This window comes from Collinsella sp. MSK.8.10 (assembly GCF_019041915.1).
Lineage (GTDB): Bacteria > Actinomycetota > Coriobacteriia > Coriobacteriales > Coriobacteriaceae > Collinsella.
On the sequence record NZ_JAHPYF010000005.1, the window covers coordinates 55,441 to 113,111 of the forward strand.

General features: G+C 60.4%; 53 protein-coding genes (2 of these 53 only partly in view). 3 read left to right on the top strand and 50 right to left on the bottom strand.

All coding sequences use genetic code 11. The annotated features are described in order from the left end of the window. The 38 genes from KTF55_RS06585 to pyrR all read right to left on the bottom strand — a co-directional run. Positions 1 to 346 carry the 5' portion of an ATP-binding protein gene (locus KTF55_RS06585; protein WP_217108123.1) on the bottom strand. It extends 740 nt beyond the left edge of the window, so only the first 346 of its 1,086 coding nucleotides appear in the window; the start codon lies at positions 344 to 346; its stop codon lies off the left edge, out of view. 1 nt (position 347) lies between these two features. Then, positions 348 to 1,898: a ribonuclease Y gene (rny, locus tag KTF55_RS06590; RefSeq protein WP_115596193.1), complete on the bottom strand. Its 1,551-nt coding sequence runs from the start codon at positions 1,896 to 1,898 to the stop codon at positions 348 to 350. Between the two features lie 257 nt (positions 1,899 to 2,155). Continuing rightward, complete coding sequence (locus KTF55_RS06595; RefSeq protein WP_217108124.1) at positions 2,156 to 2,848, bottom strand: regulatory protein RecX; 693 nt, start codon at positions 2,846 to 2,848, stop codon at positions 2,156 to 2,158. Positions 2,849 to 2,859: 11 nt separating this feature from the next. Then, complete coding sequence (gene recA, locus KTF55_RS06600; RefSeq protein WP_022094695.1) at positions 2,860 to 4,008, bottom strand: recombinase RecA; 1,149 nt, start codon at positions 4,006 to 4,008, stop codon at positions 2,860 to 2,862. A gap of 257 nt (positions 4,009 to 4,265) precedes the next feature. Continuing rightward, entirely contained in the window at positions 4,266 to 4,796 is a 531-nt protein-coding gene (locus KTF55_RS06605) for a CinA family protein (protein WP_217108125.1), read from the bottom strand. A gap of 12 nt (positions 4,797 to 4,808) precedes the next feature. Beyond that, positions 4,809 to 5,357, bottom strand: a complete 549-nt coding sequence (gene pgsA / locus KTF55_RS06610; protein ID WP_006235973.1) for a CDP-diacylglycerol--glycerol-3-phosphate 3-phosphatidyltransferase — start codon at positions 5,355 to 5,357, stop codon at positions 4,809 to 4,811. 99 nt (positions 5,358 to 5,456) lie between these two features. Then, positions 5,457 to 6,806, bottom strand: coding sequence for a 30S ribosomal protein S12 methylthiotransferase RimO (rimO, locus tag KTF55_RS06615; RefSeq protein ID WP_217108126.1), 1,350 nt, complete (start codon positions 6,804 to 6,806; stop codon positions 5,457 to 5,459). 27 nt (positions 6,807 to 6,833) lie between these two features. Continuing rightward, positions 6,834 to 7,331, bottom strand: a complete 498-nt coding sequence (locus tag KTF55_RS06620; RefSeq protein WP_217108127.1) for a YajQ family cyclic di-GMP-binding protein — start codon at positions 7,329 to 7,331, stop codon at positions 6,834 to 6,836. Positions 7,332 to 7,357: 26 nt separating this feature from the next. Beyond that, a complete protein-coding gene (locus KTF55_RS06625; protein ID WP_217108128.1) occupies positions 7,358 to 8,869 on the bottom strand; it encodes a helix-turn-helix transcriptional regulator in 1,512 nt (503 codons plus the stop codon). After that, entirely contained in the window at positions 8,869 to 11,643 is a 2,775-nt protein-coding gene (locus tag KTF55_RS06630; protein WP_226790615.1) for a DNA translocase FtsK, read from the bottom strand. The genes KTF55_RS06625 and KTF55_RS06630 overlap by 1 nt, the downstream gene beginning before the upstream one ends. 1 nt (position 11,644) lies before the next feature. Further along, positions 11,645 to 13,315, bottom strand: coding sequence for a ribonuclease J (locus tag KTF55_RS06635; RefSeq protein WP_217108129.1), 1,671 nt, complete (start codon positions 13,313 to 13,315; stop codon positions 11,645 to 11,647). A gap of 651 nt (positions 13,316 to 13,966) precedes the next feature. Further along, entirely contained in the window at positions 13,967 to 16,213 is a 2,247-nt protein-coding gene (locus KTF55_RS06640; protein WP_117639884.1) for a polyribonucleotide nucleotidyltransferase, read from the bottom strand. Between the two features lie 150 nt (positions 16,214 to 16,363). Further along, positions 16,364 to 16,642 carry a 30S ribosomal protein S15 gene (gene rpsO / locus KTF55_RS06645; RefSeq protein ID WP_217108130.1) on the bottom strand — a complete coding sequence of 93 codons (279 nt, stop codon included), beginning with the start codon at positions 16,640 to 16,642 and terminating at the stop codon, positions 16,364 to 16,366. A 138-nt stretch (positions 16,643 to 16,780) separates the two neighbouring features. After that, positions 16,781 to 17,530, bottom strand: coding sequence for a DNA repair protein RecO (gene recO / locus KTF55_RS06650; protein ID WP_217108131.1), 750 nt, complete (start codon positions 17,528 to 17,530; stop codon positions 16,781 to 16,783). A 14-nt stretch (positions 17,531 to 17,544) separates the two neighbouring features. Further along, positions 17,545 to 18,615 (bottom strand): GTPase Era, encoded by a 1,071-nt coding sequence (gene era, locus KTF55_RS06655; protein WP_217108132.1) that lies wholly within the window; start codon positions 18,613 to 18,615, stop codon positions 17,545 to 17,547. Positions 18,616 to 18,627: 12 nt separating this feature from the next. Next, complete coding sequence (locus KTF55_RS06660) at positions 18,628 to 19,005, bottom strand: diacylglycerol kinase family protein (protein WP_118289032.1); 378 nt, start codon at positions 19,003 to 19,005, stop codon at positions 18,628 to 18,630. A 9-nt stretch (positions 19,006 to 19,014) separates the two neighbouring features. Continuing rightward, a complete protein-coding gene (gene ybeY / locus KTF55_RS06665) occupies positions 19,015 to 19,524 on the bottom strand; it encodes an rRNA maturation RNase YbeY (RefSeq protein ID WP_217108133.1) in 510 nt (169 codons plus the stop codon). After that, on the bottom strand, positions 19,521 to 20,507 hold the full coding sequence (locus KTF55_RS06670) for a PhoH family protein (RefSeq protein ID WP_217108134.1): 987 nt from the start codon (positions 20,505 to 20,507) through the stop codon (positions 19,521 to 19,523). Before KTF55_RS06670 ends, ybeY begins: the two co-directional genes overlap by 4 nt. Next, positions 20,488 to 21,780 (bottom strand): MiaB/RimO family radical SAM methylthiotransferase, encoded by a 1,293-nt coding sequence (locus tag KTF55_RS06675; protein ID WP_217108135.1) that lies wholly within the window; start codon positions 21,778 to 21,780, stop codon positions 20,488 to 20,490. The genes KTF55_RS06670 and KTF55_RS06675 overlap by 20 nt, the downstream gene beginning before the upstream one ends. A gap of 9 nt (positions 21,781 to 21,789) precedes the next feature. Continuing rightward, positions 21,790 to 22,938, bottom strand: a complete 1,149-nt coding sequence (gene dnaJ / locus KTF55_RS06680; protein ID WP_217108136.1) for a molecular chaperone DnaJ — start codon at positions 22,936 to 22,938, stop codon at positions 21,790 to 21,792. Positions 22,939 to 23,019: 81 nt separating this feature from the next. Further along, positions 23,020 to 24,123: a DnaJ domain-containing protein gene (locus KTF55_RS06685; protein WP_217108137.1), complete on the bottom strand. Its 1,104-nt coding sequence runs from the start codon at positions 24,121 to 24,123 to the stop codon at positions 23,020 to 23,022. A gap of 58 nt (positions 24,124 to 24,181) precedes the next feature. Beyond that, on the bottom strand, positions 24,182 to 25,414 hold the full coding sequence (hemW, locus tag KTF55_RS06690) for a radical SAM family heme chaperone HemW (protein WP_217108138.1): 1,233 nt from the start codon (positions 25,412 to 25,414) through the stop codon (positions 24,182 to 24,184). Between the two features lie 2 nt (positions 25,415 to 25,416). Further along, positions 25,417 to 26,460 (bottom strand): tRNA dihydrouridine synthase DusB, encoded by a 1,044-nt coding sequence (gene dusB, locus KTF55_RS06695; protein ID WP_195544419.1) that lies wholly within the window; start codon positions 26,458 to 26,460, stop codon positions 25,417 to 25,419. Positions 26,461 to 26,464: 4 nt separating this feature from the next. Next, positions 26,465 to 28,276, bottom strand: coding sequence for a translation elongation factor 4 (gene lepA, locus KTF55_RS06700; protein WP_217108139.1), 1,812 nt, complete (start codon positions 28,274 to 28,276; stop codon positions 26,465 to 26,467). A 96-nt stretch (positions 28,277 to 28,372) separates the two neighbouring features. Continuing rightward, complete coding sequence (gene rpsT, locus KTF55_RS06705; protein ID WP_022094714.1) at positions 28,373 to 28,639, bottom strand: 30S ribosomal protein S20; 267 nt, start codon at positions 28,637 to 28,639, stop codon at positions 28,373 to 28,375. Positions 28,640 to 28,772: 133 nt separating this feature from the next. Next, the gene (gene holA / locus KTF55_RS06710; protein ID WP_217108140.1) at positions 28,773 to 29,735 is read right to left on the bottom strand and encodes a DNA polymerase III subunit delta; all 963 of its coding nucleotides are present in this window, start codon (positions 29,733 to 29,735) and stop codon (positions 28,773 to 28,775) included. A gap of 78 nt (positions 29,736 to 29,813) precedes the next feature. Then, the gene (locus KTF55_RS06715) at positions 29,814 to 32,117 is read right to left on the bottom strand and encodes a DNA internalization-related competence protein ComEC/Rec2 (protein WP_217108141.1); all 2,304 of its coding nucleotides are present in this window, start codon (positions 32,115 to 32,117) and stop codon (positions 29,814 to 29,816) included. After that, positions 32,114 to 32,791, bottom strand: coding sequence for a helix-hairpin-helix domain-containing protein (locus KTF55_RS06720; RefSeq protein WP_217108545.1), 678 nt, complete (start codon positions 32,789 to 32,791; stop codon positions 32,114 to 32,116). The genes KTF55_RS06715 and KTF55_RS06720 overlap by 4 nt, the downstream gene beginning before the upstream one ends. A gap of 249 nt (positions 32,792 to 33,040) precedes the next feature. Continuing rightward, entirely contained in the window at positions 33,041 to 34,285 is a 1,245-nt protein-coding gene (thiI, locus tag KTF55_RS06725; RefSeq protein WP_217108143.1) for a tRNA uracil 4-sulfurtransferase ThiI, read from the bottom strand. Beyond that, positions 34,286 to 34,567, bottom strand: a complete 282-nt coding sequence (locus tag KTF55_RS06730; protein WP_035138532.1) for a DNA-directed RNA polymerase subunit omega — start codon at positions 34,565 to 34,567, stop codon at positions 34,286 to 34,288. It abuts the gene before it with no gap. A gap of 5 nt (positions 34,568 to 34,572) precedes the next feature. After that, complete coding sequence (gene gmk / locus KTF55_RS06735) at positions 34,573 to 35,142, bottom strand: guanylate kinase (protein WP_006236131.1); 570 nt, start codon at positions 35,140 to 35,142, stop codon at positions 34,573 to 34,575. After that, positions 35,143 to 35,451, bottom strand: a complete 309-nt coding sequence (gene mihF / locus KTF55_RS06740; RefSeq protein WP_006236130.1) for an integration host factor, actinobacterial type — start codon at positions 35,449 to 35,451, stop codon at positions 35,143 to 35,145. It abuts the gene before it with no gap. Positions 35,452 to 35,690: 239 nt separating this feature from the next. Further along, complete coding sequence (gene pyrF / locus KTF55_RS06745; RefSeq protein ID WP_035138533.1) at positions 35,691 to 36,407, bottom strand: orotidine-5'-phosphate decarboxylase; 717 nt, start codon at positions 36,405 to 36,407, stop codon at positions 35,691 to 35,693. After that, a complete protein-coding gene (locus KTF55_RS06750) occupies positions 36,401 to 37,309 on the bottom strand; it encodes a dihydroorotate dehydrogenase (protein ID WP_006236128.1) in 909 nt (302 codons plus the stop codon). Before KTF55_RS06750 ends, pyrF begins: the two co-directional genes overlap by 7 nt. A 14-nt stretch (positions 37,310 to 37,323) precedes the next feature. Next, complete coding sequence (locus KTF55_RS06755; protein ID WP_035138534.1) at positions 37,324 to 38,091, bottom strand: dihydroorotate dehydrogenase electron transfer subunit; 768 nt, start codon at positions 38,089 to 38,091, stop codon at positions 37,324 to 37,326. Positions 38,092 to 38,207: 116 nt separating this feature from the next. Beyond that, positions 38,208 to 39,497, bottom strand: a complete 1,290-nt coding sequence (locus KTF55_RS06760) for a dihydroorotase (protein ID WP_217108144.1) — start codon at positions 39,495 to 39,497, stop codon at positions 38,208 to 38,210. Further along, entirely contained in the window at positions 39,481 to 40,425 is a 945-nt protein-coding gene (locus KTF55_RS06765) for an aspartate carbamoyltransferase catalytic subunit (protein ID WP_055285144.1), read from the bottom strand. The genes KTF55_RS06760 and KTF55_RS06765 overlap by 17 nt, the downstream gene beginning before the upstream one ends. Before the next feature lie 4 nt (positions 40,426 to 40,429). Beyond that, on the bottom strand, positions 40,430 to 41,014 hold the full coding sequence (pyrR, locus tag KTF55_RS06770; protein WP_006236123.1) for a bifunctional pyr operon transcriptional regulator/uracil phosphoribosyltransferase PyrR: 585 nt from the start codon (positions 41,012 to 41,014) through the stop codon (positions 40,430 to 40,432). Between the two features lie 451 nt (positions 41,015 to 41,465). On the opposite strand from pyrR, the gene rpmB reads away from it, so the two are divergent. After that, positions 41,466 to 41,654 carry a 50S ribosomal protein L28 gene (gene rpmB, locus KTF55_RS06775; RefSeq protein ID WP_022094725.1) on the top strand — a complete coding sequence of 63 codons (189 nt, stop codon included), beginning with the start codon at positions 41,466 to 41,468 and terminating at the stop codon, positions 41,652 to 41,654. Between the two features lie 231 nt (positions 41,655 to 41,885). Here the strand turns inward: rpmB and KTF55_RS06780 are convergent, their stop codons facing one another. Further along, positions 41,886 to 42,647: a transposase gene (locus tag KTF55_RS06780; RefSeq protein WP_217108145.1), complete on the bottom strand. Its 762-nt coding sequence runs from the start codon at positions 42,645 to 42,647 to the stop codon at positions 41,886 to 41,888. Between the two features lie 334 nt (positions 42,648 to 42,981). On the opposite strand from KTF55_RS06780, the gene adhE reads away from it, so the two are divergent. Then, entirely contained in the window at positions 42,982 to 45,630 is a 2,649-nt protein-coding gene (gene adhE / locus KTF55_RS06785) for a bifunctional acetaldehyde-CoA/alcohol dehydrogenase (protein WP_217108146.1), read from the top strand. Positions 45,631 to 45,718: 88 nt separating this feature from the next. Then, a complete protein-coding gene (locus KTF55_RS06790) occupies positions 45,719 to 46,483 on the top strand; it encodes an aminoglycoside phosphotransferase family protein (RefSeq protein ID WP_035138543.1) in 765 nt (254 codons plus the stop codon). 178 nt (positions 46,484 to 46,661) lie between these two features. On the opposite strand, the gene KTF55_RS06795 is transcribed toward KTF55_RS06790, so the two are convergent. The 11 genes from KTF55_RS06795 to KTF55_RS06845 form a co-directional block, all read right to left on the bottom strand. Then, positions 46,662 to 48,383 carry a proline--tRNA ligase gene (locus KTF55_RS06795; protein ID WP_226790617.1) on the bottom strand — a complete coding sequence of 574 codons (1,722 nt, stop codon included), beginning with the start codon at positions 48,381 to 48,383 and terminating at the stop codon, positions 46,662 to 46,664. Beyond that, a complete protein-coding gene (ispG, locus tag KTF55_RS06800; RefSeq protein ID WP_217108147.1) occupies positions 48,384 to 49,466 on the bottom strand; it encodes a flavodoxin-dependent (E)-4-hydroxy-3-methylbut-2-enyl-diphosphate synthase in 1,083 nt (360 codons plus the stop codon). 13 nt (positions 49,467 to 49,479) lie between these two features. Next, a complete protein-coding gene (locus tag KTF55_RS06805; protein WP_217108148.1) occupies positions 49,480 to 50,841 on the bottom strand; it encodes an RIP metalloprotease in 1,362 nt (453 codons plus the stop codon). A gap of 25 nt (positions 50,842 to 50,866) precedes the next feature. Continuing rightward, positions 50,867 to 52,054 (bottom strand): 1-deoxy-D-xylulose-5-phosphate reductoisomerase, encoded by a 1,188-nt coding sequence (gene dxr / locus KTF55_RS06810; protein WP_217108149.1) that lies wholly within the window; start codon positions 52,052 to 52,054, stop codon positions 50,867 to 50,869. Continuing rightward, on the bottom strand, positions 52,054 to 52,953 hold the full coding sequence (locus KTF55_RS06815; RefSeq protein ID WP_226790619.1) for a phosphatidate cytidylyltransferase: 900 nt from the start codon (positions 52,951 to 52,953) through the stop codon (positions 52,054 to 52,056). The genes dxr and KTF55_RS06815 overlap by 1 nt, the downstream gene beginning before the upstream one ends. Before the next feature lie 2 nt (positions 52,954 to 52,955). Then, on the bottom strand, positions 52,956 to 53,750 hold the full coding sequence (locus KTF55_RS06820) for an isoprenyl transferase (protein ID WP_055285137.1): 795 nt from the start codon (positions 53,748 to 53,750) through the stop codon (positions 52,956 to 52,958). Position 53,751: 1 nt separating this feature from the next. Beyond that, positions 53,752 to 54,288 (bottom strand): ribosome recycling factor, encoded by a 537-nt coding sequence (frr, locus tag KTF55_RS06825; protein WP_006236112.1) that lies wholly within the window; start codon positions 54,286 to 54,288, stop codon positions 53,752 to 53,754. Between the two features lie 2 nt (positions 54,289 to 54,290). Further along, a complete protein-coding gene (gene pyrH, locus KTF55_RS06830) occupies positions 54,291 to 55,013 on the bottom strand; it encodes a UMP kinase (protein ID WP_035138557.1) in 723 nt (240 codons plus the stop codon). A 118-nt stretch (positions 55,014 to 55,131) separates the two neighbouring features. After that, complete coding sequence (tsf, locus tag KTF55_RS06835) at positions 55,132 to 56,001, bottom strand: translation elongation factor Ts (protein ID WP_022094736.1); 870 nt, start codon at positions 55,999 to 56,001, stop codon at positions 55,132 to 55,134. A 45-nt stretch (positions 56,002 to 56,046) separates the two neighbouring features. Continuing rightward, a complete protein-coding gene (gene rpsB / locus KTF55_RS06840; protein WP_006236109.1) occupies positions 56,047 to 56,775 on the bottom strand; it encodes a 30S ribosomal protein S2 in 729 nt (242 codons plus the stop codon). A gap of 219 nt (positions 56,776 to 56,994) precedes the next feature. Then, positions 56,995 to 57,671: the 3' portion of a tyrosine recombinase XerC gene (locus KTF55_RS06845; protein WP_217108181.1), read on the bottom strand. It continues 244 nt past the right edge of the window; only the last 677 of its 921 coding nucleotides appear in the window; its start codon lies off the right edge, out of view — the gene reads right to left on this strand; the stop codon is at positions 56,995 to 56,997.

The window sequence follows — 57,671 nt, forward strand, 5'->3', positions numbered from 1 at the left end:
AACGGTCCATCTTCATGCTCTCGAGCTTGGAGGTAACGCGAGCATCGAAGATTCGCTCTTGCATATCCTGCGGAACACCCGAGCCGTTATCCAGAAAGACAAGCGTGCGGACGCCATCTTCCTTGGTCGTAGCGAGAAAGACCTTGTCGGCGCCGGCATCGCGAGCATTACGGAGCATTTCGATGACGATATCCTCGACATGCTGAATGTCGTGCTTTGCCTGGCGCCGCTCGGCCTCCGAAACGCGGAGGCGGACATACCCCTCGCCAAGGTTCTCCTCGACGCGAAGGTTGCCCTCCCCCGACATCGACGCGATAAATGAGATGAGCTCGTTCGCGTCGCTCATGTTATTTAGCGATATCGACAGCGCGGCTCTCGCGAATCACGACGACGCGCACCTGACCGGGATACTCCATCTCTTCCTCGATCTGATGGGCGATATCGTGAGCCAGAACCGTGGACTGGGCATCGGAAATCTTGTCCGGCTGAACCATGACGTGGACCTCGCGACCAGCCTGCATGGCATAGGTACGCTCGACGCCGTCATGGGAGTTGGCGATCTCCTCGAGCTTCTCAAGACGCTTGATGTAGTTCTCGGCAGACTCGCGACGGGCACCGGGGCGAGAGGCAGAGACAGCATCGGCGGCCTGTACCAGGACATCGAGCACCGTGTTGGGGTCGACGTCGGCATGGTGAGCCTCGATAGCGTGGACGATAACGGGCTTCTCGCCATAACGGCGGGCAAGCTCGGCGCCGATGACGGCATGCGGGCCCTCGACGTCATGGTCGATTGCCTTGCCCAGGTCGTGCAGCAGGCCGGCGCGCTTGGCGGTAACAACGTCCAGGCCAAGCTCGGAAGCCATTACGCCGCACAGGTCAGAGACCTCGAGGGAGTGCTGAAGCACGTTCTGACCAAACGAGGTACGGTAGCGCAGGGCACCAAGGGTCTTGACGATCTCGGGGTGCAGGTCGTGAATGCCGGTATCGAATGCAGCTTGCTCGCCAGCCTCGCGCACGCGCTGCTGAACCAGGTCGGCAGCCTTGTGATACATCTCCTCGATGCGGGCGGGGTGAATGCGGCCGTCGGCGATGAGGTTCTCCAGAGCAACACGGGCGGTCTCACGACGGACCGGATCGAAGCTCGAAAGAACGACGGTCTCGGGCGTGTCGTCGATCACGAGGTTGACGCCGGAAACCTGCTCGAAGGTCCGGATGTTGCGACCCTCGCGACCGATGATACGGCCCTTGAGGTCATCAGAGGGAATGTGCACGGAGGTAACGGTGACCTCGGCAGTGTGGTCGGCAGCGCAGCGCTGAATCGCCAGGGACAGAATCTCCTGGGCGGTCTTGTGGCACTCGGCGCGAACCTGCTGCTCGGACTCGCGAATAATCGTGGCGGCCTCGTGGGTGACCTCGCCGCGAACCTTATCGAGGAGCTCCTTGTGGGCATCCTCGCGGGTAAGGTCGGCGATACGCTCGAGCTCGGAGGTCTGCTTTGCGCAGAGCTCCTCGAGCTCACGGGAGCGCTTCTCGACCTGACCGGCCTGACTGGACAGCTGATGCTCGCGCTTGTCGAGAGCGTCGTTGCGGCGATCGAGGGATTCCTCGCGCTGCATCACGCGGTTCTCGAGCGTACGAATCTCGCTCTTGCGCTGCTTGTCCTCGGCCTCGGCGGCCTGCTTGTTCTTGATGATCTCCTCTTTAGCCTCGAGCAGAGCCTCTTTTTTGAGGGTCTCGGCCTGACGCTTTGCATCACCGATCAGGGACTCAGCCTGTGCGTGTGCCGACTGGATCTTTTCGTCGGCCTCGTGAAGACTACCCTGCTTGGCGGTGCGCATGTAGGCAATGGCGGCGATGGCACCCAAAACGATGCCAACGAGCGCTGCAATGATAGGCATGCTCACTCCTTTTTATGGATTCGTTACACAACAAAGCGAACCGTCCTTATGAACGGCTCGCGACATTTGAGTAATATGGGCGCAGCTTATGCGGGTCGGATACAGATAAACATATAAACAAACTCATCACAGATGAGCACATATCACAAAGCAAATGACAGTGTTTATCGTACGTTGAACCACAACAACTGTCAAATAAATGGCCCCAGTACGGCGGCTAAAACGCGGTGAGCGGCGGGGCCACAAAACGCATACGCCTAAAGCGCACATTCCTCGCATTCGGCATCGAGACGTGCCTTAACGGCATCGGCGGCGATGTGATACGAGAAGCCCTTGCCCATCAAAAACCGAACCAGTTTTTCGAATCCGCGCGTCTCTGGAACACACCGCTTGGCAAGCAGGGCTGACGCACGCGCCAAATCGTCTTCGACGGCAAAATAATCCTCGGGATAACCGGGAATGTCATCGAGCACAACATGACGTCGCTTGAGCTCGGTCTCGATTTTGCGCTGTCCCCAACCGCGCCGCTTGCGTTCCTCGATAAAGTACGAGCAAAAGCGATTCTCGTCTAAAAAGCGATACTCGGTGGCGCGCTCGACGGCGAAATCGATCGCGGGCTGATGAAAGCCGTAGCGAGCCAGCTTGTCACGGACCTCACCCGTCGCATGGTCGCGGCGCGATAACATCTCAGTCACCATGGTAAGTGCACATTTACGCTCGATGAGCTGCACCGCCTCACGAAAGTTATCCCAATCACAGGGAAGATCGGGGCGGTTTTTGACATACAGGCGCGCGACCCGCACGGGAATCCAAATGGACCGCTCAAAACCGCCCTCAAGCTCACAATCGATATGTGCGCAAGGCTTTTTGGACGCATACCCGCTCGAGAACGAGGAGGCCGCCTTCTTATCGGGAAAGACGACCGTGGCCTCGGTCACCGTATACGACATGAGCGTAACCGCTACTCGTCGTCATCATCGAGCATGGCGGAACCATCGATGGCGTAAAGCTCGTCAAACTCCTCAGGCGCAGGCTGATCGGTCAGCTCTACCTCGGACGGAGCATCGTCATCAAACTCAAGCCCGCAGGCAAGACGGACCTTATGCTCAATCTCGTCGGCGCAATCGGGGTGTTCGCGCAGGAACGCCTTGGCGGCCTCGCGACCGTTGCCGAGCTTGTCCTCGCCATAGGCAAACCAGGAGCCCATCTTCTTGCAGATGCCGCACTCGACAGCCATGTCCAGAATCGAGCCCTCCTTAGAGATGCCCGTACCGTACATAATGTCGAACTCAGCAGAACGGAACGGAGCTGCCACCTTGTTCTTAACGACCTTAGCGCGCACGCGGTTACCGATAACCTCGTCCTTAAGCTTAATGCTATCGATACGGCGAATGTCGATACGCACCGAAGAGAAGAATTTAAGGGCGCGGCCGCCCGTCGTGGTCTCGGGGTTGCCGAACATGACGCCGATCTTCTCACGCAGCTGGTTAATGAAGATGCACGTCGTGTTGGACTTAGACAGCGAGCCGGCGAGCTTGCGGAGCGCTTGGCTCATCAGGCGAGCCTGAAGACCGACCGTAGTGTCGCCGATTTCTCCCTCGATCTCGGCACGCGGGGTCAGCGCGGCGACGGAGTCAACAACGATGGCATCGATGGCGCCGGAACGCACGAGCATGTCAACGATCTCGAGCGCCTGCTCGCCCGTATCGGGCTGGGAAATGAGCACCTCGTCGATATCCACGCCGATACGCGCGGCATAAGTGGGATCGAGCGCATGCTCGGCATCGATAAATGCCACAACGCCACCCATTGCCTGGGCCTCGGCCAGGATCTCGAGCGAAAGCGTCGTCTTACCGGAGGACTCAGGACCGTAAATCTCGACGATACGGCCACGCGGCACGCCGCCGATACCCAGCGCGGCATCGAGTGCCAGAGCGCCCGTAGGGATGGCCTCGACCTCGAGCTCAGGGCCACCGTCGCCGTACCTCATGATGGAACCCTGGCCGAATTTCTTCTCGATCTCAGCCTTGGTGGTGGCGATCATCTCATCGCGCTCTTTACCCGTCGTGCGAGCATGAACGGTACGTACGGGACCTGAATTCTTGGCCATGAATAGCCCTCCTCTTAACAACCTGCATCGATAATAAACGAACGGCTGTTCGTGGTCAACCGTTCAGATAAATCATATGCAGCCGACCTTTCCAAAACCCAACCAAAAGCCGACCAAACACTGACCAAATGCTTGACCATAAAGGGCCAAATAAGAACAAGGCAGGCAAAAATACACCTATGAACAGCACAAACGCTAAATTCTTCTGAGGTCCCCATCTCCACAATTAAGGGGCCCGGAGGCCCCTTAAAACACGTCTATTCCATAGAATCGAGCACGCAGACAATGCGACCCAATGCCTCCGTGACCGCATGGGCACGAACACACGAACGGTCGCCCTCATAGTGGCAGCGCACAGAGTCCACGACCGGCACTCCCCCATCGGCGGAACGATGTGCCCAGCCAATATAGAAAGTGCCAGCAGGATCGTCCTCAGTACCACCGCCGGGGCCGGCATAACCCGTTGCGCTCACTGCAATATCGCTCTGGTACAGCTCCAGCGAACCCGACGCCATCTCGCGCGCGGTCTGATGCGACACCGCGGTGTAGCGGTCGAGCGTCTCCTGCTCAACACCCAGCACGCGATGCTTAATCTCATCGCAGTAGGTCACCGCACCGCCACGCAGCACCGCCGAGGCGCCCGGGATATCCGCAATCGTCGAGGCGATCATACCCGCCGTCAGCGACTCAGCCGTCGAAACCGTCACACCCCGAGCGCTCGCGCGCTCGACGATATCGCGCGCCAGCTCCTCGTTATGTGCGGAAATCTGCTCAAAAGAGTCCGTCATACCCACCAGGACCTAGACCGAAAAGACGATCTTGCGGCAGTTCCAGAAGTACTGGGCGCCCGAGATAACGGTCAAGACAACGGCAACGGCATACAGGAAGCGCGACACCGAGTAGATGCCGAGCGTCAGCGCCACCGGGCCAAGGTGCAAGCCGGCCATAGCAAAAACGCACAGGTAACCGCAGATGGAGACCATCGTGGTCGCCGTCTTGTACTTGCCGAGCTTATCGGCCGCAACGACCACACCGGCCGCACTCGCGACCATGCGAAGGGCGCTCACCAGAAGCTCACGGAACAGGATAATGAACACGGACCACACGGTCACCGCGCCAAAATCCAAGAACAGCAGCAGGGCCGAAAACACGAGCAGCTTATCGGCGATGGGGTCCAAGAATTTACCGAAGTCGGTGATCTCGTTGCGCGAACGCGCCAGATAACCGTCGACCTTATCGGTGCACGACAGGATCACATACAGAATGAAGGCAGCGGCGGCGAGCGGGCCGTCGAAGGTGCTCCAATCCGTACCGGCAACACTCGTGTGAGAAAGCGCCGACACGATCATGAACACCGGGATAAAAACGATGCGAACGCACGTCACGATGTTGGCGGGCGTCCAAACACTCGTCAGTTCCTTATTGCTCTCGTTTGCCACGATGCTCTCCTACTCCACAACATGGCCGATAAGCTCATAGCAGAAGCTATCGGTAAACTCGACAGTCAGAATATCGCCCACAGATGCCTCGCTGGCATCCAAGTGCACCGCGCCATCGGAATCGGGCGCCTGGAACCAGGCATGGCCGATCAGCTCGGCGCCGTCCTCGGTTTCTTCGATACCGTCGACGATCACCTGGGCGCGCTCGCCCACATGCGCGGCAGTTGCAGCAAAACCGAGCGATTCGGCCAGGTCCATGGCCTCCTGGGCGCGCTCGAGCTTAACCTCCTCATCGACCTGACCCTCCATCTTGGCGGCCAGGCTGCCCTCCTCACGCGAGTAGGCAAAGACACTCGTGTAGTCGAAGCCGACGGTGTCCATAAAGTCGATGAGGTCGCGGAACTCGTCGTCGGTCTCGGTCGGGAAGCCGACCATGGCCGTGGAACGGATCACGATGCCGGGGATACGCTCACGCAGATCGCGGAACAGATCCTCGAGCTCCTGGCGCGAACCGGAGCGACGCATGGCCTTGAGGATGCGCGCGTCGCAGTGCTGCACGGGAATATCGATATAGGGCAGCACCTCGGGCGTATCGCGAATCGTCTCGATGAGCTCATCGGTCATGCCCTCGGGCTGCAGGTAGAGCACGCGGACCCAGACGTTGTGCGGGCGCACGGCCTCGGCGACGGCACGCAGCAGCTGCGCCAGATTGCGCGGCGAGCCCTCGGAGACATCCTCGTCAGCAAAGTCGGTACCCCAGATGCCCGTGTCCTGGCCGATCAGCACGATCTCGCGCACACCGCCGGCAACCAGGTCGCGCACCTCGGAGATAATGCTCTCGGCATTACGCGAGTGATAGCGGCCGCGGATGTAGGGAATCATGCAGAAGCTGCAGAAGCGGTTGCAGCCATCGGAAATCTTGACGTAAGCAACGGCGCCCTCGACAGTGCGCTTGACTTGCGGAATATAGGCAGCGATTTCACGCTCGACACCCAGCACGCCATCGATGACCGCCACGATGCCGTCCTCCTCGTCGGCCTTCACAAAGGCAGCGACCTCGGGCAGCTCATCAGGCAGGTCGTCGCCATAGCGCGACGGCACACAGCCGCACATGACGATGGGGCAAGAACGAACGCCGTCCTGAACCTCGTTGGCGAGCTCGAGCGTGGTCTCGATGCTCTCGGACGTTGCGGAGGCGAGGAACGAGCATGTATTGACGATGGCAATATCGGCATCCTGCGGGTCGAATGCCTCCTCGTAGCCTGCGGCGGTCAAAAGAGAACGCATGCGGTCGGTGTCAACCTCGTTCTTAGCGCACCCGAGGGTGATGTAGAGCACAGAGCCCAACGGTGTATCCATGTTGGAGAGCGGTCCTTTCGAATGATATTAGCGGTAGTTGGTGAACTGTAGCGGCTGGCCGTAGTCCTGGTCGCGCAGGAACTGGATCACGGTCTGCAACGCGTCCTTCGAAGCAGAGGAAACACGCAGCTTATCGGCCTCGATGGTCACCTTGACCTTGAGCTTTTGATCCTTGATGTCCTTATTGATATTCTTGGCGGTCGCCTGGTCGATACCCTCGACGATATGGCCGAGCACGCGCACGGTGCCGCCCGATGCCGCCTGCGGAGCATCCCAGGACACGGCCTTGAGGTCGATGCCGCGCTTGATGAGCTTGGAGCTCAGCACGTCGATAATCTGCTTGGAGACAAAGTCGGCCGGGGCGTTGATCGTAAAGAGCTTGTCGCCCTTCGAAAGCTCGATCGTGGCGCCGGAATCCTTAAGGTCATAGCGCTGGGAAATCTCGCGCGTGGTCTGCTGAAAGGCGTTGTCGACCTCTTGCATGTTGACCTCGGACACGACGTCGAAGCTGGAATCTTTAGCCATGATGTTTCCTTTCGCGTACGAGCGGCTTAGTAGCTATCGTACGAATAGTCGGTAGAATCGGTGGGCGTCTGACCGTCAGTTGCGGTATCGGCGCCATCCGCGGACTGGGCATCGGTAACGTCGGTGGTATCGGCACCATCGGTGGTGTCGGTACCATCAGAACTTTCACCATTCTCGGAATCAGTCGTCTCCTTCTTGGGAACGGTGATCGTCACACGCGCCACGCCCGAGGTCTTGGTGTCGTAACGGACCTTTTCACCGTTCTTGGTAACGGTGACATCGGAAGGCTTGGACGTGGTGATCTCGATCGAGGACTCGGGCGTGTACTCCTGCTCAAAGGGGCCAGTCGCTTGGGCGCCATAGACCGACTTGCCGTCGACCTTGACCTCAATCCACGCGGTCTTTCCCTTGGCAACGGAGACTTTGACCTTCGTGACCTCGTTCTCTTCCTTCTTGGCCGTCGTCTTGGTAGCGTCCGAGTCAGTCGACTCATCCGTCGCCTCATCGGTGTCTTCGTCCTCGTCGACCGTTTCGGTCTTCTTAGAAGACTTCTTGGTCGTCGTCTTGGTAGCAGTGGGCGTCTCGGGCGTGGTCTCGGGCGCCGAAGATGCGCAGCCGCGCAGAAGCACCACGATGAGCACAATCAACAGCAGCGCAACGGCACCGATGCCGGCGTAGACGATACGCGGATCGAGCCCGTTGTTTTGAGGAGTACGTGATCCGCCGCGTCCACGACTGGAACTGCTGCGGCCGCCTCCCTGAGGCATACGACCACGATTGCTATCGGAACGGCCACGATAGCCACCCTGGCCCTGAAGGCTGCGCTGACCCGAGCGGGGCGCAAGTTCACCGCGGCCTTGATAGCCACGCTGTCCCGCACGCGGAGCCGAAGAGCGCTGGCCATACGGCTGCGATTGAGAGCGAAGACGCGGCGTCACCTGTGTGGTATCGGCATCCGCATAGCCACCGCGAGAGCGTCCGGTGGAGACACCACGGTAACCGCGATCGGAATAGCCGCCGTCGCCGTAGCCGGCACGAGGGTCACGCGCCACGCCGCGAGCAGCGGGGAGTGCGCGGTCCTCGGGCATCGGCGTACTGCGGAACCGGTCACGCTGCGAGCGAATCTCCTCGCCCGAACCCGTCTCGGTAATATAACCGGCCTGCTGAGGACGCTGTCCATAGCGGGTCGAACGACCGCCCTGAACCATCAGGAAGCGCCCGTTATCGACCGAGGAACGCGAATTAACGTAGCCGGCGGCGTCCTGAAAACGACCGCCCTGCTGCGACGTCTCGCGTTCGTATGCCATCAGATCGTCAAAGTAGGCATTGACGACCTCGCGCGGATTGAGGCCCAAAAAGCGAGCATAACTCGAAATCATGCCCTGCGCATAGCCGCGCGGCGGCATCGAAGCAAAGTTACCGGTCTCGAAAAACTCGATGATCTGCGGCCTGATTTTGATGGTGTTGGCGACTTGCTGAATGGAAAGGCCCATTCGGCGACGCTGCTCAAGCAGCATGTCACCAAAGCGTGCAGCCATCAGAATCCTCCAAACTCACGATCTTCACGTGCCATCTCGGCATCGACAGACTCCAGCGCGGCAAGCCCCTCCTCGTCCAACAGGACCTCGCGCGGCTTAGAACCGTCGGGCGGGCCGACGACACCCTTTTCTTCCAGCATATCCATAATACGCCCGGCACGCGCATAGCCAACCTTCAGACGACGCTGCAGGCCAGATGTGGAGCCAAGCTGCGATTCCACCACAATATGGGCGGCTTCCCAAATGAGCGGATCATCGTCTTGCGGCTCGGCGACTCCGGTACGGACAATGCCGCCGCCACCCGCCATGGACATGGAAGCGGGCGCCACGGCAGACAGGATCTCCTCGTGGTAGTCGGGCTCGCTCTGCGACTTGACGAACTCGACGATCTCGTTGATTTCATCATCCGAGACAAAGCAGCCCTGGATACGGCGGGGCTTGCCCCAGTCGACCTTAGAGAACAGCATGTCGCCCAAACCGGTGAGCTTTTCGGCACCCATCTGGTCGATGATGACGCGCGAGTCGATGCCCGTGGCGACGTTAAAGGCGATGCGGTTGGTGATGTTGGCCTTGATGAGGCCCGTCACAACGTTGGAGCTCGGACGCTGCGTAGCCACGATGAGGTGAATACCGGCAGCACGGCCCAGCTGAGCAATACGCACGATCGAGGCCTCGACATCCTTACCGGCGACCATCATCAGGTCCGAGAGCTCGTCGATGATGATGACCAGGTAGGGCATCTTTTGCGGCGGGTTATCGTAATGCTCAAACTCGCCGGCGGCCTGCTTTTCGTTGTAGGTCGAGATCTTACGCACGTTGAGACGCTCGAAGACCTTCAGGCGACGCTCCATCTCGGACACGGCCCATTGCAGAGCGCTCGCGGCCTGCTTGGGCTCGGTCACTACAGGCACGTAAAGATGCGGCAGACCGTTATAGCCCGCAAGCTCGACGCGCTTGGGGTCGACCATGATCAGGCGAACGTCCTCGGGAAGGGCGCGCATGAGCAAGGTCGTGATGATGGAGTTGATCATGACCGACTTACCGGAACCCGTGGTACCGGCGATCAGCAGGTGGGGCATCTTGGCAAGGTCGGCGACGACCGGCGTACCCTCGGCATCTCGACCGATGGCGAGCTCGAGCGGACCGCCCTTCACATAGGGAAGCACGTCGCCCAGGTTGACGTTCTGGCGCTTGCGATTGGGGATCTCGATACCCACAAGCGAGGTGCCGGGGATCGGGGCAAAGATACGCACGGACTGGGCAGCAAGCGATAGCGCGATATCGTCCTCGAGGCTCGAAATCTTGCTCACGCGCTCGCCCTCGCCAGGTTGCAGCTTAAAGGTCGTCACCGTGGGGCCGGCGATCCAGCCGACCACGCGGGCACTACGACCAAACTCCAGCAAGGTGGACTGAAGCGACTCGGCAGTCTGTTCCAGCTCCTTGTCAGAAGACGCAGAGGAAGCCGACTGCGGGTTGGCATGCAGAATCTCAAGTGGCGGAAGTTTGAGGCCGTCCTCTTCTTCGCCCTCGTTATCTGCGGCGCCGCCGTCCGCTCCCCCATCGCTAGCCGCAGCCGATTCGACAGCACTCAAGGCAGGCGCATCGGCAACCTTGGGATGCTTCAAGAAGTCGGGGATCTGAGGTGCTGCCGAGACAGGATTCACGGCAAACGGCGGCTCGGACTCGTCGATCTTATCGGGGTCGTCTTCCATCGAAAGCTGACCGGTTACCTGGTCGCGCTTTGCATGGCGACGCGGCAGCAAAGTTGTCTTTGCGGTCTCAATCAGACCCTCGTCGTCCTCGTCATCGCCCTCGGTGAGCTCAATCTCGCTATCGGACCAAGACGGATCGGGCTCACTTGTATTCAACTTGGGTGTGGCCTTGCTCTTCTTGGCATGACGGCGCGGCAGCAGCGTCGTCTTAGCGCGCTCAGCCTCCACGGCATCGGACACGTCGACAAACGGATCCTCGTCGTCATCGTCCAAAACCGGGTCCACATCATTGCCCATGACCGTGGTCACGGCCGCATCGGAGCCCTTTTGACGCAGAATGCTCAGGTGCGGACGGGCGACGCCGGGAACCGACAGGGCCTCTTCGTCGCCCCACGGGCTCGCGTTGACATCGGCACGATGGCGCTCGGCAAAATCGGCAGCGCGATCGCGTGCGGAGCGCAAAACGCCGCCCACCGAAAAGCCGATAATGACCAAACCAACGACGACAAGCCCCAGCAAGACAACCATAGCGATAGGTTTACCCAGGGCGTTTTGCAAGGCACTTGCGATAAAGGCACCAATGTAGCCGCCCGAGGCAGAAAGGTTCTGCTGCGCAAACATGAGATCGCACGAATCGCTCGTACCCGGCACCATCAGCGACAGGATAGAGACAATGGCCACAAAGACCACGGCGCCACCCGCGACCGAGCGAATGTTGAGCGGCGAGTCCTCACCCAAAAAGAGCGTGGCGGCAAACAGCAAGATGACGATCGGCAGCACGTAGGCGCCCAGGCCAAAGCCAAGGTGGTAGAAACCGGCAACCGCAGCTGTCACGGGAGCCGTTGCCGGGGAAATCACGGCAATGAAGGATGCAATCGCCAAAACGGCAATGACCACGCCGGCGATATCGCGATTGGCCGAAGGCTCGACCAGGGGCTCGAACTCACCGAACTCGGCCTCGTGGTCCTTATTGGCACGCAGATGGGAACCGGCACCCTTAGCAGATGCCGGCTGGTTGTTGGCTTTGTTGCCTTTGGCGTTTTGTGCAGATCCGCGCGCCAAACTAAACCTCCATGACGACCGGGATGATCATCGGACGGGTGCGCGTACGGCTCCAGATGAAGTTGGAGAGCGAATCGCGCACGGCCTTGCGAATAGCATCGGATCCGCTGCTGGTAAAGCTAAACTTGCCCTTCTCGATCGTCTTCATGATGGCTGCGGAGGCATCCTCGGAGAACTGATCGTCGATGGCAAACGAAACACCGCGGCCCGAGAACTCGATAGCCTCGATCTTCTTGTGCTTGAGCGAGACGATGGCAACGGCCGTGACCATGCCGTCGTTGGCAAGCTTTTGGCGATCGCGCAGGACGATGGGATCGGTGTCGCCGATGCGCAGACCGTCGACATAGACGACGCCGGACTCGACGGGCGCACCGCGCTTGACGATACCGCCGCGCATCTCGAGCGTATCACCGTTATCGAGGATAAAGATGTGATCGTCCTTAAGGCCCATCTTGCGGGCGAGCTGGGCATGGGCGCGCAGGTGCACGGCCTCGCCGTGAACCGGCATAAAGTAGGTGGGCTTGGCCATGGCCATCAGGAGCTTGAGCTCCTCCTGGCTGCCGTGGCCCGAGACGTGGACGAGGGCACGGGACTTATCCCAGACGTCGCAGCCAAGCTTGGCCAGGCTGTTGACGACCTGCTGGACGGCCTTCTCGTTGCCGGGAACAGGAGTTGCCGAGAGAATGACGGTATCGCCCTCGTGGATGGAAAGCGTCTTGTGCTCGCCGTTGGCCATGCGGGACAAGGCCGACAGCGGCTCGCCTTGCGAACCGGTGCACATGACGACGATCTTGTCGTCGGGCAGGTTATCGATATCGAAGGCATCGATGATATCGGCATCTTCGATATTGAGGTAGCCCAGCTCGCGCGCCACGCGGGTGTTGGTGAGCATGGAACGTCCAGTCACGACGACCTTGCGGCCGCACTTGCGAGCGGCGTCGCAGATCTGCTGCAGGCGATGGATGTGGCTCGAGAACGAAGCGACGAACACGCGGCCCGGGGCGTTTTTGATGGCGTGCAACAGGTTGGGGCCAACTTCGGCCTCGGACTTAGTAAAGCCGGGAACCGTGGCGTTGGTGGAGTCGGAAAGCAGCAGGTCGATGCCCTGCTTGGCAAAGCGGCTGATGGCGGCATAGTCGGGCGTGACGCCGTCGATGGGCGTCTGGTCGAGCTTAAAGTCGCCCGTGTGCATAACGGTGCCCTGATTGGTGCGAATAAACACGCCCAAAGCACCCGGAATGGAGTGCGTCATGGAGAAGAAATCGAGCGAGATGCCACCGAGATTGACGTGGCTGCCGCCCTTGACCTCGCGGAACTTGGGCGCACGAATGCGGAACTCGGAGAGCTTGCCCTCGATAAAACCGAGCGTCAGCTTGCTCGAGAAGATGGGCACCTTGTTGTTGAGGTCCTGCAGCAGGTACGGAAGCGAACCGGTGTGGTCCTCGTGACCGTGGGTGACGACGATGCCGCGGAGCTTCTCCTCGTTCTCCAGGACATAGGTGTAGTCGGGAAGCACCAGGTCGATACCGGGCTGGGAATCGTCGGGGAACATGAGGCCGGCGTCGACGAGCACCATGTCGTCGCCGCACTCGAAGACCGTCATATTCTTGCCGATGCCGTCAAGGCCGCCGAGCGGGATGATCTTCAAGGGAGATGATTTTTTAGCTGCCATAGGTGAGTGTTGTTTCCTTTCTTCGAAACGGGTCTGGAACAACCGACGGGGCGCTTCTGGCAAACCGACCGCCGGGAACGTACAAACATGCATCGCAGAGTCGATGCAGTAACCTCAGTATGATACCCATTTGTACCAATACAGACCACCCATGCATCAAAGCCCCATCTGAACTGGTCAATCCCGCCGGTCTGGTCTCAGCGGGCCCGGCACGGGCTAAGTTTCCTGCTCTACAGTCCTGCGCAAGACGGAAAGCACATTAAGTGCTTTCCTTTGCGTGCGGAACTCGCGATAAACTTAACCCGTGCAGGGCCCGCTGAGACCAGACCTGACAATTAGGGACAGGTTTATTTTGGTAGGTTTTATCTGGGGATATGCCGAGAGTGCAGGTATCGACGGTTCAGAAAAAAAGAAACTGAATAGACTATCTGACAAAATCGCAACCCGCACCAACCAGCCCTTTTGCTATTCCCGGCGGGGTCCGCGGGTAAAGTTTATCGCGAGTTCCGCACGAACAGGAGGCCACTTAATGTGGCCTCCGTCGTGAGCAGGACTGTAGAGCAGGAAACTTTGCCCGCGGACCCCGCCGGGAATAGCAAAAGGGCGACCCCTGTCCGGAGTCGCCCTTGTTGAGCTGCTTATGTGTAGCTGTTACTCGGCGTCGTGGTGACGGCGGGGCTTGCGGCCTCCGTTGTCGCCGGGACGGCGCGGACGGTCGCTGCGCTCGGAGCGCTCGCGACGCGGACGCTCACGGCGCTGGAAGTGCTCGCCGTCGCCCTCGGAGGCACCCTCGGCGCGAGCCGGGGCCTCGGGCTTATCAAGACGATCGAGCGAGATCTTGCCGCGATCGTCGACCTCGATGACGACGACCTTGACCTCGTCGCCCACGTTGAGGACGTCCTCGACCTTCTCCACGCGGCCCTTGGCGACGCGGGAGATGTGCAGCAGGCCGTCCTTACCGGGCAGCAGGTTGACGAAGGCGCCGAAGGGCTGGATGGAGACCACACGACCGGTGTACTCCTCGCCCGGCTCGGGAACCTTGATGATGAGCTTGATACGCTCGACGGCCTGGTCGACGGACTCGCCGGTGCCGCCAACAAAGACGGTGCCGTCCTCCTGGATGTCGACCGAGGCGCCGGTCTCGTCCTGGATACCGCGGATGACCTTACCGCCGGAACCGATGACGTCGCGGATTTTGTCGGTCGGAACCTGGATGGAAACGATGCGCGGAGCGGTGCTGCGCGTGGTGTGGCGCGGCTCGGGGATCACATCGAGCATCTTCTGCAGGATGAAGGCGCGACCCTCCTTGGCCTGCTGCAGAGCGCGGGCCAGGATGTCAAAGGTGAGGCCGGTGGCCTTGTTGTCCATCTGCAGAGCGGTGATGCCCTCGGTGGTGCCGGTGACCTTAAAGTCCATGTCGCCCAGGAAGTCCTCGAGACCCTGGATGTCGGACAGGACCACGGTCTTGCCCTCCTCCTGGATCAGGCCCATGGCGATACCGGAGACCGGGCGCTTAATGGGCACGCCGCCGTCCATAAGGGCGAGCGTAGAACCGCAGGTCGAAGCCATCGAAGAGGAGCCGTTGGACTCCATGACCTCGGAGACGACGCGGATGGCGTAGGGGAACTCGTTCTCGTCGGGGAGCACCGGAAGCAGAGCGCGCTCGGCCAGATTGCCATGGCCGATCTCGCGGCGCTTGGGGCTGCCCATGCGGCCGGTCTCGCCGGTGCAGAACGGCGGGAAGTTGTAGTGGTGCATGTAGCGCTTGCCCTCGGTGGGCTCGATGGTATCCAGACGCTGGCCCTCGTTGAGCATGCCGAGCGACAGGACGGAAAGCACCTGGGTCTGGCCACGCTGGAACAGACCGGAGCCGTGAACGAGCGGCAGGTAGTTGTCCTTCACCATGATGGGACGAATCTCGTCGGCGGCACGGCCGTCGACGCGCTCGCCGGTCTCGACGACCATGGTGCGCATGGCCTTCTTCTCGAGCTTTTTGAGCGCCACGGGGATCTCGCGCTCCCAAGCGGCCTGCTCCTCCTCGGTGAACTCGGCGCGGATGGACTCCTTCAGAGCCTCGACCTTACCGATACGGGAGAGCTTGTCGGCGTCGCGAAGGGCGGCAGCCATCTCGTCGTAGTGGGCGAAGATGCGCTCCTGGACCTCCTCGACGGGCTGGTCGAGCGGGTACTCCTTCTTGACGATGGCGCCGTTGACCTGCTCCCACTCGGCGACGAACTCGTCCTGAGCCTGACAGAAGGCAGCAAGGGCCTCCTGGCCAAACTTCATAGCGGCGAGCATGTCGTCCTCGGAGATCTCCTCGGCGCCGGCCTCGACCATCGAGATGAAGTCGGCAGAGCCGCCCAGCTCCAGGTCCAGATCGGAGTTCTCGCGCTCCTCATAGGTGGGGTTGACGATAAACTCGCCGGTCTCCACGTTGCGGCCGATGCGCACGCAGGCAAGCGGGCCCTCGAAGGGCACGCCGCCGAGCGTCATGGCCAAGGAGGCGCCCATGACGTTGATGACGTCGAAGGGGTTGACCTGGTCAGCGACGAGTGAAGTAGCGACGATGTGCACCTCGTTACGGAAGCCGTCCGGGAAGCTCGGGCGAATCGGACGGTCGATCATGCGCGCGGTGAGCGTGGCCTTCTCGCTGGGACGGCCCTCGCGCTTGAGGTAACCACCCGGGATGCGGCCGGCGGCGTACATCTTCTCGTTGAAGTCGACGGTCAGCGGGAAGAAGTCGTAGTTCTTGCGCTCCTTGGAGACGACCACGGTGTCGAGCATCGTGGTGTCGCCCTGCTTGACCAGGCACGCGCCGGTGGCCTGCTTGGCAAGCTCGCCCGACTCAAAGGTGTAGGTCTTGCCGTACAGCTCAAAGGTCTTGGATACGAGTGTCATTGTTCTCCTTTACCCCGCAGACCCCTTGCCTGCGGGCTTCTCATGTGACGCGGGCCCCCTGCCCCCGCCACGCTTCAGAGCGTGATTGTTCACGCCCTTACACAAAAAGAGCGCCCCGCTGCGCAGGACGCTCTTAGCATGTACAAATCCTTACTGGATGTTGTCGCGGATGCCCAGAGCCTTGATGAGCTCACGGTACTCGACGATGTCGCTCTTCTTGATGTAGGAGAGAAGACGACGACGACGGCCGACGAGCATGAGCAGGCCACGACGGGTGTGGAAGTCCTTCTGGTGGGACTTCATGTGCTCGGTCAGCTCCTTGATGCGCTCGGACAGGATGGCAACCTGAACCTTAGGGTTACCGGTGTCGACCGGGGTGTTACCGAACTGGGCAGTCAGCTCCGCCTTGCGCTCTTTGGAAACAGTCATTGTTTCACCTTTCGTTTTACGTCGCCCGCGGGCGACTCGATTCGCCTCGGACTGGGAAGCCGCCGGTGGAGCGAGCAACCAAGGTCGAGGTACCAACAGGTCGGTATGTTACCACAAGCAGCCTACGCCTGCGCATCATCACCGACCCAACATGAATTCCATCGCACGGAGCCGTTGATCGGTATGTGTTGCCGCCCAGACATGCGAAAGCCCGAGCAAAAACGCCGCAGTATGCGGGTCGATCTTTTGATCCATAAGCTCGTCGAAGGTCATGCCCATAAGGGCTCGTAACCAGGCGACCTCACCGGTCGACACAAGCTCGGCACCCGGAACGCTCGACGCGCACGACCCGCATAGCAAGCCACCCGCCTGAGACGAAAAATACGACAGCATAGGGTCGCCGCACGAAACACAGGCAGAAAAATCGGGTCGATACCCGATATGCGACAGCAGTTTAAAGACAAAGGCGGCTACCAGGAGGTCCATGTGCGCCGTATCGAGGCCGCCGCCCACAAGTTCTAAGGCGCGCGAGGAAATGGCAAAGGTAAATGGATCCTCGGCATCCTCAAACGAACATACACGCGCGACCTCGGCAATCGCGCTCGCCGCACAGGTCGCCTCGTAATCGGGGGCGGCGCCAAGGGGAGCCTCCAACAACTCGGCCTGCGACACGATGTCAAGCGAGCGTCCGTGCGCGAGCAGCATATCAACCGTGCAGAACAGCTCGCAGCGCGCCGCCAAGCGACCGCCAGGCTTGCGCGCGCCCTTTGCCACGGCACGCACCTGGCGGCCTAGCTCGTCAAGCATCGTCAAGATCAAATCGGTTTCCTTGAGCTTGGTCTTGTCGAGGACGAGCACTTTCGTGCGATATGTGCGAGAACCTGCCATATGCGTTCGAAAGGTTAATCTTCGGCGTTATACCCAAAGCGGCGGATTTGGGCCTCATCGTCGCGCCAGCCGGCCTTGACCTTCACGTCCAGCTCCAAAAAGACCTGCGTGCCAAAGATACGCTCAAGATCGCGACGGGCGTCGATACCGATATGTTTGATCATCTCGCCGCCCTTGCCGATGATGATGCCCTTTTGGCCCTCGCGCTCGACGTAAATGGTGGCATGCACGCGCAGCACCTTCTTGGTCTGCTCGAGCGCATCGCAGATCACGCCCACGGAGTGCGGGATCTCGTCACGGGTGCGGCGCAAGACTTTCTCGCGCACAAACTCGGCGACAAGCGTCTCGTCGGAAGCATCGGTACCCATATCTTCGGGGAACCAACGCGGACCCTCGGGCAAAAACTGCGCAACGGTCTCAATGAAGGCGTCGACGTTGAAGTTCTTCACCGACGAGGTCACGATCTCGTCGTCGTATTCCATAAGCTCATGCGCTGCCTTGAGCTGCTCCATGACCTGTGCGGGGTCGGCCTCGTCGGCCTTGGTGAGCACCAGGACCTTCTTGCAGCGGGTGCCTCTGACGCGCTCGGCAACCCAGGCGTCTCCCCTGCCGATGGGCTTGGCGGCATCAATCAAAAACGCGACGACGTCAACGTCATTGAGCTCGAACAGGGCGCTTTTGTTGAGCTCGGAGCCCAGACCGTCCTTGGGCTTATGGATACCCGGGGTATCGACAAAGACCAGCTGGTAGCCGGGACGGTTAACCACGGCGCGCATGCGGCGGCGAGTCGTCTGGGCCACCGGCGAGGTGATGGCGACCTTTTTGCCATAGCAGGCGTTGAGCAGCGTGGACTTACCGGCGTTGGGACGACCGACCAGGGCCACAAAGCCGCTGCGGAAACCGGGCTCCACATCGCCAAAGCCCAGAGACGTCTCGTCCTCGTCACATAGGGCGTCAAGCTCCTCGTCGCTCATGCCCTCAAACGGGTCGAATTCTTCTACCTCGTCAAGCGAATCGGCATCCACGACCTCATCCAGAACCTCGTCGTCCAGAACCTCATCGGTAGGCTGCATATTGTCGGACATGGGAATCCCTTTCTAAATAAAGCCAAGCGCGTGAGCAAAGACCAGCAGGCCCACGATTGCGGCGGTGATGGAAAGAACGTACACGGAAGCGGCGGCGATATCCTTGGCGCGCTTCGCCAGCGGATGAAGTTCCTGAGTCGCCAGGTCGACGATCGCCTCCATGGCGGTATTGCACAGCTCGCCGTGAATCACCAGGCCACAGCAGATGATAACCGTGGCCCACTCGGCAATGTCGAGGCCGACGATGCAGCCGGCAATGACGGTACACACGCCCGCCGCGAGCATGACCTTGATATTACGTTCGGTTTTAACGGCGGTGACAAAGCCCTCCATGGCGTAGGAGAACGACTTTAAAAAAGACGGATGGTCCTTGTTCGATCCGGGAATCATAGACGGCTCCTAGTCGTGGGCATGGTTGGTGATGGGACCGACATGGACCAACTTGGGGTCCTCGCCGCGCTCGAGCGCCAGATCGCGCAGGATGGCATCCTCGCGGGCCTCCATGACCTCGGCCTCGTCGTCCTCGATGTGGTCATAGCCCAGCAGGTGCAGCATACCGTGCACAAGCATTAGCCGGCACTCGTCGGCGGGACTGTTACCAAAACCGGGAGCCTGGCGAGCAATAACCTGCGGCGCCAAGATAATATCGCCGAGCTCAATCGTCTCGTCAGCGGGAATGTCCTCATCAAAGGCAGAGTCGCACTCAAACGAGAGCACATCGGTGGTACGGTCGATACCGCGCCACTCGTGGTTGAGCTCGTGCATATCGTCCTCGTCGACATACGAAAGGGAAATCTCGACTTCACGCTCAGCGCCCTCGGCGGCAAGCACAACCTCGCAGATGTGCTCCACCTCATGCGCGTCGAGCAGCGTATCGAGCTCGGCATCGTTGCTGATCAATACACTCAACGGGACTCCTTTCGGTCACGTACGCGCTTCTCGCGCACATCATCATAAGTATCGTATGCCTCGACGATACGTCCCACCAAGGCATGGCGCACCACGTCGGCACGCTCGAGGTGCGAAAATGCGACATCATCGACACGGCCCAAAATCTTCTCGACATCCGCCAAGCCACCACGACGACCCACCAGGTCACGCTGGCTCAGGTCGCCGGTAATCACGAACTTGGAGTTGAAGCCCAGGCGCGTCAGGAACATCTTCATCTGCTCGGGCGTGGTATTTTGCGCCTCGTCGAGCACCACGAAGGCATCACTCAGCGTGCGGCCGCGCATGTAGGCAAGCGGGGCAATCTCGATCACACCACGCTCCATGAGCTCGTCGGTACGCTCACGATCCATCATGTCAAACAGGGCATCGTAGAGCGGACGCATGTAAGGGTCGATTTTTTCCTCGAGGGTGCCGGGCAAAAAGCCCAAATTCTCCCCCGCCTCGACAACGGGCCGCGTAAGGACCAGGCGACCCACCTCGTGGCGCTTGAGCGCGGCGACGGCGAGCGCCATGGCTAGATAGGTCTTACCGGTACCGGCGGGGCCCAGGCCAAACGTGATGGTATGCGAGCGGATGGCATCAACATAGCGCTTTTGGCCGAGCGTCTTGGGACGAATGACGCGGCCGCGATACGACAGCAGCACGTCATCGCGCAGCGACGAGACGTCGTGCTCGCCATCGCGCAGGACAGCCAAGCAACGCGAGACGTCGTCGGCAGACAGCGTGCGACCGGCAGCCGCCTCGCGAAAAGCGTGTTCGAAAAAACGCGCCACGAGTTCGACCTCGTCCGGGTCGCCGCTCACGGCAATCTGGTCACCGCGCGCAACCACATGGGCGCGAACCAAGTCTTCAACCGCGCGAAGGACAGCGTCGCCGGCGCCCAAGACGCGCGAAGGGTCAATCCCCTCGGGAACGGTAAGTCTAATCTTCGAGGCTTCCATGGACCTCCCTGCGAGCATGGACTAAGCCGGAATCATCGACTCCGATGATAGCAACATCGAGCAGGCACGGGGCCTTGAGCCCGCAGACATCGTCAAGACGGGCATGATGGAAGGAGCCGAGCGTCAGGTTGTCGCCATACTCGAGCACCGCACGCTCGACCGTGCCCACGCGGCGGCGAGCATCGGCAATCGCAAGCTCCTGAGCGGCGGCACGCATGCGGCGGCTGCGTTCGGCCATAATCTCGGGCGGTACCTGATCGGGCATATCGGCCGCAAGCGTGCCCGGACGCTTGCTATAGCGGAAGACATGCATGCGCGAAAAGCCCACGCGACGGCACAACGCCAGCGACTCCTCGAACTCCTCGTCCGTCTCGCCGGGAAAGCCGACGATGACGTCGCAAGAAAGTGACGCCTGGGGCAGATTGGTACGAATCATGCGTACCGTGTCCTCAAAGGCCTCCGCGCTATAGGGACGACCCATGCGATGCAGGGTTGCCGTACAGCCGGACTGCACGGGAAGATGCAAGAACGGCGCGATTCGCTGCGGATAGCGCGCCATCACCTTGAGCAGGCGCTCGGAAATGTCCATGGGCTCCACTGAAGAAATGCGCACGTGGGCAATCGTAGTGCGCTCCATAATGGCCTCGAGCAGCTCATCGATCTCCACGTGTTCGTCAGTCGCGCTCTTGCCGTCATAGGCGCCCAGGTTCACGCCAGTCAGCACCACCTCGGGCACACCGGCCTCCTGGGCCTCGCGCACCTGCTCGAGCACGGACTCGACAGGCACGGAGCGCTCGGGGCCGCGTGCCTTCCACACAATACAATACGTGCAGCGGTGATTGCAGCCGTCTTGGATCTTCACGCCCAGACGCGAGCGCCCCAGAGCATCGACCACATCGCTGTCGCTGCAGGCAGCCACACTATCGGATTCGACACCCAGTACCTCGCAGACACGCTCGGCGACGTCGATTTTCGACGGCTCGGCAATCACACGGTCCGAAAGCTCTAATAGCTCTTCGGGATGCAGGTTGACGACGCAGCCGGTCACGACCACGTAGGGCTCGCCTGGATATGACAGCGCATGACGGACGGCCTTGCGGGTCTTGGCCTCGGCCTCGCCCGTCACGGCGCAGGTATTGATTACGATCAGGTCGGCATCCTGGGGCTCCACCATCGCAAAGCCCTGGCGCATAAGATCGGCAGTGATACGGTCGGACTCAACCCGGTTGACGCGACAGCCAAGGTTGACGACGGAAATATGGGGTGCGAGCAAGCGGGCTCCTTAATCGAGGATATCGTCGAGGGCGCTCTTGATACGATCGGTTACCGACTTCTTGCCGGAAGCGACGTCATCGCCCATCTCGTCGGCAAAAGCGCGGAGCAGCTCGCGCTGCTTGTTGGAAAGGTTCGTGGGAACGACCACGCGCAGCTGCACGACCAGTCGACCGCGTGAGCCGCCACCGCCGATGCGCGGCATGCCGAAATTGTTGACGCTGACGGTGTCGCCATACTGCGTGCCAGCGGGGACGCACACCTTGACGACCTCGTCGGGCATAATGCCCTCGACCTCGATCTCGCAGCCGAGCGCGGCCTGCGCAATGGAGATATCGCTCACCAGGTACAGATCGTCGCCATTGCGCTTAAAGCGCTCGTGGTCGGCGACACGCACGTTGACGATCAGGTCGCCCGAGGGCTCACCGCGAAGGCCGGCCTCGCCAAAGCCGCTCACGCGCAGTTGGCGACCGGTCGAGACGCCGGCGGGAATATCGATATCGATCTTTTCGTGCGAAGGCGTGCGGCCCTGGCCGTCACAGGTCTCGCAGGGATGATCGATGACTGTGCCCTCGCCGTGGCAGTCGGGGCAAGGCGAAGAGGACTGGACCTGGCCCAAAAAAGAGCGCTGGACCGTGGTGACATAGCCCGTGCCGTGGCAGCGGCTGCACTGCTTTTCGGTCGCACCGTCAGCCTTGCCCGTACCGTTGCAATCCTCGCAGGGAGCAAGGCGGTCATAGCTGATCGTCTTTTTACAGCCAAGCGCAGCTTCCTCGAGCGTCACCGAAAGCGAGATGGCCATATCGCGACCGCGACGGCGCTCGCGCCGGCTGCGGGCACCACCGCCGGCGCCGCCGCCAAAGAATGACGAGAACAGGTCATCCATGCCCATACCGCCAAAGATATCGTTGATATCGACATAGCCGGAGCCACCAGGGCCATCGGCGGTACCAAAGCGATCGTAATTGGCACGCTTCTGCTCATCGGAAAGAACGGAATAGGCCTCGTTGAGTTCCTTGAACTTGGCCTCGGCCTCGGGGTCGTCCGAAACATCCGGGTGTACGGTACGGGCCTTCTTTAGAAACGCGCGCTTGATCGTCCGCGCGTCGGCATCCTTGTCGACGCCAAGTACCTCGTAGTAATCCCTATTTTCCGACACGACCGAATCCTTCCGACTTTCATTATTGTCACAGTGCGTCCTATACCCAAGCTGGGCCGACCGCAAACAGAGGGTTTGATGTTATTGCATTTGATACGGCGAAAGCATGGCCCGTTGCGAGCAGCTCGCGAACCAAACCGACACGAGCGCGAACATGAAGCCGTTGGCAAAACCGTTGGCAAACTGCATCGCGCCGCGCTTCCACCACAGCAGACTGCGATGAAGCACACCGTCCGAAAGCACCATGAACAGGCCCATGGTAAACGGAATAAAGCACATCACGGCAAAGGCCGAGAACACGCCCGAGATGGCCGAGAGTACCAAAAACGGCGCCACGATGCCCATCAGGTAAAAACCGGTACGAGCTTTGCCTTCCAAGCGCTCGGCCTCAACATGGGCGCGGCCGACCAGGTCGCCGCCCGCGGCACCGTTGGTGCCAGCATGACCCATGCCGCTAATGCGGACCTCGTCGCCATCGTGCGTGCCGGCAGGAAACTCAATCGTCTGCTCGGAGGTTACGCGAGTACGACCGCTGCCACCGCAATCAGGGCAGGGGTCGGCCACGACCTTACCGGAACCGCCGCACTCGGGGCAGACCGACTGGAACGTGCCCGCACCAAACAGGAAGGACAGGTCAACGTCGATGTGGCCGCGGCCGCCACAGCTTGGGCAGGTATGGGCATGCTCAGACGAAACGGAGCCCGAGCCGCCGCAGTGACCACAAGTATCGAATCGCGTGTAGCGGACGGTCTTGCGGGTACCGCCCTTGGCCTCCTTGGCGTCGAGTTTGATATCGACGACCACATTGGCGCCGTTCTCGGGATTGTAGGCAGCCTGCCCACGACGCTGCTGGCCCCAGGCGCCACCAAAGGGAAAGCCGCCCTCAAAGGGATTGCCATAGCCCGTGCTGCCGGCGTAGCCGCCACCATAGGGCGAAGCCGTAGGAGCACCGGCAAAGGGATTGCCGGAACGCATGGCGTCGTAGCGCGCACGTTTTTGTTCATCCGAAAGCACGGCGTAGGCCTCGGAAACCTCTTTAAACTTTTCCTCGGCATCCGGCTCTTTGTTGACGTCCGGATGGAGCTTGCGGGCCTTTTGCTGAAAGGCCTTTTGAATATCACGCGAGGTGGCGTCCTTGGAGACACCCAGAATCTCGTAATAATCTTTTTCGTTCATCGTCGCCATGCGCGGCAACCTCCTGCTCACAGCAGCGTATATATTCCGGTAATTCTACCCGAGCGGCCTAAGCTAGATCCCAAAACAGCTCGAACAGAACATTTCCATCGAGCCAGCCCAAGTGTGTCGGCGCCAGACGAGCTCGAACATAGCCCGCGACGACATCTGCCGAAGTGAAAGGTCCCTCATGGACCCCGAGCGTCTCGGGCACCCAAGTGACAAGGCCCAACTCGAGCGCGCGATCGCAAGCAGCTGTCAGCTCGCCCGTTGGGATGACACAAGCCGTACGAACCAACAGATCGGACGCAATACCACGCGTCATGCGACAAGCGAGCATCAGGTCTTCAGCCGCAGCCTCACGCTGCGACAGATATTCGGCCTCGAACGCCGTCGCGTCATCGTTACGTTGCACCAGACGCACGCGACACGAATCGCCTCGAGAAGACACGCCGGGGAACAAACCTGCAAGACGGTCGAAATCCTCGGCGTCGAGCATGCCCGCGGCAGAACGACCCAGGCCCAGGTAGCCCCGTCCGGTCCAGTAGGCAATGTTATGGGCACACTCATGGCCGTCGAGCGCGTAGCTTGCCACCTCATAGGGGTGATAACCGGCCGCACCCAGATGCTCACGCGCCACATCCATGCAGGCGGCCTGAAAATCCTCATCAGGCTCGAGCGACTCGTTGCGGCACGCCATGCGATAAAGGGGCGTCCCCTCCTCAAGCGTGAGCGGGTAGACCGAAACATGATGCGGAGCCGCCGCCAGCACGCCATCGAGCGTGCGCTTCCAACTCGCTGCGGTCTGCCCGGGAAGTCCGCACATAAGGTCGCACGACACGTCAAGCCCAGCGTTCTTGACCGTCGCGATGGCGGCGAGCGCCCGATCGGCATCGTGAATACGGCCGATGGCGGTAAGTTCGGTGTTATCGAGCGTTTGCACGCCCAGAGAGACGCGTGTGACACCAACCTTGGCAAGCGCAGCGGCAAGCTCGGCGGTCAGCGACTCGGGATTGGCCTCGCAGGTAAACTCAACGGGGGCGCACCACGCACGAATACGCCGCGCCAGCTCCACCAGGCGCTCCCCCGCCAGCGACGGCGTACCGCCGCCAACATAGACGGTGCGGATCTGGTCGAGGGCCCCAGCCTTGCCAAAAGCATCGAGGCGCGCGTACAACTGCTCAAAATAGACATCGAGCGCAGCGCTCAGGTCGCACGGAGCAAAACTGCGCGAGTCAAAGTCGCAGTACCGGCACTTTTGAGCGCAAAACGGCACATGCACGTACAGCGCGGTAACGGCCACCCTTAAGCCTCCAGCGGATGAGGGGGCACCGATTCGCCGGCGGCAAGGGCAGCCTCGCAGGCCACCACATCGCGCTCGATCTCATCGACCAGCGCCATAAACTCCTCGTAAGTGGAACAGCGCACCACATGGGCACGCCAAGCGGCGGCATGGGGCATGCCTTTTAAGTACCAGCTTGCGTACGTACGGGCACGCGACATGAGCGGCAGGAGCTCATGCGTCAGCGTTAGGTGCTCACGCAGGGCGTCCAGGCGCTCGACGGAACTGCGCGCCGGCACCGGCGTGCCATCGAGCGCAAGGGCACGAGCATCGCCAAACACCCACGGATTGCCGTAGATGCCGCGCGCGATAAACACCGCGCTGGCACCCGAGCCTTGCAGATGCTCAGCAGCGTCCTCGGCCGAGAACACATCGCCCGAACCGATCACGGGAATCTCGACGGCATCTGCGACCTCATCGACGACCGACCAATCCGCCTGGCCCGTGTAGAGCTGCGTGGCGCAACGACCATGCACCGCCACCGCGGCGGCACCGGCACCTTCGAGCATCTGGGCAAACGTCGCGGCATTACGGTCCTCGGCGTAAAAGCCCTTGCGGATCTTTACGGTCACGGGCACGTGCGCCGCGCCCACCGTGGCCTCGACGATCTTCTCCGCCAGGTCGGGCGTGCGCATGAGCGCCGAGCCCTCGCCCTTGGTGACAACCTTGCGGGCAGGACAGGCCATGTTGATATCGATGAGCGACAGGCGATCGCCCACACGCTCCTCGACGGCGGCGACTGCACTCGCAAACTGATCGGGCTTGGAGCCAAAGAGCTGCACGCAAATCTGCTGCTCCTCGTCGGCCGGTAGCACCAGGCGCCAGGTCTTGTTGCTGGCATAGGCAAGGCCCGCCACGCTCACCATCTCGCTGTAGGCAAGGTTGGCACCGCGGCGACGACACATGATGCGGTAGGCAGGGTCGGTCACGCCCGCCATGGGAGCCATAAGGAACGGCTGCTCGGCATAGGCACCCAGCAGCCGCTTGCTGTATTCAGAAAGCGCCATGGACCTAATCGTCCACCTTGAGGATCGCCATAAAGGCCTCCTGAGGGACCTCGACCGAGCCGATGGCCTTCATGCGCTTCTTGCCCTCTTTCTGCTTCTCGAGCAGCTTGCGCTTACGCGAGATATCGCCGCCGTAGCACTTAGCAAGCACGTCCTTGCGACGCGCTTTGACGGTAGAACGGGCGATGATCTTGTTGCCGATAGCGCCCTGGATGGGCACCTCAAACAGCTGACGCGGAATAATCTCCTTGAGCTTGTCGCATAGGCCGCGGGCAAGACCGTAGGCCTTGTCCTTGTGGACGATAAACGACAGCGCGTCCACCTCGTCGCCCGAAAGCAAGATATCGAGCTTAACGAGCTCGGAGGGACGGTACTCGTTGAACTCGTAGTCCAACGAAGCGTAACCCTTGGTGCGGCTCTTGAGCTGGTCAAAGAAGTCCAAAATGAGCTCGGCGAGCGGCATATCGAAGCGCATCTCGACCGACTTGCTCGTGAGATGGATCATGTCGGTAGTAATGCCGCGGTGCTCGATAGCGAGCTGCATAACGGCACCCGTATACTCGGGCGGGCAGATAATCTTGGCCTTGAGGTAGGGCTCCTCAATGCGCTCGATGCGCGTAGCCTCGGGCAGATCCTGCGGGCTGCGGACATCAATCATCTCGCCGTCAGTCTTGTAGACGTGATAGTCGACCGATGGACTCGTGGCAATGAGGTCAAGATTGAACTCGCGCTCCAGGCGTTCCTTGACGACTTCCATGTGCAGCAGGCCCAGGAAGCCCACGCGGAAGCCAAAACCGAGCGCCACCGAGGTCTCGGGCTCCCACACCAACGACGGGTCGTTGACGTGCAGCTTATCGAGCGCGTCACGCAGGTTCTCGTAGTCCTTGTTATCGATCGGGAACAGGCCCGTATAGACCATGGGCTTGGCCTCGCGGTAGCCGGGAAGCGGCTCGGGGCAGGGATTCGACGCCCACGTGAGGGTATCGCCCACGCGAACGGCCTCGGGGTCCTTCAGGCCCGTGACCACGTATCCGACCTCGCCGACCGTCAGCGCGTCAACCGGGGTCTCGGCGGGACGCTTGACGCCCACGCCATCGACCAAAAAGTCGCCCTTTGCCTGCATCATGCGCAAGGTATCGCCCTTTTTGATGGAGCCGTCAAAGATGCGCACCGTGGCGACGACGCCACGATACTCGTCGAAGTATGAATCCAGAATGAGTGCCTTGAGCGGCGCGTTCGCATCGCCCTTGGGCGGAGAGATCAGAAAGACAATGGACTCCAGCAGATCGTGGATGCCCTCGCCGGTCTTGCCCGAGACACACACGGCATCATCGGCAGGGATCGCCAGGTCATCCTCGATCTCGGTCTTAACCTCATCGGGATGGGCCGAGGGCAGGTCGATCTTGTTGATGGCCGGCACAATGTCCAGATTGGCGTTCATGGCGAGCGTCGCGTTAGAGACGGTCTGCGCCTCGACGCCCTGCGTGGCGTCGACAACGAGCACCGCGCCCTCACAGGCTGCCAGCGAGCGCGAGACCTCATAGGTAAAGTCCACGTGGCCCGGCGTATCGATCAAATTGAACTGATACGTCTCGCCATCGTCGGCGTCATAAGACACGCGAACGGCATTGGACTTGATCGTGATGCCGCGCTCGCGCTCGATATCCATGGTGTCGAGCAGCTGCGACTCCATGTCGCGCTCGTCGACGGTATGGGTGAGCTCGAGAATGCGGTCACTGATCGTGGACTTGCCATGGTCGATGTGCGCAACAATCGAGAAGTTGCGGATGTGGGAAATGTCAATTGAAGTATTCATGCGGACTATCTTACCCGAGCGGTACAAAAAATGGAGCCTGTTCCATAAAACAGGCTCCATTTATGCGCGTAATCTGTGTGGTGTGAAATTTACAACTTAAGCGTTGATGCTGTTCACGAGCTTGGCAAGACCGGACTTGCGGTTGGAAGCCTGGTTCTTGTGGATAACATGCTTGGCGGCAGCCATGTCGAGACGCTTGGTGACGGTCTTGAGGGCAGCCTGGGCCTTCTCGGCGTCGCCCTCGGCGACGGCGGACTGGACGTGCTTGGTCAGCGTCTTGAGCTCGGACTTGACAGCCTTGTTACGCATGCGAGCTGCCTCATTGGTGCGGATACGCTTCTTCTGAGACTTGATGTTTGCCACTTCTGGAGTTCCTTTCGAGTTCCTTGCAAAAAATGTATGACACCTCTGAGACACGGTGAGGTCATGCAAGCGCCTACTATAGCACGCTCCCCCTCAAAGGGATAGAACGAATTTGTCAAATAAGCAGGTATCATCACGATTTTCTCAAGATGTTCGTAATCCAGAGCAAAAGCGCGGTCTCAGAATCGGCCGAACCCTTGAGCGCGAGCTCCACATCAACGGCACCCTCGAGCGCTGCGACGAGCTCTGCCATCGAAAAGCGACGTGCCCAGGTCAGGTGATTCTTGACCTGCCAGGACTGGAGCTTGAGCGTTGCGGCCAGCTCACGACCCTGTCCGCGCGCATCGAGCGCCTTGGCGACGATAAGCTCGCGGATGCGGCCGCACAGCAACGTGTAAGTCCACACGTAGCTCTTGGCGGGCAATAGATTGAAAAGCTCAAGCGAGCGTCGCATGTCACGGGCCGAGACCGCATTGAGAAAGTCCCAGGGCTGGACCTCGGCCGTGCGCACGATCCAGCGCTCCACATCGGCAAGCTCAATTTGGGGCGCCTCGACCATCTGGGCAAGCTTAGCCAAGTCGTTATCGAGCATGCGAGTGTTTTCACCCGAACGCGAGACGAGCTCCTCGGCGGCCGCCGTCGAGATCGACTTGCCGTGCTGCGTCGCCATCTGCTGCACGCGGCGCGGAAGCTCCCAGCGCTTGGTGCCGGAGCAATCGATCACGGCCTTCTTGTCGATCTTGGCGATCGCCTTATACAGGCGTGTGTTCTTGGCAAGCGAGTCAGCAATGATGAGGCAGACCGTTGTGGGGCTGGGACTCGCCAGATAGTCAACAAGCGGCTCGGAGATCGCTTTGGCGAGTTTTGAGCAGCCGTCAAGGATTACCAGGCGAAACTCGCTGCCCATGGGAAAGGTGTTGAGCGATCCGATAATCGACTCGATATCGGGGTCTTTGGTCATATCGCGCTCGTCGAGGTTGAACTCGACCATGCCCGACTTTTCCAGACGTGCCTTCATGCGCGAGACGGCGTGATCGCGCTTGACTCCATCGGTACCGACGATCAGATATGCCGGCAACAGCCCGGTTTCGGACATCGCGCTCCCCTCTCGCAAGCTCCCATATTCGTACCGTGTCATTTTAGCCCAGGGTCCCACCTCGCGCCAACGATGTCATCACGACCGTTGGCAACGCATCGTAAAGCCCTTCGCGGTCGGCGTGATGGTGATATCACCGCGTTCGATAGTGCATGCGAACGCACCACCAGACTGCTTCACGGCATCGATACACTCGTCGGACGGATGGCCATAGCGGTTGCCCTCGCCCGCGCTCGCAAGGGAAAGCTCGGGTCTCAGGACGTCCAGCAACTCACCATCAACTGAAACCTTGGAGCCGTGATGCCCAAGTTTAAGTACATCGATATCCCCCACCTCCTGCACGAATTCCCGTTCTTGGTCGAGCTCGGCATCACCGGTGAGGAGCATACGCAGGCCCTTGTCTTCCTGAACATAAAAGAGCAGCAGGACAAGCGAGTCCTCATTTCCCTCGCCATCCACGGACTCGAATGGCCACATCACGCGGGCGCAAAATGAGCCGATATCGACCGTATCCCCACGGCGCACCTGCCGATACTCCACGCCAGGTCGGTTCAATACCTCGGCAGGAGCATCCTCCAGCGCATCCGCCGCCACGGCAATCGTTCCGACCGAAAACTGCTCGAGCACGGCAGGCAGACCACCCCAGTGGTCCTCATCCCAATGCGTCACAAAGACGGCATCGATATGGTGCACGTTATTGCGAACCAACGCCGCTACCACGCGCTCGTCGAGCCCGCAGTCGACGAGTGCTACTGCGTCGCCCTGGCGGATAAGAATCGCATCCGCCTGGCCCACATCGAGCACCGTCACCGAAGGCGGAGCGAATCGATCCCAGTAGGCGTACGGAATCGCAGCCAAGAGCACCAGGCATGCAAGCCCCACCGCCATAGGACGTGCACGGGGACGCGGCCACCAGACCAGCAGAACCGCCAGCAAACACGGCACTAGGTAAATCCACATGCTATCGGGCGGCACACTCACGGATGCACCCGGCACGGCGGCAAACAGCTGCTCGAAAAACAGCGCGCAACGGGCGGCAATCATGGGCACAACGAGCGCCCAAGTCCGCAACGGTGCCACGAGCGAAAAGGGAACCAGCACGATGGACACAGCAAGCAGTACGCTCACCACCGGACCGATGACCGCATTTGCCAACGGAGCAATGAGCGAGAACGTACCGAAGGCGGGAATGGTAATGGGAAGAGTCGCCAGTTGCGAGCACAGCGTGACGGAAAGCATGCTTGCAACGCCCGATGGCACACTCAGCTCACCCAAAGTGTAGGTCGCATAGGGGCAAAAGCACAGAATGGCAAAGACGCTGGCACACGAGAGCTGAAAGCCCATCTCGAACAGCACCGTCGGCCGCAGTAGCACAAAGATGGACATGGTTACGAAGAGTGCCGATGCGCCGTGCCGGCGACGCCCCGCGCCGTTTACGACAAGCGTCGCGAACACCATGCAGCACGCGCGCACGGCCGAGGGAGACGCGCCCGTAAAGGCAGTGTAGCCCACAAGCGCCATCGCCAATATCGCCCGCTGAACACCACGTGAGCAGCGAGTCTTTTGCAATACACCCTCGATTACAAATCCCACGATAGCCAAATGGCTGCCGGAGACGGCTATAAGATGCGCCGTTCCCGTCACCGAAAACCAGTCGCCCGCCGGCTGGGCGCGCAGTTCGGCCGAACGACCGCAGACGACACCGGCTATGAGTGCACGCGCCGGGTCGGTCGCAGGCGCGATGGACGCAAGCAGCCCATATCGCAGCCGAAGCAGCGGTCCCGGAGAGCCCTCATCGGCCGACACAATCCGAACGACTTTAACCTTGCGCATCTCGCCTCGGAGCACGCGCGATCGTCCATACGCATCGTTCTCAAAACGTGAAACGCGACCGATAACACGCACGTGCGCCCCGACCTTGAGCTCGCGGTCGCACGATAGGCGAACCGTTGCCAAGTTCTTACCGTCCGCGCGTGCCTCGCAGGTATAGGAATACACGTCGTCGTTTATGGATGGATCGCCCTGCACGATAAACTCGAGGCCGCTTGCCGCTCGACCGTCGAGCGCCTTCGAGGCGCTGAGCGCACCCACAGCCCACCACGCCGAGACGACCGCTCCCGCCACGAGACCGACGGACGCGGCATACAACCACCGCTTCAAAGGGGCAAGCCGCGCACAAGATTGAGCCAGCACAACGAATACCGCCGCCGCAACGGGAATGGCCCATAGCAGCCCGACCGCCGGCGCCCGCTCCCTCAGCAGCGCATCAGCGGCCACGTTAAGCACCAAGGCGCAGCTCATGCACATGCCGGCACACAAGGCCATCGTCCACGGAAGCAGGGGCCGCGGAGGCATCACACGCTCGCGCTCGGTCGCACTCATACGCAGATGCAATCTTTGATTTTGGCAAGCTTCTTCTCGCCGATTCCCGACACACGCATCAGATCGTCAACCGAGGCAAAAGCACCGTTCTTTGTCCGTTCATCGATAATCGACTGGGCCATGGAGGGACCGATGCCCGAGAGCGTCTGCAACTCTGCCGCGCTTGCCGTATTGATGTTTACTAGACCTGTTGCGCCACTCACGCCCGATGACGCGGAAGCCCCACCATCAACATCGGCTTCCGCAATGGACGCCTGCTGCTCCCCTACCGTTGGAACGTGAATCTTCTGTCCATCGACGACCTTGGATGCCCGATTGAGCACCGTAACGTCCGCCTCGGGCGCCAGCCCGCCGGCGGCATCAATCGCCTGAGCCACCCGCGCGCCGTCCTTGAGGCGATATACACCGGGCGACACAACGGCGCCATCAACATCGACATAGACCTCTGCCGCGGCAGACGCCTTAGGCGAAGAGCCTTCGGATATCTTTCCGCTCGAGGCATCGCCGGATCCCGGCTCCACCAACGAGCCCAAACCATCAGTGTGCTCAAACGACACGCCGCCGGCACCGCCGCTAAGGTTCGCCATCGCCAGTCCACTCGCCATCGCAATGACGACCAGTATCGCCATCACCACTGCCTTATGACCGAGCAGCTTGTCCGCCAAGCGGTCCATCCGTTTGACCCGTTCGTGTTGTTCGCGCTGCGCCATAGCAAAACCTCCCAACAACATCGTGTCAGGAAAGGAGCCCTGCAACAGCCACGCTCCAAAACCGGTTTTAGCGGTCAAACCAAATACCGACCAAAACCTTGCACAAATCTGTCCATTTATTCAGGCACACGTCAGCAAATGAACACTTAGCCGCAAAAAGCCCAGATAGCAAAAGACCGACGATGCAGGCGCATCGTCGGTCTATGCACAAATTTACTCGTGATCTTGGTAAATCTCACGCGGAGCAAGCTCCGAATGTTTGCGTTTTAAGGTCTTAGGGGCCTTATACGTGTTGCTTTCGAAGTCGATGTACTCGGTCTGCTTGAGTAGGCGCTCGATCATCTCCTCGTGATCGAACAACTCCCAGGCCTCATGCACGGCATCGAGTTTAGCGTGCGTCTCGGGACGACGCGGCATAAACAGCGTGCAGCAGTCGGGAGCGGCCTCAGTCGAGATATCGAACGTACCGATCTCCTCGGCACGCGCAATGATCTCCTGCTTGTCCGAACCGATGAGAGGACGGAACACGGGGATCTTCACGGCCTCGTTGACGGCCATGATATTCTCAAGCGTTTGGGAGGCAACCTGTCCAAGCGATTCGCCCGTCACGATGGCCTTGGCGCCCTCGATGTGTGCAATGCGCTCGGCAACCGAATACATAATGCGGCGATACATGATCACGCGCAGGTTGCTGGGACAGGTGACCGAAATCTCACGCTGGCAGTCGCCAAACGGCACCACGTACAGGCGGCCGATCTGGACACCCGGCTCAAGCGCACGGATGATGTCCTGCACCAAATACTCGCTCGTGTCGGGCGTCTGCGGACGACCGGAGAAATGTACCGGCACGCACACCGCGCCGCGACGCGCGAGCATCCAGGTCGCTACCGGAGAATCGATGCCCGACGACAGCAGCGTCACGACCTTGCCGGCAGATCCCACCGGCAGACCGCCCACGCCGCGCTCGGAGCGCGCGTACACATAAACGCTACCCTGGACCACCAGTACGTGCACCATCGCATCGGGGTCGTGCATTTGAACCTTTTTATCGGGGAAGGCCCCACACAACACCTCGCCCACCTGACGGTTGATGTCAATCGAGGTGAGCTCATAGTCGGTATTGGAGCGCTTGGCGTGCACCTTAAACGAATCGAAGGAACCAAACTCGCGCAGCGCCTTCACGGCGGCGGCACAGTACTCCTGAGGGTCGCGATTGGTATGATACGCCAAAGACACGCGAGCAACGCCGGGAACGGTGCGAATGACACGCGCCGCCTCGTCGGCCTGATGCTCGTTAAAGGTCACGAGGATATAACCGGAAATTCGAGACACGGCATTCACGGAAAAGGCGGCCAAGGCCGCCTTGATGTTGTCCATGAGGATATGCTCAAAATGTGCGCGGTTCTTACCCTTCAGTCCAACCTCGTGATAGTGGACCAGGCAGACGCGAGCCGCCATTTAGGCTTCAGCAACCTTGTGGCCGAGCGCCTTCTCGTAACGGGCCTCGTCGTAAGAGATGTCGCCGTCGACAATCTCGTCCATAGCCATCGAGATGGTGTCGGCACCGGAAAGCCCGATGGTGATGTCATCGACATCCTGGACGGCAAGCACGCGGTTGTGCTGGCCACGCAGCATGCTATTGATGTCGCAGGCGCGCTTGGAGGCAAGCGAAGCGAGCAGGAAGCGGTTGTGATCGGTCTTCTCCAGAAGATCGTCAATGCAAGGCTTTACAACGGACACGGACCTCAGATCCTTTCATGCATATCGAGAACGCGAACGAGCTCATCGGTCGCGCGGTCGAGATCGTCATTAACCACGACGTCGTCGTAGCGGTCGGCAAGGGCAAGCTCATCGGCGGCGTTTGCCATACGCAGCTCAATCGTCTCGGGCGTCTCGGTACCGCGACCGACCAGGCGCTCGCGGAGTACCTCAAGCGAAGGCGGCTTGATAAAGATCAACACGGCCTCGGGGAAACGCTCCTTCACCTGCAGGGCGCCCTGGACATCGATCTCCAAAATCAGAGATGCGCCAGAGGCGAGCTTGGATGTGACCTCGCTCACCAACGTGCCGTAGCAGTTACCGTGGACCTCGGCCCACTCAACAAACTCACCGTTTGCCACGCGGCGGTCGAACTCCTCGCGCGTCAGAAAAAAGTAGTTGACGCCGTCGACCTCACCTTTGCGTGGTGCTCGCGTGGTAGCCGAAACCGTCAGGCCCAGGTTCGAGCGGCGCTCGCGCACACGAGTGACGAGCGTACCCTTCCCTGCGCCTGACGGTCCAGAAATCACAAAGAGCTTGGAATCCTGAGCGCTCACTTATTTGGTCAGCTGCTCGAGGAGCTGCTCGCGCTGACGGACGCCGAGGCCCTGGACGCGACGGGTAGCGGAGATACCAAGCTCCTCCATGATCTTGGCGGCCTTGGCCTTGCCATAACCAGGAAGAGACTCGATGAGGGTGGAAACCTTCATGCGGGAAGCGATGGGGTCATCGGAGTTGAGCACGGACTCGAGGGACTTCTCGCCCTTCTTGATCTGCTCGCGAAGCTCAGCGCGGGCGTGACGTGCGGCAGCAGCCTTCTCAAGAGCCTGCTTACGCTGCTCATCGGTAAGCTGAGGGAGTGCCATTCGTACCTCCAAATAGTTGGGTTATATCTGATTCAATAATTGGCATTTTAGCACGTAGAACGTACAAAATGCCCAATCGCGGCTCCATAGGTTAGACGATACCCGCAAAAAGTGCAATATACTGCGCCCAAAGTTAAGCCCCTGACCTGCGATTCCACACAAAGGATGGGAAAGTTTACGCAGGCACAGGGGCTATTTTGTGCTAATGAGACCCAAAAGTGGTGACTTAGGGGAATCTTTTAGGCGACGTTTTCGACCAGCTCGGCGACGATGGCGTCAAAGGCGGCAACCGGATCGTCGGCGCCGGTGATGGGACGGCCCACCACAATGTGGCTCGCACCGCGCTCGATAGCCTGGGAAGGCGTCGCCACGCGGGACTGGTCACCAAGGGCGGCACCCACCGGACGCACACCCGGAGTCACGATCAGGGCATCAGGGCCCAGCAGCTCACGCATGTCGTGAGCTTCCATCGGCGAGCACACAATGCCATCGATGCCGTTGGCCTGAGCGAGCTTTGCCAGGCGGGCGGCCTCCTCGGCCACGGGCGACTCGACGCCGATCTCGCTCAAGGCATCCTGATTCATGCTCGTGAGCACGGTGATGGCGACGAGCTTGGCGCGGTCCTCGCGCGCCTCCTCGGCACCCTCGCGGCAGGCAGCGAGCATGGCGCCCGAACCCAAGCCGTGAACCGAGAGCAGGTCGGCACCGGCAAGCGAGGCCGAACGGGCGGCACCGCGAACCTGATGCGGAATATCATGGAACTTAAGGTCAAGGAAGACCTTAAAGCCCAGGTCCTTAAAGGTCTTGACGATCTCGGGGCCCTCAGCGTAATAGAGCGTCATACCAACCTTAAGCCAGGCGGCATGGCCCGAAAGCTCGTGGGCGAGCTCGAGCGCACGCTCACGATCGCAGTCGAGGGCGACGATTACGCGGTCGCGGGCATCGGTCTCTAGCATTCGAAAGCACCTACCAGCTCGTTGATGTCCTTTACGCCCTGGGACTCGGCCCAGGCCTCGAGCTCATGCGCGATCTTGAGCGAAGCGCACGGATCGACGAAGTTGGCCATGCCAACCGACACGCAGGTGGCACCGGCCAGGATAAACTCGGCCGCATCCTCGCCGGTCATGACACCGCCGACACCGTTGATGGGGATATCGACGGCCTGGGCGACCTCCCAGACCATGCGCACGGCGATGTGGTGGCACAGCGGGCCCGAAAGGCCGCCCTTGGGCTTTGCCACGCGGGACTTGCGGGTATGGACGTCGATGGCCATGCCCTGGATGGAGTTAATGACCGAAAGGCCGTCGGCGCCGGCGGCTTCGAGGGCCTTGGCGATCTCGGCGACGTTGACCGGCGCCATCTTCACGAACAGCGGCTTATCGGTCACCTTGCGGCAGGCAGCCATAACGGAAGAGGCGCCCTCGGGCGTAGAGCCCATGGCGGCACCGCCGGCGGCGATGTTGGGGCAGCTCACGTTGATCTCGTAGCCGGCAGCCCAGGGGCATAGCTCGACATACATCTCGAGCGCGCGCACAAACTCGTCAACGGAGTGGCCGGCAACCTGACAGATGACCTGGCAACCGTCCTTGGACAGTTGCTCGAGCCACGGGCCGGACTCGCGGGCAAAGGCGGCCACGCCGGGGTTCTGAAGGCCCACGGAGTTGATCATACCGCCGGGGATCTCGGCCATGCGGGGCGCGGGATTGCCGGGCCAGGGCTCGGCTGCGCAACCCTTGGTGGTGATGGCGCCCAGCTGGGAAACATCAAAGAAGTTCTGGAACTGCCAACCGTAGCCAAAGGTACCGGCTGCGGTGTTGATGGGGTTCTGCATCTTGACGCCGCCGAAATCGACGGCCATGTTCACGGTACCCACTAGAAGACCACCACCTTGGAAGCATCGAACACGGGGCCGCACATGCAGGCGCCCTTCATACCGTCAACCGTCTCGACATTGCAGGTGTTGCAGGCGCCAAAGCCACAGCTCATCATGCGCTCGAGCGACACCTCACAGTACACACTGGCCTCAGCGGCAGCGGCGGCGACTTTCTTCATCATGACGGCGGGACCGCAGCTGGCTACGTAGTCGTAGCCGCCCTCGCCGAGCAGCTCGGCTGCCGGGTCGGTGCAAAAACCGTGCGTGCCGAGCGAGCCGTCGTCGGTGCAAACGTTGACCGTGGCGCCCAGCGCGCGGAACTCATCGACACCCACGGCCTTGGACGCGGTGCCAAAGCCCAGGCACACGTCGACGGCCACACCCTGCTCGGCAAGCTTGTCGGCAAGGCACAGCACGGGCGGAACACCGATGCCACCGGCGACGAGCAGGGCCTTCCTGGTGCCCTCGGGTACCATCCAGCCACGGCCACCGGGGCCCAGCAGGTTAGAGGTGGAGCCAGGGCCCATCTGGGACAAACGACGGGTATCGTCGCCCACGACGGCGTACCACAGCTCGACGGTGCCGGCCTCGGCGTCGGCGCGGTAGTAGCTCAGGGGCACGCGAAGCAGCGAGGACGCATCGCCGGGTACGGCGATGTTCACAAACTGACCGGGCTTGAGCGCACTTGCAAGCTTGGGGGCCGAGATGACGAGCGAGAAGATGCCATCGGCGATCTCCTGGTTCGAGACGACCTCGAAGTCGTGCATGCGTGCAGTGGAAGGTGTGGGCATAGACGCTCCAATCCCCCATGCGGTTGCATGGTCAAAACGAACAGAAAGCGCGGCACCGCAAGGGCACCGCGCACAAAAGCGATAAGGCTATGCTAGCAGATGCAGCCGCCGGCGAGCGTCTGCTTACCGCCGACAAACACATCGGTGGCACGACCGGTAAGCGTTCGGCCGGCGAAACCGGAGTTCTCGGCGCGCGACTCGTAACCGTCCTCGCCAACCGTCCAGGTGGCGGACGCGTCGAACACGGTCAGGTCGGCAACGGAGCCCGCCTTGACCTGAACCTGGTCGAGGCCCAGGATCTCACGCGGCTTGATGGCCATGAGCTCGACCATACGGCCCATGCTCATCTTGCCCGTGTTGACCAGCTCGGTGAGTACGAGCGACAGCGAGGTCTCGAGGCCGATCATGCCAAAGGGCGCAAGCTCGAACTCGCGGGCCTTCTCCCACGGGGTGTGGGGAGCGTGATCGGTGACGATAACGTCGACGGTGCCGTCGATGACGCCCTGACGGATGGCCTCGGCATCCTCCTCGGTACGCAGCGGCGGGTTGACCTTGAGCGAAGTGTTGTAGGTCTCGTCCAGGTCGTTCTCGGTCAGGAACATGTGGTGCGGGGTGGCCTCGCAGGTAACCTGAACGCCAGCGGCCTTACCGGCACGCACGATCTCCAGGCCATGGGCGGTGGAGATGTGCTGGATGTGCAGCTTGGCACCGGTCAGCTTGGCGATCTCGATGTCGCGAGCGATCTGGAGCTCCTCGCCGGCAGCCGGCCAGCCCTCGAGAGCCAGACGGGTCGAGACCTTGCCCTCGTTGATCTGGCCATGGCCGACCAGGTCCTCGTCCTGGCAGTGGCTCATAAAGACCTTGCCGAACATCTTGCCGTAGTCCATGCAACGACGGAGCATACCCGCGCCCTGCACGCCGCGACCGTCGTCGGTGAAGGCGACGGCGCCGTGGGCGACCATATCGCCCATCTCGGACATGGCCTCGCCCTTAAGACCGCGGGTCATAGCGCCCGACGGATAGACGCGGCAGTGACCGACCTCGGCAGCACGGGACTTAACGAACTCCACGACGGTACCGTTATCGGTAACGGGATCGGTGTTGGGCATGGAGCACACGCCAGTAAAGCCGCCCTTTGCAGCTGCGCGGGTGCCGCTCTCGATGTCCTCTTTGACCTCGTAGCCGGGCTCGCGAAGGTGAACGTGCATATCCACCAGGCCGGGGACGAGGTACTTGCCGGAAAGGTCGCGAACCTCGGCTCCCTCGACGGCGAGATTCTCGCCGACCTCGGCGATCTTGTCGCCGTCAATCAGGACGTCAACGACACCGTCAAGCTCGACGGACGGGTCGACGACGTGGGCATTCTTAAGAAGCAAGGCCATTATCGGCACCTCCAAGCAGCAGATACAGGATAGCCATACGCACGCAGATACCGGCGTAGACCTGCTCCAGGATGACGGAGCGTTGCGGGTGGTCGGCCATATAGGAGTCGAACTCGACGCCGCGGTTGATGGGGCCCGGGTGGCAGATAATCGCATCGGGCTTCATGAGCTTCTCGCGGTCCTTGGTCAGACCGAAGAGCTTGTGGTACTCACGAATGGTCGGGAACGGGGCACCCTCGAGGCGCTCCTGCTGCACGCGCAGCATGTAGACGACGTCCAGCTCGGGCAGGACGGAATCGAGGTCGCTCGTCACGTGGTCGCAGCCCAGAACCTCGGGCGCCGGCGGCAGCAGCGTGCCGGGGGCGACGGCGTAGGTCTCGCAGCCCATGATCTTCAACGCGGGGATCAGCGAGCCGCAAACGCGGGAGTGGGAGATGTCGCCGACGACGGCGACCTTCAGACCGTGGAAGTCACCCTTGTGCTCCCAGATGGTATACAGGTCGAGCAGAGCCTGCGTGGGGTGGTTGTGCTTGCCGTCACCGGCGCAGATGACGCTCGCGGGCGAGTTCTGCGTGACGATGTAGGGCGCGCCGGCGTGCTTATCACGCACGACGATGCAGTCGATCTTATAGGCGTTGAGGGTCTCGACGGTGTCGACGAGGCTCTCGCCCTTGACCGTAGAGGTCGAAGAGCCGCCAAAGTTGAGGCTGTCGGCCGAAAGACGCTTCTCGGCGAGCTCGAAGGAGCTGCGGGTGCGCGTCGAGGGCTCGTTGAACATGTTGACGATGGTCTTGCCCTTGAGCGTGGGGACCTTCTTGATGGCACGCTCGTTGACCTCGGAGAACGCCTTGGCGGTCTCGAGGATGAGCTTGATATCCTCTTCGGAGTACTCGGTAATGTCGATCAGGTGCTTATGGTTGAACGCCACGGTACTACTCACCTCCCAGCGGCGCGGAGCCCACGTGGGAACCCGGCGCGACGTCGTTAATCTCGACGGCGGTGTGGCCGTCGACTTCCTTCATATATAGGTGCACGTTCTCCTCATGCGACGAGGGAACGTTCTTGCCGACAAAGTCCGGCGAGATGGGGAGCTCGCGGTGGCCGCGGTCAACGAGGACTGCCAGCTCAATGCGGCTCGGACGGCCCAGGTCCATAACGGCGTCGAGAGCGGCGCGGATGGTACGGCCCGTATACAGGATGTCGTCCACCAGCACGACGCGCTTGCCGTCGACGCTGAAGGGAATGTTGGTAGCGTGGATCGCGGGAGCGAAATTGGTCGCATAGTCATCGCGGTAGAAGCTGATGTCCAGGCTGCCGAGCGGAACGTCGACGCCCTCGATCTCCTTGATCTCCTCGGCGAGCTTCTTTGCCAGAAGGTCGCCGCGCGTGACGATGCCGACCAGAGCGAGGTCTTCACAGCCCTCGTTGCGCTCGAGAATCTCGTGCGCGATGCGGGTCATCGCTCGGTTGACGGCGGTCTCGTCCATGATGACCGCCTTGGGGGAAGTCGTGCCCATCGATCTCCTTCCTCACATGTCTTGACTGCTGACACAGTCAAAAAAATAGATGCCCGACCGCTCAAAGCGGACCAGACACCCACAGGAAGGGCTGCTCTTTGGCAGCAATGTAATTCCATGTGGGTATCTCGTACCCCTTTAATGGTCAAGGGATAGTGTAGCCAACCTCGAGCTTAATTGCGAGCATAAATACAGAGCAATCCGTAAACGGAGCCCAATGCTCCATAAACCTATATATATTTGTGGGACGAGCTTGAAAACGCGCGCACGAGCTGGCATAATCCCCTCTGCTGCACGCAAATCGGATCTACGTCCAGGGCCGTGGCGTGAGCACTATCGCCAAAAGAGGAATATCTCTGTGTAGATTACGCACAGGGAGCTGCTTCTGTGCTATAGTTCAGGCTTGTTTGTTAACGCGACATGTTCGTTTGTCGCCCAAGGAGGGTCAGTTATGTCCAAAGTTTGCGAAGTTTGCGGTAAGCACCCCGTTGCCGGTCGCTCCATCAGCCACTCTCACCGCGTCACCAACCGTAAGTTCCGCCCCAACATCCAGCGCGTCTACGTCGTCGTCGATGGTCACCGTCGCAAGATGAACGTTTGCTCCACCTGCCTCAAGTCCGGCAAGGTTGCGCGCTCCTAAATAAGGTCTTACCAACAAGTACCTCGGACTCTCCGGGTCAAAGACCTCGCGTTCATATAGAACTTACCAAAGGCGCTCTCCCCTACGGAGGGCGCCTTTTTGCACTCATTTGGGACAGACTTACACTCATCGGGGACAGACTTACATGAGTGCTTTCACGCATTGGGGACAGACATGACGTACGCATGCGGCGCCATGATCAGGTCCTGCCCAGCCTCACGCAGCCTCCCTCTAGCCTACAGTGGCCTTGGTCACGCTTGTGGCGCCGATGCCGGTGATACGGGCAATTTGCTTGACCGTGAGATGCGCCCGCCTGAGCCTCAGCAGACAGGCATCGCGATCGGGGCGTGGCAGGGCCTTGAGCATCGCAGGATCTATGCTCGGAAGCACTTCGCGCGCAATGGAAAGGACCTCCTCATCGGGGATCCGCCGGCGTGGAAGAACCTCCACTGACCAGATGCGCCCGGCAACTTCCTTGAGATGCTCGCAATAGCAACGGGAGCCTCCGACAATATCGAGCATAGGGGCCGCATCACAGATGTCAAAGGGATCATAGCCCAGCTCATATGCCTTGTAGCTTGACCAGCGGTACGCCTCGAGTGAGTCGAGCGCACCTTTCACGGGATTGAGATGGATATAGTCGAGCAGTTGCACCGCTTGCGTGTCCGACTCAACAGCGATCCGCGAATAGCGATTATCAAAGAGATGCCCCGTTCTCCCCGTTTTCCCATTGAAATACTTGGCATACGCCGTCAGCGCACACTGCATTGCCTTTGAAAGATTGTCAAATGGGTCATCAACCATCAAATGGAAGTGATTGTCCATAAGGCACCAAGCCAACACCGCCACATTATGGCGCGCGAACCTGTCCGAGATGTCCAATAAGAAACGATATCGGTCAGAGTCATCTTCAAAAATAATCTGTTTAGAGTTACCACGGTCAAAGACGTGGTAATAGCCAGTGAGCGAAACGGCGCGGACGCATCGGGGCATAATCTCTCCTTTCAAAAACTGAACAGGCAACACCTAAAAGGAGAGAAGGAACGCGAAATGCTGAGCCTGTGACCTATTTATATCCAATGAGCGGCAAAAACAGGCCCAGAACGGCAAAATGGCAAATCGATGTCTGTCCCAACATGAGTGAAAGCACTCATGTACGTCTGTCCCCAATGAGCGGGGCGATGCAGCAGACAGATAGTTTTAGTTAAAGCGGTTCATTTTATTGAAGCGTTTTAGTGTGCCTTTTACGGGAATCTTACCGTTCGCCGAATAATTTCTTGCTATCATGCAAGGCGTAGGGTAAATCTCCGATCGCAAGGAGACACAAATGGTGAAAAAGTCACCGGAAAACACTACTCCCGCCATCGTGGACAACGTGGAGGCGCTTGAGGCCAAACTCAAATCTATGCGTGAGGCCCAGGCTAAATTCGCTGAGTACACTCAGGAGCAGGTAGACAAGATCTTCTACGAGGCTGCTATGGCCGCCAACAAGGCTCGTATTCCTTTGGCCAAGCTCGCCATCGAGGAGACCGGCCGCGGCGTTCTTGAGGACAAGGTCATCAAGAACCACTACGCCGCTGAGTACATCTACAACGCTTACAAGAACACCAAGACCTGCGGTGTCATCGAGCGCGACGACGCTTACGGCATCACCAAGGTCGCCGAGCCGATCGGTATCGTTGGCGCTGTCATCCCGACCACCAACCCGACCTCCACGGCCATCTTCAAGACGCTCATCTGCCTGAAGACCCGTAACGCCATCATCATCTCCCCGCACCCGGCAGCCGCCAAGTGCACCATCGCCGCCGCCAAGCTCGTTCTCGACGCAGCTGTCAAGGCCGGTGCTCCTGAGGGCATCATCGGCTGGGTCGACAAGCCGTCCATCGAGCTGACCAACATGGTCATGCGCGACGTCGACATCATTCTCGCAACCGGTGGCCCGGGCATGGTCAAGGCTGCTTACTCCTCCGGTAAGCCCGCACTCGGCGTCGGCGCCGGCAACACCCCGGTCATCATCGACGATACCGCGGACATCAAGCTCGCCGTCAACTCCATCATCCACTCCAAGACGTTCGACAACGGCATGATCTGCGCTTCCGAGCAGTCCGTGACCGTCATCGACACCATCTATGACCAGGTTAAGGCCGAGTTCCAGAAGCGCGGCTGCTACTTCGTCAAGCAGGGTGCCGAGATGGAGGCCCTGCGTGCCGCCATGTTCAAGAACGGCGCTCTCGATCACCGCATCCCCGGCATGGCTGCCGCCAAGATCGCCGAGCTCGCCGGCATCGAGGTTCCCGCCAAGACCAAGATCCTGATCGCCGAGGTCACCTCCACCGATCCCGAGAAGGAAGAGTTCTCCCACGAGAAGCTCTCCCCGGTCCTGGCCATGTACCACGCCAAGGACTTCCAGGAGGCCGTTGACAAGGCAGAGCACCTCGTCCTCGCAGGTGGCCCGGGCCACACCGCCTCTCTCTACGTGCACCCGGCACAGAGCGAGAAGATCGCTAAGTTCCAGCACGTCATGAAGGCCTGCCGCATCGTCATCAACACCCCGTCCTCGCACGGCGGCATCGGTGACCTCTACAACTTCGGCATGAAGCCGTCTCTAACCCTGGGCTGCGGCTCCTGGGGTGGCAACTCCGTCTCCGAGAACGTTGGGGTGAAGCACTTGATCAACGTCAAGACCGTGGCAGAGCGCCGCGAGAACATGCTGTGGTTCCGCGCACCCGAGAAGGTCTACTTCAAGAAGGGCTGCACGCCCGTCGCACTCGACGAGCTCGGCACCGTAATGGGCAAGAAGCGCGCCTTCATCGTTACCGACCAGTTCCTCTTCAAGAATGGCAACACGCGTGCCATCGAGGCCAAGCTCGATGAGATGGGCATCGCTCACGACTGCTTCTACGACGTTGAGCCCGATCCCTCCCTGCAGTGCGCACGTCGCGGCGCCAAGCAGATGGCTCTCTTTGAGCCGGATGTCATCATCGCCGTCGGCGGCGGCTCCGCAATGGACGCCGGCAAGATCATGTGGATGATGTACGAGCACCCCGAGGCGAACTTCGAGGACATGGCCATGGACTTCATGGACATCCGCAAGCGTATCTTCACCTTCCCCGAGATGGGCAAGAAGGCTTACTTCGTCGCCGTCCCGACCTCTTCGGGCACTGGCTCCGAGTGCACGCCGTTCGCCATCATCACCGACAAGGAGACCGGCATCAAGTGGCCGCTCGCCGACTACGCGCTGCTCCCGAAGATGGCAATCGTCGACGCTGACAACTGCATGACCGCCCCGAAGGGCCTCACCGCAGCTTCCGGTATTGACGTCATGACCCACGCCATCGAGTCCTACGTCTCCATCATGGCTTCCGATTACACCAAGGGCCTCTCCGAGCGCGCCGCAAAGCTCGTCTTCGAGAACCTCCCGAGCTCCTTCACCAACGGTGCCAAGGATCCGCACGCTCGCGAGGAGATGCACAACGCATCCTGCATGGCCGGTATGGCATTCGGTAACGCCTTCCTGGGCCTCAACCACTCCATGGCCCACAAGCTCGGCGCTTTCCACCATCTGCCCCACGGCCTCGCAAACGCAGTCATCCTGACCCGCGTCATGCGTTACAACGCCGCCGAGGCTCCTGTCAAGATGGGAACCTTCTCTCAGTATCCTTACCCCAACGCGCTGCACAACTACGCCGAGATGGCTCGTTACTGCGGTATCGACGGCAAGGACGACCGTGAGGTCTTCGAGAACTTCATCACCAAGCTCACCGAGCTCTGCGACTTCATCGGCGTCAAGAAGACCATTGCCGACTACGGTGTCGACGAGAAGTACTTCCTCGACACCCTCGACGAGATGACCGAGCAGGCATTCAACGACCAGTGCACCGGCGCCAACCCGCGCTACCCGCTCATGAGCGAGATCAAGGAGCTCTACCTGGACGCCTACTACGGCCGCGAGCCCCAGGATTACGCCGTCTGCTAGTTTTAGCACGGTTTTTAACGGCGGGGGTGCACGGGTGTTTCACACACCCCCGCCGTCGCTTCTATCGCATCGTTGAAAGGATGCAACCATGCTGCTACCCGATTCCAAGACCGAGCTCGTCCGCCGTGGCAACAAGGTCGTTTACGACCTGGGCGACAAGATTGTCAAGGTCTTTAACGAGACCAAGCCTGTCTCCGACGTGTTCAACGAGGCTTTGAATCTTGCCCGCATCAATGAGTGCGGCATCCGCAGCCCCAAGGCGCTCGAGGTTTCCCAGCTCGAGAACGCCAACGGCTGGGCGCTCGTGACCGAGAAGGTTCCGGGCACCACCCTTGCCGAGAAGATGACTGCCGAGCCCCAGCGCTTTGGTGAGTACCTCGAGATGTTCGTCGACCTCCAGATCGAGATCCACGGCTACACCTCCCCGCTGCTCAACCGTCAGCGCGACAAGTACGCCCGCATGATCGACAGCCTTGATCAGCTCAATGCCACCACGCGCTACAACCTTCAGGAGCGTCTGGACGGCATGACCAAGGAGTTCAAGGTCTGCCACGGCGACTTCAACCCCTCCAACGTCATCGTCGGCGACGACGGCCAGCTCTATGTGTGCGACTGGGCACACGCCACCCAGGGCTCCCCTGCTGCCGACGTTGCCACCACCTACCTGCTCTTTGCTCTCAACAGCAAGGACCAGGCCGAGGCCTACCTGGAGCTCTACTGCGACCGCGCCGACATGCCCATGCAGGTCGTGCGTCAGTGGACGAGCATCGTCGCCGCTTCCGAGCTCGCTCGTAAGCGCAACGTGAACGATGAGTTCCTGAAGAACTGGATCGACGTCGTCGATTATCAGTAATATCTGAGCGATTTATTTCGCATCGGAGGCACAAGGAAAACCCCGCAGCTCGCATGGGCTGTGGGGTTTTCCTTTTAGATATCGAGGATGCCACAAGATAAAAGGACGGCCCCGCATCTCCCCGATCTGGAGAAATGCGGGGCCGTCCCGTATATCGAACTACAAGCGAAATCGTCGATTAACGGCGTGCTGCCTTCACAAGCTCGGCGACCTTGGCGACGACCTCGTCGATCGCCACATCCTCGCGCTCACCCGTGGCACGGTCCTTGAGCTCAACGGTGCCATTCTTAAGGCCACGCTTACCCAGAACGACCTGATACGGGAAGCCCATAAGGTCGTTGTCGGCAAACTTAAAGCCAGGACGCTCGTCGCGGTCGTCGACGACAACCTCGATACCCTCGGCGCACAGGCCATCAACGATCTGCTCGCAGACGGTAGCGCACTCCTCCTTCTTGGGATCGAGCGGAATCACCGCGACCTCGTACGGGGCAACGGAGACCGGCCAGACGATACCGTGCTCGTCGTTGTGCTGCTCCACGATGGCAGCGAGCGAGCGGGACACACCAACGCCGTAGCAGCCCATGATGAGCGGCTTCTCCTTGCCGTCCTCGTCCATAAAGGTGGCACCCATGGCCTCGGAATACTTGGTGCCCAGCTGGAAGACCTGGGAGACCTCGATGCCGCGGGCTGCGGAGAGCGGCTTGCCGCAGTGCGGGCAGGGATCGCCGGCAACGACGGTGACCAGGTCGGCCCACTCGTCGACGGTAAAGTCGCGCTCGGGGCAGGCACCGGTAAAGTGATAGTCGACCTCGTTGGCGCCGCAGGCCCACTGCTTGGACTCACGCAGGCTCTCGTCGCACACCAGACGAATGCCCTCGGGCAGGTTAACCGGTCCGATAAAGCCCTTATGCAGACCATAAGTCTGGAGCTCCTCGTCGGTCATCATGCGATAGCCCTTGCCAAAGACATGCTCGGCTTTGCAATCGTTGAGCTCGTGGTCGCCCGGAACAATGGCCACGACCGGCTTGCCCTCGGCGTCGATGAGTGCCAGCGACTTGCGCGTGCCGTTCTCGGGGAACCCAAAGAACTTAGCAACTGCCTCAATGGTGCCCATGCCCGGAGTCTCGACCTTGGTAAGCGTACCGTCGCCAGGACCCTCGGTCACGACGACCTTGGTGCTTGCAGCCTCGTCATCGGCGGCAAAACCGCAGTCATCGCAATAGACGAGCGAAGCCTCGCCAGCATCGGCCAGCGCCATGTACTCGACGGAGGTATCGCCACCGATCTCACCGGAGTCGGCAACAACGGGCAGGGCCTTGATATAGCAGCGCTCGCAGATGTTAGCGTAGGCCTGCTTCATCTTGTCATACTCCTCCTGCAGGCTCTCCTGCGTGGCGGAGAAGCTGTAGGCGTCCTTCATGATGAACTCGCGACCGCGCATCAGGCCAAAGCGGGGGCGGAACTCGTCGCGGAACTTGTCCTGAATGTGGTACAGGTTGACGGGCAGCTGCTTGTAGGAGCGCAGCTCGTTGCGCACCAGGGCCGTGACGGTCTCCTCGTGCGTGGGGCCCAGGACGAACTCGCGACCATGACGGTCGTCAAAGCGCACAAGCTCCTTGCCATAGGCGTCGATGCGGCCGGACTCGCGCCACAACTCGGCGTCGACCATGATAGGCATCATAAGCTCCTGGGCGCCGGCAGCGTCCATCTCGTCGCGCACGATATTCTCGATCTTACGGATCGAGCGCCAAGCAAGCGGCAGGTAGGAATACAGGCCGGCGGCCTCCTTGCGGATCATGCCGGCACGGAGCAGCAGGCGGTGACTGGCGAGCTCAGCGTCCGCCGGATCCTCTTTAAGCGTCGGCGCATAGAGCTTAGACATATACATTGCTCGGGTCATTTATTTCTCCTCAATAAGCTTGTCGACCTCTGCCATAAGCGCGTCGACAATTTGGTCCTCAGCTACTTTACCAATGATCTGGCCATGCGAAAAGAGCAGAGCCTGACCACGTCCGCAGGCAACGCCCAGGTCGGCATCAGAAGCCTCACCGGGGCCATTAACGGCACATCCCATGACGGCAATCGAAAGCGGCGCGGCATAGTTCTTAAGCCGCTCGGTGACCTCCTCGGCGATGGGAATCAGGTTAACCTGGCAGCGGGCGCACGTGGGGCACGAGACAATCTCGGGACCACGGCGGCGCAGGCCCAGCGACTGCAAAATTCCCCAGGCGACCGGCGGCTCCTCAACCGGATCGGCTGTGAGCGACACACGCATGGTGTCGCCAATGCCTTCGGAAAGCAAGATACCCAAGCCTACAGAGCTCTTGATAGTGCCCTGGAGCTTGGTCCCCGCCTCCGTCACGCCCAGGTGAAGCGGAACGTGGGAAATCTCACGCGACAGGGCTCGATAGGTATCAAGCGTCGTTTGCACGCTATGGGCCTTGGCAGAAAGCACAATGTTCGTAAAGCCGCGGTCCTCAAAGTGCTTGACGAAGCGCTCGCTCGACATCACGAGCTTCTCGGGCTGCGTAAGCTCGTCGCGCTCGGCGATATCCTGCTCGAGTGAGCCGGCGTTCACGCCAATGCGAATCGCGCACCCAGCGGCGCCCGCGGCATCGATCACGGCATCGACCTTGGCCCAATCGCCGATATTACCGGGATTGATGCGGAGCTTGGCGGCACCGGCCTCCACAGCGCCAATGGCCAGCTTGTGGTTAAAGTGGATATCGGCAACGATTGGCACCGGAGACTCGGCACAGATGGTGCGGAAACCCTCAAGCGCGGCCTCGGTGGGCACGCTCACACGCACGATATCGCAGCCAGCCTGCGCCAACGCGCACACTTGCGCAAGCGTTGCCTGGGCATCAGCGGTATCGGTGCAGGTCATGGATTGGACCACCACCGGCGCGCCGCCACCGATCTGCACACCGCCCACATGCACGGGGCGCGTCAACTCGCGAGGCAAAGGATGGGATAAAGACAATCCAAACACTCCCCTACAGAATAAATCGAAGGATGTCGGAACGAAGCATATAGACAAACAGCAGCGCAAAGAGCGCGATGCCCACATAGCTCACAATCGTCTGGACCTTGAGAGGTAGCTCGCGGCCCGCAATCTTTTGAATGATCTCGATGACCAGCTTGCCGCCATCGAGTGGTGGGATGGGCAGCAGGTTCATAAAGCCAAGCGAGAACGAAATGAGAGCGGCAAACGAAAGGAACGTGGCAGGGCCGGCAGCAGCAGCCTGTGAGGACATAACGCTAATACCCACGATCGAAGAAGACTGATCGAGAATCTCCATCGTATGCTGCGGCTGGAGCAGGCGCATCACGCCCTCCGCTGTCTGCACGACATAGGAGAAAGACAGGCGAGCCGACGTGATGGGGTCTAAACGGACCACCTGCGTAGAGGCATACACACCTAGGCGCTCCTCCTCCTTGAGTGCAACCGTGGTCGAATGCTGCTTGCCGTCACGCTCGTACTCGATGGCGATATCGTCCTTACCGGCGGCCTTGCCGATGGCATCGTAAACGTCCATCCAGGTAGAGCACGATACTCCGTCAACCGAAAGGATCGCGTCGCCGCCCTCGATACCCGCCTTGGCGGCAATAGAACCCTCGTCAACCTGACCGATCACGTTGGTATCCATCGGCACGGTGACACCCGCAATAGAGTAGATGCTCATAAGCAGCAAAAAGCCCGTCAGGATATTGACGAGAATGCCCGCGAGCAGCATAAAGGCGCGCTTGAGAAAACCCTGGCCCAGATAGGTATGCGAACGCTCTTGCGCAAGGAACTCGGCTTCGCCGCACGGCAGCTCCCACACATCGCCCTCGGTAGTCGCATGCTCTCGATCGAAACGGCGGCCGTCAAAGGTGGTGTAACCCGCCGCATCTCGTGGCAGCGTCTGATACTTGGTGGGATAGTAGCTCGGCGAGGGCTTCTCCCCTTCCTCATACCAAGGCGCGATAGAGCCCCAACCCAAGAGCAAGGCGCATGCCTCGAGCACAACCTCCTCGGATAGCTCGAGCTCGACAGCAAGGTCGGCCACGGTCACGCGACCATGACGATAGATAGCCGCGAGCACGCGATCGGCACACGAGACGTCGGTCGGATCCATACCGCAGATGGCAGCGTAGCCACCCAGCAGCAGCGGGGTCACGCCAAACTTGGTTCCAATGCGACGCGACGTGTAATGTATGTCAAAGCGGCACGGCAGGCCCAAAAAGAACTCGGTCACACGGACGCCGCAGGCACGCGCCGCCAAAAAGTGGCCGCCCTCGTGCAAAAACACGAGGACGGAAAGCATCAGCAGGCCCCAAAAGACCGATGAGAGAACGCTCAGAACAGTATCCATAAAACGAAAAAGCAATCCTTATGGGTTAGGAACGGGTTGCGGCGAGCACCTGCGCAGCCTTTTCACGCGCCCACGCATCGATGTCGCGAAGCTGCTCAAACGAATCGACCGCCTGCATATCGTGGGCATCCATGCAGGATTCCACAATGCGATCGATATCGGTAAAGCTGCAGCCATCGTGCAGGAAGGCATCGACGGCGACCTCGTTGGCGGCATTGAGCACGCACGGCATGGTGCCACCCGTCTTGCCGGCACGTTCGGCCAGTGCCAGACAGCGGAAGGTATCCATGTCGGCAGCATCAAACGTGAGCTGCCCCAGCTCGCGGAAATCGATACGAGGCGCCGGGGTATCCCAACGCTCGGGATACGAGAACGCGAACTGGATGGGAATACGCATGTCGGAAGCACCGAGATGCGCCATCACGGAGCCGTCGGCAAACTCGACCATAGAGTGAATCTTGGACTGACGCTGCACGACCACGTTAATGAAATCGAGGTCGCAGTTAAACAGATGCATGGCCTCAATGCGCTCCAGGCCCTTGTTCATGAGGGTGGCGGAGTCGATGGTGATCTTGGCGCCCATGGCCCACGTGGGATGTGCGAGGGCATCGGCACGCGTCACGCGATTGAGCTCGTCGCGCGTGCGGCCAAAGAACGGACCGCCCGAGCAGGTGAGCCAAATACAATGAGCCTCGCGCGGGTCCTCCCCCAGATAGCACTGGTAGATGGCGGAGTGCTCAGAGTCGACTGGAATAAGCTGGCCCGGTTGCGCCAACGGCATAAGCAAGTCGCCGCCGACGACGAGGGACTCCTTGTTGGCAAGGGCAAGACGCTTATTCGAGGTCAAGGCCGCATGGCTCGCCTCGAGACCGGCGGCGCCCACAATAGCGACGAGCACGCAGTCGACATCGTCGCGACGCGCGAGCTCGCAAACCGCCTGCGCGCCAACGCCGAGCTTCGTTCCCTCGGACAACTCCTGCAGCACGGCGTCATCGCCATGAGCGACATCGGCCACGGCAACCGCCGGAACCGAGAACTCGCGGGCAGCGGCAACGAGCTCGGAGGTACTGGAGTTAACGGACAGCGCCGTCACCTGCAGGCGATCGGCATGCTGGCGGCACACATCGAGCGCCTGGGTGCCGATAGAGCCCGTACAACCCAGGATGGCAACACGGAGACGTCCATCGGGGCCATACGTCGTCTGGAAGGACATTACAGCACGCCTCCGATCATCAAAAGCAGCTGCGCGGTAATGCAGCCAAAGATAAGCGAATCGCTACGATCGAGCATGCCGCCGTGGCCCGGGATAAGGTTACCGGAATCCTTAACGCCCACACCGCGCTTGATGCGCGACTCGATGAGGTCTCCGATAACGCCCAGGACGGACACGACCAAGCCGCACAGCAGCGCATAGGGCAGGCTGAGCTTGTAGAAGTGCGTCGCCCACAGGATGAGCCAAATCAAAACCGAGCCCAGGATGCCGCCGACAAACCCCTCCCAGCTCTTTTTGGGAGAGATCTTGGGAACCATCTTGTGCTTGCCGATACGGCTACCCACGATGTAGGCAAACGAATCGGAGACCCAAAGGGACGCGCAAACGCCCACCGAAAGCAGGGCGCCGGCAAAACCGGGCACGGCATCGCGCAGCAGCACGATAGCCGACAGCATAAAGCCAGTGTAGATGGGACCCATGAGCGTCACGGCCACATCAGAGATGCGGGTACGCGGCGACCAAACATACCAAATGCCCACAGCGAGCATCAGGGCAAAAAGCAGGGCATTCAGCAACATCGAATCGCCCAACGCCGACAGCGGAAAGAGTACGGCGGCAGCGATACCCATGCGCTCGTTAGCCATCTTGCCATCGAGCCTCGTCATACGGAAAAACTCATAGCAGCACAGGCCGCTCATGACAGAAACAAAGATGGCAGTGGGCACGATACCCAAAACCAGACACAGGATAAAGACAACAGCGTAGACGATACCCGCGGCGGCACGGGTAATAAAGCCCGCCAGCCACGAACCGGTGCCGCTCTTCGCTGTAGGCGCTCCCGCAGCGGTAGCTTTGCGCGCAGGCGTCTTGGGAGCAGATGCCTTGGGACGATCGGACACGATTAAGCCTCCTCGGTCTTGCTCAGTCCACCAAACCTACGGTCACGGCCCTGATAGGCCAAAATGGCGTCGACAAGGCCCCAACGATCAAAGTCGGGCCAATAGGTATCGGTGACATAGAACTCGGAATAAGCCACCTGCCACAGCAGATAGTTCGAAAGGCGCAGCTCACCAGAGGTGCGAATCACAAGCTCAGGATCGGGAAGGCCGGCGGTATAGAGGTGGGAAGCCACCATGTCGTCATCAATTGCGGCAGGATCAATCTTACCGGCGGCAACGTCGAGCGCGATCTGACGGACAGCGCGGGTAATCTCGGCACGCGCGCCGTAGTTGACGGCAAGCGCCAGCGTCATACCGGTGTGATCGGCGCACTCGGCAAGACCGCGTTCAAAAACGTCGCGGGTCTTCTTGGGCAGCGCGGAAATATCACCCAAAAAGACAACGCGCACGTTTTCGCGCTTCAGAAGCGGCAACTCGTCGATGAACGTCTTGGCAAACAAGTGCATCAAGACGTTGACCTCATGCTGCGGGCGGTTCCAGTTTTCGGTAGAAAACGCATAGGCAGAAAGCACGTCGACGCCCAGGCGCACGCAGGCGGTAATGATCTCGCGCAGCGAGACGATACCCGCCTTGTGGCCCTCAGTGCGTGCAAGACCGCGCGACGTGGCCCAACGACCGTTGCCGTCCATGATGCACGAGATATGGTGCGGAATGTTATTGAGGTCAAGGTCGGAAAAACCGACGCCCGCAGGGGCGTCGGCAAAGTACTCGACCAGTTTATGCTCGTCGTATTGCACCTTAGATCTCCATGACCTCGGCTTCTTTTTCCTTCAGAAGCTCCTCGACCTTGGCGACATACTCATCAGTGTGCTTCTGGACCTTGGCCTGCTCGCGACGGACATCGTCCTCGGTGAGCTCCTCATCGCGCTCGAGCTTGTTGTTGAAGTCGCGACGGATGTTACGGATAGACACCTTGGCCTGCTCGGCGTACTCGCGGCACTCCTTGACGAGCTCGCGACGGCGCTCCTCAGTGGGAGCCGGGAACGGAAGACGAACGACGGTGCCATCGGAGTTGGGGGTAATACCCAGATCGGAAGCGCCGATGGCCTTGACGATAGCATTGATGAGTGCCTTGTCCCACGGCTCGATGAGCAGCATGTGGGCCTCGGGGGTCTTGACGGCGGCAACCTGCGTGACCGGCGTGGGAACACCGTAATAATCGACGGTGATGTCGGACAGAATGTTGGCATTGGCGCGGCCGGTACGGACCTTGGAGAAGTTATGCTTGAGGGACTCGAGCGACTTGTCCATATGGGCGGTGATGTTCTCTGCCATGCTTAATCCTCCTGATAGACGAGCGTGCCGACGGGCTCACCCGAAAGCGCGCGCTTGACGGTGTCCTCGCCATCGATGTTGAGGACCAAAATCGGCATACGGTTGTCCTGGCACAGTGCCGTAGCCGTGGAATCCATAACCTGCAGACCGCGGACGAGAACCTCGTGATAGGTAATCTTGTCAAAACGGACGGCATCAGCGCACTTGACGGGATCCTTATCGTAGATGCCGTCAACCTTGGTGGCTTTAATCAGAATCTCGGCGCCGATCTCACACGCACGAAGAGCCGCGGCGGTGTCGGTCGTAAAGTACGGATTGCCCGAACCGGCGGCAAAAATAACGACGTTGCCCTTGGAAAGGTGGTTGATGGCGCGACGGCGAATATAGGGCTCGCAGATCTCGTTCATCTGGATAGCGCTCATCACGCGGCAGGGAACATCGTTATGCTCGAAGGCATCCTGCAGGGCGAGCGCGTTCATAACGGTTGCCAGCATGCCCATGTAGTCGGCCTGAGCACGCTCCATGCCACCGGCAGCGCCTGCCATGCCGCGGAAAATATTGCCGCCGCCGACAACGACGCCGACCTCATGGCCAACGGCGAGCAGCTCCTTGACCTGCTTAGCAAGATGGTCGGTAACCTTGGGGTCGATGCCATATTGGCCGTCGCCCATCAGCGCTTCGCCGGAAAGCTTAAGAAGCACGCGTTTATATCGGATGTCGGACAAAGCGATCCTCCTTTAGATTGAACTCTCAACATTCTATCAAAGGCTCTAAGAAGAGCCATGAAAAAGCAGGCTGTGAGTAAAACCCACAGCCTGCTCATTACCAGCTACAAGAGCTTATTTACTCGCCACGGACCAGACGGTCAAAGGCAACGACGGTAATGGTGTCGCCGAGCTCCTTGGAGACCTGCTCAGCGTACTTCTTGATGGTGAGGGAGCTGTCCTTGATGAACTCCTGCTCGGTGAGCACGGACTGCTTGTAGAACTTCTCCAGACGGCCGACAGCCATCTTCTCCTGGATAGCCTCGGGCTTGCCGGACTCGGCAGCCTGGGCCATGTAGATCTGCTTCTCGTGCTCGACGGTCTCGGCCGGAACCTGATCGCGGGTAGCGCAGATCGGGGCGACGGCGGCAACCTGAAGGGCAACGTCGTGAGCGAAGGTCTTGAAGGATTCAGCCTGAGCGGTCTCAGCCTTCTCGAAGGCGAACTCGACGAGGACGCCGATCTTACCACCCATGTGGATGTAAGAAGCGAGCGCGCCGTTCTCAGCCTTGCGGGCAGCGAAGCGGGAAATCTTCATGTTCTCGCCCATGATGTGAATCATCTCGGTGAGCTCGGAGGAAACAGTCTCCTCGCCCATCGGCTTCTCGAGCAGAGCGTCGACGTCAGCAGGCTCGGTGGTAGCGACAACCTCAGCGACCTTGGAAGCAAAGCCGGTGAACTTGGCGTTGGAGCCAACGAAGTCGGTCTCGCAGGAGAGCTCGAGCAGAGCGCCGGTCTTGCCATCCTCGGAGACGAACGCGGCAACAGCGCCCTCGTTGGTCTCACGGCCAGCCTTCTTGGCAGCCTTGGCAAGGCCGTTCTTACGCAGAACGTCGACAGCGGCGTCCATGTCGCCGTCAGCCTCGACGAGAGCCTTCTTGCACTCCATCATCGGGGAGTCGGTCATCTCGCGGAGCTGCTTGACCATAGCGGCGGTAATCTGGGCCATTGTGGTTCCTTTCAAAGAGATGAAAAAGAATTAACTAAGACTGATTTACTCGGCCTTGGGCTCAGCGGCCATCTCGGCCTCGGAGACCTGCTCCTTGCCGGAGCCAGCGAGGCAGGCGTCAGCCATGAGCTCGCACATAAGGGTTACAGCGGAGATAGCGTCATCGTTGCAGGGGATGCCGTACTCGACCTCGTCGGGATCGGAGTTGGTGTCGATCAGGGCGACGACGGGGATGTTCAGGCGCTGAGCCTCCTTGATGGCGTTCTCCTCGCGCTTGGTGTCGATGACGAAGAGAGCCTGGGGCAGACCCTTCATGTCGCGGGCGCCACCGAGGTTGGTCTGGAGCTTGGTAAGCTCCTTGCCGAGCACGGCCTGCTCCTTCTTGGGCAGAACAGCCATGCGGCCGTCCTCGACCATGGCCTCGAGCTCCTCCATGCGGTTGATGCGGGAGCGGATGGTAACGAAGTTGGTCAGCATACCGCCGAGCCAACGCTGGTTGATGTAAGGCATGTTGGCGCGCTCAGCAGCGTTCTTGACGGCCTCCTGAGCCTGCTTCTTGGTGCCGACGAACAGCACGTTGCCGCCCTTGGCGACGTTCTTGACGAAGGTGTAAGCCTGGTCGGCGTCGAGGATGGTCTGCTTGAGGTCGAGGATGTAGATGCCGTTGCGCTCACCGAAGATGAACGGCTTCATCTTGGGGTTCCAGCGACGGGTCTGGTGACCGAAGTGGCAGCCGGCCTCGAGCAGGGTGCGGATATTAATCTTGGTAGCCATGTTAAACCTCCTGTGGTTTGCCTCCGCGCGGGGTCATCCTCCAAAACCAACCCGGACATGTGCTACCAAAGCCCGGGCACCACGGTATGAAGTAGCCGCGCGTGCGTGATAAAAACATGTTGCCGTGAAGCAACCCGATGAATGATAGCAGGAATGCTTCTTCCTGCCAACCCGCAATCAAAACCACACACCTGAGTGCGGCGCGGGACGTCCCAGCCACTATTCGCCGCGGGGATGGGCTTGAGCCACAGCTCGCTTAAGCCGATCGGGTGTGAGATGCGTGTAGATCTGCGTCGTGGACAGGCTCGCATGACCCAGCAGCTCTTGAACCGAGCGTAGGTCCGCACCGCCCTCGAGCAAGTCGGTCGCAAAGGTATGGCGCATCGCATGCGGCGCGATGTCGGCCGGAATGCCGGCGAGCGTCGCCAGCGTATGGAACCGCCGCCTGAGTATGGCGGCGCTCATGCGATTGCCGCGCGCCGATATAAGCAGCGGATGCGGCCCGGTAGCGAGGTCACGGCGCTTTGCCTGAGCGAGCAACTCCGGCCTCCCCTCCTCAATATAGAGACGCGTCGCCTCGAGTGCGCGACGATACAGAGGAACAATGCGTTCCTTGCTCCCCTTGCCCCATAGCCGCAGCGTGCGCTCGGACCATGAGATGGATTCCACATTGAGCGCCGCAAGCTCTGAGATACGGGCACCCGAGGCATAGAGCAACTCGAGCATCGCCGCATCGCGCAGTCCCGCGGGCGTCGAGGTATCAGGCGTCTTGAGCAGTGCCTCGACCTGCTGGGTCGTAAGGACGCCCGGCAGGTCACGCGGCAGCTTGGGCGATGCGATCGCCGAGGCCACATCGCCCTCGACAATCCCCTCGGCAGCCATCCAGCGATAGAGAG

Excerpts from the sequence above, each read along its gene's own strand:
- thiI (WP_217108143.1), bottom strand. The coding sequence starts at position 34,285 with ATGGCGGCTCGCGTCTGCCTGGTCCACTATCACGAGGTTGGACTGAAG.
- dxr (WP_217108149.1), bottom strand. The coding sequence starts at position 52,054 with ATGTCCTTCCAGACGACGTATGGCCCCGATGGACGTCTCCGTGTTGCC.
- KTF55_RS06760 (WP_217108144.1), bottom strand. The coding sequence starts at position 39,497 with ATGGCCTTGCTTCTTAAGAATGCCCACGTCGTCGACCCGTCCGTCGAG.
- KTF55_RS06605 (WP_217108125.1), bottom strand. The coding sequence starts at position 4,796 with ATGACGGACTCTTTTGAGCAGATTTCCGCACATAACGAGGAGCTGGCG.
- KTF55_RS06625 (WP_217108128.1), bottom strand. The coding sequence starts at position 8,869 with ATGGCTGCACGCTTTGGTGACATGCTGCTTGAGCAGCGTCGCCGAATG.
- KTF55_RS06635 (WP_217108129.1), bottom strand. The coding sequence starts at position 13,315 with ATGGCAGCTAAAAAATCATCTCCCTTGAAGATCATCCCGCTCGGCGGC.
- tsf (WP_022094736.1), bottom strand. The coding sequence starts at position 56,001 with ATGGCCCAGATTACCGCCGCTATGGTCAAGCAGCTCCGCGAGATGACC.
- adhE (WP_217108146.1), top strand. The coding sequence starts at position 42,982 with ATGGTGAAAAAGTCACCGGAAAACACTACTCCCGCCATCGTGGACAAC.
- KTF55_RS06640 (WP_117639884.1), bottom strand. The coding sequence starts at position 16,213 with ATGACACTCGTATCCAAGACCTTTGAGCTGTACGGCAAGACCTACACC.
- KTF55_RS06805 (WP_217108148.1), bottom strand. The coding sequence starts at position 50,841 with ATGGATACTGTTCTGAGCGTTCTCTCATCGGTCTTTTGGGGCCTGCTG.
- rny (WP_115596193.1), bottom strand. The coding sequence starts at position 1,898 with ATGCCTATCATTGCAGCGCTCGTTGGCATCGTTTTGGGTGCCATCGCC.
- lepA (WP_217108139.1), bottom strand. The coding sequence starts at position 28,276 with ATGAATACTTCAATTGACATTTCCCACATCCGCAACTTCTCGATTGTT.
- era (WP_217108132.1), bottom strand. The coding sequence starts at position 18,615 with ATGTCCGACAATATGCAGCCTACCGATGAGGTTCTGGACGACGAGGTT.
- KTF55_RS06790 (WP_035138543.1), top strand. The coding sequence starts at position 45,719 with ATGCTGCTACCCGATTCCAAGACCGAGCTCGTCCGCCGTGGCAACAAG.
- KTF55_RS06685 (WP_217108137.1), bottom strand. The coding sequence starts at position 24,123 with ATGGCGACGATGAACGAAAAAGATTATTACGAGATTCTGGGTGTCTCC.
- pgsA (WP_006235973.1), bottom strand. The coding sequence starts at position 5,357 with ATGATCGTGTCGGCGCTTTCTCACACGAGTGTTGCCGGTACGGATTGG.
- rimO (WP_217108126.1), bottom strand. The coding sequence starts at position 6,806 with ATGGATACACCGTTGGGCTCTGTGCTCTACATCACCCTCGGGTGCGCT.
- rpsO (WP_217108130.1), bottom strand. The coding sequence starts at position 16,642 with ATGACTGTTTCCAAAGAGCGCAAGGCGGAGCTGACTGCCCAGTTCGGT.
- KTF55_RS06720 (WP_217108545.1), bottom strand. The coding sequence starts at position 32,791 with ATGGACCGCTTGGCGGACAAGCTGCTCGGTCATAAGGCAGTGGTGATG.
- pyrR (WP_006236123.1), bottom strand. The coding sequence starts at position 41,014 with ATGGGCACGACTTCCCCCAAGGCGGTCATCATGGACGAGACCGCCGTC.
- rpmB (WP_022094725.1), top strand. The coding sequence starts at position 41,466 with ATGTCCAAAGTTTGCGAAGTTTGCGGTAAGCACCCCGTTGCCGGTCGC.
- recO (WP_217108131.1), bottom strand. The coding sequence starts at position 17,530 with ATGGCAGGTTCTCGCACATATCGCACGAAAGTGCTCGTCCTCGACAAG.
- KTF55_RS06780 (WP_217108145.1), bottom strand. The coding sequence starts at position 42,647 with ATGCCCCGATGCGTCCGCGCCGTTTCGCTCACTGGCTATTACCACGTC.
- KTF55_RS06660 (WP_118289032.1), bottom strand. The coding sequence starts at position 19,005 with ATGATTCCCGGATCGAACAAGGACCATCCGTCTTTTTTAAAGTCGTTC.
- holA (WP_217108140.1), bottom strand. The coding sequence starts at position 29,735 with ATGTCCGAAACCGGGCTGTTGCCGGCATATCTGATCGTCGGTACCGAT.
- rpsB (WP_006236109.1), bottom strand. The coding sequence starts at position 56,775 with ATGGCTACCAAGATTAATATCCGCACCCTGCTCGAGGCCGGCTGCCAC.
- recA (WP_022094695.1), bottom strand. The coding sequence starts at position 4,008 with ATGGCCAAGAATTCAGGTCCCGTACGTACCGTTCATGCTCGCACGACG.
- KTF55_RS06755 (WP_035138534.1), bottom strand. The coding sequence starts at position 38,091 with ATGCACGACTTCGAGGTCGTCTCGAACCAGGAGATCGCCGATGGCATC.
- mihF (WP_006236130.1), bottom strand. The coding sequence starts at position 35,451 with ATGGCACTCCCTCAGCTTACCGATGAGCAGCGTAAGCAGGCTCTTGAG.
- pyrF (WP_035138533.1), bottom strand. The coding sequence starts at position 36,407 with ATGCTAGAGACCGATGCCCGCGACCGCGTAATCGTCGCCCTCGACTGC.
- KTF55_RS06620 (WP_217108127.1), bottom strand. The coding sequence starts at position 7,331 with ATGGCTAAAGATTCCAGCTTCGACGTCGTGTCCGAGGTCAACATGCAA.
- KTF55_RS06750 (WP_006236128.1), bottom strand. The coding sequence starts at position 37,309 with ATGGCCGTCGATTTCGGCGGCGTCAAGATGCAGAACCCCATCAACACC.
- frr (WP_006236112.1), bottom strand. The coding sequence starts at position 54,288 with ATGGCAGAGAACATCACCGCCCATATGGACAAGTCGCTCGAGTCCCTC.
- KTF55_RS06715 (WP_217108141.1), bottom strand. The coding sequence starts at position 32,117 with ATGAGTGCGACCGAGCGCGAGCGTGTGATGCCTCCGCGGCCCCTGCTT.
- dusB (WP_195544419.1), bottom strand. The coding sequence starts at position 26,460 with ATGGCGCTTTCTGAATACAGCAAGCGGCTGCTGGGTGCCTATGCCGAG.
- KTF55_RS06670 (WP_217108134.1), bottom strand. The coding sequence starts at position 20,507 with ATGGAAGCCTCGAAGATTAGACTTACCGTTCCCGAGGGGATTGACCCT.
- KTF55_RS06795 (WP_226790617.1), bottom strand. The coding sequence starts at position 48,383 with ATGACCCGAGCAATGTATATGTCTAAGCTCTATGCGCCGACGCTTAAA.
- KTF55_RS06595 (WP_217108124.1), bottom strand. The coding sequence starts at position 2,848 with ATGTCGTATACGGTGACCGAGGCCACGGTCGTCTTTCCCGATAAGAAG.